Source organism: Stenotrophomonas sp. Bg11-02 (assembly GCF_002836635.1).
In the GTDB taxonomy this organism is placed as follows: Bacteria; Pseudomonadota; Gammaproteobacteria; order Xanthomonadales; family Xanthomonadaceae; genus Stenotrophomonas; species Stenotrophomonas lacuserhaii.
In genome coordinates this window covers 1-56596 of record NZ_PJAY01000066.1, presented here as the reverse complement: position 1 = coordinate 56596, position 56596 = coordinate 1, and the positions used below count along the sequence as shown (strand labels likewise).

Below are 56596 nucleotides of genomic sequence, written 5' to 3'. Positions count from 1 at the left end.
GGCAGTCCCGTTCCTGATGCAGGGTCACCTCAGCGCCGCTGGGGTGATCTGCGCGCTGGCGGTGTCGTCCACGGTGGTGGACGTCAGCCCGTTCTCCACCAATGGCGCGCTGGTGGTGGCGTCGGCGGCGAAGGAGGAGCGCGAGGCACTGTTCCGTCGCTTCCTGGTCTACAGCGGACTGGTGGTGGCCTTCGGCCCGCTGCTGGCATGGTTGCTGTTCGTGGTACCGGGCTGGATGTGATCCGTCCGGGAGGGGGCGACCGTTGGTCGTCACCTCCCGGTGCACCCGCTAGACTGATGCATCCACCTGGACTGCGCTTCGACCATGCCCCCGGCCCCCGGCCCCCGTAAAAGCACCCGCCGCGTGCCACTCTATGAAGAGGTGGCCGAACAACTGCGGCAGAAGATCTACGATTACCTCCTGCCACCGGGCGAATGGATCGACGAACCGGCACTGGCCGAGGAACTCGGCATCAGCCGTACGCCGCTGCGCGAAAGCCTGAAACTGCTGGCCGCCGAAGGCCTGGTGCAGATTGATGCCGGGCGTGGCAGCCGGGTCACCCGCCTCACCCTGGAAGACCTCAACCAGCTGTTCCCGGTGATGGCGATGCTGGAAGGCCGCTGCGCGCACGATGCGGTGCGCCGCATAGATGACGCCGGCATCGCCCAGCTGCAGGCCCTGCACGATGCGATGGAAGCGGCGGCTGCGGCCGGCGACCTGGCCGAGTACTACCGCAACAACTACTTCATCCACGAATCCCTGCAGACCCACGCCGGCAATCCGTGGCTGATCCGGGTGACCCATGACCTGCACCGGATCCTGAAGATGCACCGTGGCCGCCAGCTGCTGACGCCGGGCCGGATGGCGCAGTCACTGGCCGAACACCGCGAGCTGATGGACTGCATCCGCCGTCGGGATGCAGCTGCCGCCGAAGCGACGATGAACCGCCACCTGCTCAGCCAGGGTGAAGCGCTGGCCGCCTACGTCGCGGCCGGCGGTCAGCTGAATGTTCCCGCGCCGCTGCCGCGCGAAGGCGGCGTCTAAGCACCAGCGCCTGGCTCACCGCAGGGCGAAACTCACCGCGCGCAGCAGTTCGGACAGGTTGAACGGCTTGGGCAGCAGGCCCATGCCCGGCCCGAGGAACTCGTTGCGCACCGTTGCGCGTTCGGTGTAGCCGGTAATGAACAGCACCGGCAGGCGGGGACGCAGCTCGCGAGCGGCATCGGCCAACTCACGACCGTTCATGCCCGGCAGGCCGACATCGGACAGCAGCAGCGCGATACCCTCGTCGTCGCGCAGTTCGCGCAGCGCCTGCCGCGCATCGGCCACCGCGATGACCTCGTATCCTGCCTCACGCAGCATGTCCTGCACCATCTGGCGCACCGAATCGGTGTCGTCCACCACCAGGATCCGCTCGAAGCGGCCTACCGGTGTTTCACCGCGCTCACCGGCCACCTCGATCTTGGCCGCATCGCCCAATGGCAACAGCAGTTCCACTTCGGTCCCTACCCCGGGTTCGCTGCTGATGCGTGCCACGCCGCCGCTCTGGCGGGCAAAGCCATAGGTCATCGACAGACCCAGCCCGGTGCCCTCGCCCTGTGGCTTGGTGGTGAAGAACGGTTCGAAGACCTTCTTCAGCAGGTGCGCTTCGATGCCACTGCCGTTGTCCATCACCTTCACGCTGATGTAGTCGCCGGCGGCCAGGCTGTAGTCGCCTTCCACCGCGGTGCGCTCACCGCGGATGCGGATCAGGCCGTTGCCACCCAGCGCATCGCGCGCGTTGATCACCAGGTTCAGCACCACGCTTTCGAACTGGTTGGGATCGGCCAGTGCCACCAGCGGTGCGTCGCCGAGTTCGAACTCCAGCTCGATGTTCTCGCCGATGGTCCGCCGCAGCAGGTCTTCCAGCGAATGCACGCGCTGGGCCACGTCGAACGGCTGCGGATCCAGCGGCTGCTTGCGCGCGAAGGCCAGCATGCGCTGGGTCAGCGCCGCGGCACGGGTGGCCGAACTGGACGCGGCATCGATGTAGCGGCCGAGCCGCTCCAGCTTGCCGCTGTCGGCCGCCAGTTCGATCATGTCCAGGCCGGAGATGATGGTGGTCAGCAGATTGTTGAAGTCGTGCGCGATGCCGCCGGTCAACTGGCCCAGCGCATCCATCTTCTGCGCCTGCAGCAGCTCGGCTTCGGTGCGCTCGCGCTCGGAAATCTGGTACGCCAGTTCGCGGCGCTGTTCGCGGTCGCGCTCGTGGTGGGCGGTGATGTCTTCCACCACCACCAGCCCTTGGTCGGGCTGCTGGTACGGGGTCAGGCGCCACTGGGTCATGCGCGGGGTCCCGCCCGGATTGGGCAGGGCGACGGTGCCCTGCCAGCGCTCGCGCCGCTGCAGCGCCCCACGCAGCCCATCGATGAAATCGCCTGCCCCGCCGAGCCGGTCCAGGGGCGAGCCGCCACTGATGCCGGTGCCCAGCAACCGGGCGAAGGCATCATTGGCATCGCGCACGCTCAGGTCGGCGTTCAACACCGCGATGGGCGCGTTGATCTGGCGGAAGATCTCGCCGAAACGGGCCTCGGCCTCGCGCAGCGCATCTTCGGCGCGGCGGGCCCGCAGCAGGCTGCGCAAGGTAGCCAGCAACACTTCCGGATCGACCGGGTGGGTGAGGTAGCCGTCGGCACCGGCGTCCAGCCCGGTGATCATGTCCCCGGTGCTGATCGAAGCCGCCGACACGTGCACCACCGGCAGCAGCGCGGTACGCGGTTGTGCGCGCAGCTCGCGGACCACGTCGAAGCCGCTCATGTCGGGCAGGTTCACATCCAGCACGAGCGCTGCGAAGTCATTGACCGCCACCGCATCCAGCCCGTCCTGTCCCATCCCGGCTTCATCCACGCGGAAACCGTGATGCTCCAGCACCCGTCGCACTGCATAGCGCGTGGCTACGTTGTCATCCACGATCAGGATGCGGTCACGGTGCGGCATCGACGGCCTCTGCTGCGGTTTCAAGTTTCACCGGTACCACTACGAAGAACTCCGAGCCTTCGCCCTGCACGCTGTTGACCCCGACATGGCCACCCAGCAGTCCGGCGAAGCGCTTGCACAGCGACAGCCCCAGCCCGGTACCTCGCAGGCGCTTCTGCAGCGGTGAATCGACCTGCATGAAATCCTCGAACAACGCCGCCTGCATCTCCTGCGGGATGCCGATGCCGGTGTCGCGCACGCTGAAGCGCACCGCCGCATCGCCTTCCAGCTCGGCGGAGACCACGATCCGGCCGCGCGGGGTGAACTTCAATGCATTGGACACGTAATTGCGCAGGATCTGCGCCAGCTTCTTGTCATCGGTGTACAGCATCGGCAGCTGCGGCGGCGCGATGAACTCCAGCTCTATGTCGTTGCCTTCGACCAACGGGCGGAACATGCCGCGCAAGGCCGAGAACAGATCCATCAAGTCGAACCAGCCCGGTGAAATGGTGATACGCCCCGCTTCGATCTTGGCCAGGTCGAGCAGGTCGTCGACCATCTCGCGCAGCTCGCTGGCGGCGTTGCTGATGAACAGCACCTGCTGGCGCTGTCCGCTGCTGAGCTCGCCGTCCATGCCATCGTCGAGCAGCCGGGTCATGCTCAGGATCGACCCGAGCGGCGTGCGGAACTCGTGGCTCATGTAGGACAGGAAGCGGCTCTTCAACTCGGACACCTGGCGCAGCTGTTCGGCCTGCTGGTCCAGTTCGCCATACAGCGCCAGCACCCCCTGGTTGGTCTCGTCCAGCTCAGCGCGCAGGCCTTCGTTCTCCGCGCGGAGACGCTCCATTTCCTGCTGCGGGGACAGATCGGTGACGCTCATCGGAAGGCTCCCACGCGCAGCGCGACGACGCAGACATCATCGCGACCACGATCAAAATCACGTTGCAGCACGGCAACCACCAACGCGGGATGGCGATGCTGCAGCCCAGGGTAATCGCGCAGGCTCCACCGCGCCTGCAGTCCATCACTATGCATCACCAGCAGCGTGCCAGCGGGGGCGTGAAGGCTGAATGCCTGCGCCTTGCGGTACTGCACGCCGACGATGCCGGGCATCGAAGCCATGCCACGCGAGGTATCGCCGATCAGCAGGCTGCCGGCGATGTTGCCCACGCCGGCGTACTCAATGTCCCCGCTTCCCAGCGAAACGCAGGCGACCGCCGCCGCACCGCCGCGCGAGCCCGACAATGCGGCATGCAGGTCGTTGATGGTGTCCACGGCCGAGCCTGCGGTTGGCAGCGCGGCCAGCGCGCGCACCCCGCCCTCGGAAGCCTCCGCCGCCAGCGCGCCATGGCCCAGGCCGTCGATCACCGTCAACGCCAGTTGCTGGTCCTGCACGCGCAGGTGCCAGGCATCGCCGCAGGCGAGCTCATGCTTCATCGGCAGCCGCACCGCGCCATAGGCAAGGTCCGCATCGCGCGGCGCCCGCTCTGGATGGATCCGCACCACCAGTATCGAGCCGCGCGCATCGGACCAGGCCTCCATCACCCGCGCCTGGCGTGCGATGGCGGCCATGCCCAGGCCCTGGCTGCCGGCGGTGGAGTACCCATCCTGCAGGCACTGGGCCAGCACGAAGCCCGGGCCGCGGTCGAAGGTGCACAGCTCCACCCCTTGGCCGCAGGCACCGGCGATGACCGACAGGGTCATGCGACCGCCGCCACCGTGGCGCCACAGGTTGGTCGCCATTTCCGTGGCAGCCAGCGCGACCCGGCCGGCATCGATCTCGTTGAAGCCGGCTTCGGCGGCCACGCGCAACGCTTCGCGCCGCGCCTGCCCGACCTGGGTGGTTTCCTCGACGACCACGACACGGGTAAGCGGACCGGAAAAATTCAGATCCATTTGGTGATGGTTACCCGCGTGCCCTGCCCTGCGGCCGTGTCCAGATCGAAATCATCGACCAGCCGACGCGAACCGGACAGGCCCAGGCCCATCCCCGACCCCGATGACCAGCCATCGGTGAGCGCCTTCACCTGGTCCGGAATGCCCGGCCCCTGGTCGGCGAACTGCAACTGGATGCCGCGGCGGACACCGCGTTCGACGATGCGCCAGTGCATGTCACCGCCACCGCCATAGATCACCGCGTTGCGTGCCAGTTCGCTGGCGGCGGTGACCAGCTTGGTCTGGTCCACCAGCCGCAGCCCGAAGCGGACCGCAAGCTGCCGCACGGTCTGCCGCGCCAGCACCACGTCCTGCTCGATGCGAATCGGAAGGGATCCGTCCTCGGCGATCATGGGTCGCCTGCGGGCAGCTGCAGCAGCTTCATGCCGCGCTCCACGTTCAGCGCGGTACGCACGCCGCGCAGGTCCAGGCCCAGCTCCACCAGGGTGATCGCCACCGCCGGCTGCATGCCCACCACCACGGTGGTGGCATCCATGATCCGCGCCAGCGCGGAAATGGTGGAGATCATGCGCCCGATGAACGAGTCCACGATATCCAGCGCGGAGATGTCGATCAGCACGCCACGTGCGGAGGTGCGCTGGATCTTGTCGGTCAGGTCATCCTGCAGCGTCAACGCCAGCTGGTCGTGCATGTCCACCTGGATGGTCACCAACAGCAGATCGCCCATCTGCAGGATCGGGATGCGATCCATCTCAGCCAGCCACCTTGGTCACGGTCTGGCCGGTCCGCTTGAGCGCCAGTGCAAGGGCGTCGGCCAGGTTGGCCTTGGTCACGATGCCCTGCAGGTCCAGGCCCAGGTGCACGATGGTCTGTGCGATCTGCGGGCGCACGCCACTGATGATCGCATCGGCGCCCATCAGGCGGATGGCGGTGACGGTCTTCAGAAGGTGCTGGGCCACCAGCGTATCCACCGTGGGTACGCCGGTGATGTCGATGATGGCGATTTCCGATCCGGTTTCGACGATCCGCTGCAGCAGCGATTCCATCACCACCTGGGTGCGCTGCGAATCCAGCGTGCCGATCATCGGCAGCGCCAGCACGCCTTCCCACAGCTTCACCACCGGGGTGGACAGCTCGAGCATTTCTTCCTGCTGGCGCTGGATGACCTCTTCGCGGCTCTTCTGGAATGCCTTCACGGTCTGCAGCCCGAGCAGGTCCAGCAGTTCGGAGATGGCCCACAGCTGGTCGCCCAGCTGCTGCGGATCGCCCGCCAGGGCCGCCTGGACCTGCGCGAACAACGGGCGCTTCAGCGAGAAGATGAAGCTCGCCGTCTCCGAGGAATTGAAGCCCCTGCGCGCGCGATCGGCGGACAGGTCTTCCAGGAAGCGGCGCAGGCCCTGCCATTCCGGGCCCTGCAGGCTGCCGACATCGGCGGCCGGGATGGACTGCAGGAACAGCCGCCAGAACTCACGAAGCTGCGAATCCACTTCGTGGCTGGAAATGCGGTTGTCCTGTCCCTGGCCTGCGGCGGCAAGGGTCTGCTGCCACTGCGTGAGGACCTGTTCCTCGTTGCTGCGGATGAGATCAAGGGTGCGCTGCTGCAATGCCGCCATGAGAGTTTCCTGCTGGGTAGGGCCAGCAGTGCATGCCATTGCATGGACATCTGGCCGGAAGGATTCCAGCCGGGTATGACGTAACGCAGTACGGTGCGTTCCCCTTCCCCGACCAACAACCTTCACATTACGCAATCAGCAATGTGTTCAACGCGTGAAGACGTTCCGGGCGACTCGCGACGCGGCGTGTCGCGTGTTCCGCACTGGCAAGGCCGGCGTCAGCTGACTTGTTCAGAAATGCGCTGCAAGGCCACCCGTCCCACCCTGCGCTTCTCCATCGAGAGCACCCGCAGCCGGAAGCCTGCGTGTTCGATCACATCCCCGGCCAGCGGCATCCTGTCCAGCGCATGCAGGACCAGCCCGGACAGCGTCTGGTAGTCGCCGCTGCGCTCGAAGCGGATGCCGGCCATGCGCTGCAGGTCGTCCAGGGTCAGCGCGCCGTCGGCCTCCCACTGCTGGTCGGCGATCCCGGTGATGCCATAACGCTCATCCTGGGTGTCGGCGAGGTCGCCGGCGATGGCGGCCAACAGATCATTGGCGGTCACCAGCCCTTCCACGCTGCCGTACTCATCCACGGCTACCGCCAGCGGCACCGGATGCTGTCGGATCAGCTCCAGCACCTGCAGCGCGCTGGCGTTGGAGGAAACAAACTGGGCCTCGCGCAGGCTGGCTTCCAGCTGCAGCGGTCTGCCCTGCAGCAGGTTGGCCAGCAGGTCACGGCTCTGCACCACGCCGCGCAGGCGGTCCAGGTCGCCGTCGGCGACCAGCAGGCGGGTGTGGGGGCTGGCGATCAACCGTGCAATGACATCTTCAGTGCCACGGCTGACATCGATCCACTGCACATCGGTGCGCACGGTCATCACGCTGGACACCGGCCGTTCGGCCAGGGTCAACACGCTGCGGATCATGTTCTGCTCCACCAGTTGCAGACGCTCCCCGCCGACGCCAGCAGCCGGATCACCCTCGTCCTCCTGCGCGTCGGCATCGCGCACCCCGAACATGCGCATCACCGCATCGGCGGTGCGCTGGCGGAACGGCAGCTGGGCCTGGTCGCGCTCGCGGTTGAAGCCCACCCATTGGTTGAAGCCTTCCACCAGGATCGAGAACGCGATCGCCGCGTACAGATAGCCCTTCGGGATCCTGAAGCCCAGGCCCTCGGCCACCAGGCTGAAGCCGATCATCAGCAGGAAGCCAAGGCACAGCACCACCACGGTGGGATGGCGGTTGACGAAGCGCGTCAGCGGCCTGCTGGCCAGCAGCATCAGCGCCATCGCGATGGTCACTGCTGCATACATGACGCCCAGGTTGTCGACCATGCCGACCGCCGTGATCACCGAGTCCAGCGAGAACACCGCATCGAGCACCACGATCTGCGCCACCACGGTCCCGAAGCCGGCGTATACCCGGTTGCCGCCGCCCTCGTGCGTACGGCCTTCCAGCCGCTCGTGCAGTTCCATGGTGCCCTTGAACAGCAGGAACAGGCCGCCCACCAGCAGGATCAGGTCGCGCCCTGAGAAATCATGGCCAAGCACCGCGAACAGCGGCTCGGTCAGTTTCATGATCCAGGACAGCGCGGCCAGCAGCACCAGCCGCATCAGCAGCGCCAGGGTCAGGCCGATCACCCGCGCACGGTCGCGCTGGTGCGGCGGCAGCTTGTCGGCCAGGATCGCGATGAACACCAGGTTGTCGATGCCCAGCACGATCTCAAGCACTACCAGGGTTGCAAGCCCCATCCATATCGAGGGGTCAGCCAGCCATTCCATGCGTGGGTTCTTTTCTTTGGTTGAAGGGGAAGAAGTGCGGTTGCTGCAGGATCAGGCGCCGTCGTCCTGGGCCGCGGCCGCATCGTGCCCGAGCAGGTCACCGGGCGTGCAGCGCAGTTCGCGGCAGATCGCATCGAGCGTGGAAAAGCGGATCGCACGCGCCTTGCCGGTTTTCAGGATGGACAGGTTGGCCAAGGTGATGTCGATGCGCCCGGCCAGCTCGGACAGGGTCATGCCGCGTTGCTGCAGCATGCGGTCCAGGGTGATGACGATCGCCATCAGACCACCCCGTCCAGATCCTCACGCATCGCAGTGCCCACGGCGAACACATGGGCGATGACGAACAGCATCAGCACCGCCACCAGTCCGGTGATCGACATGCCGCCGCCTATTTCCATCCAGGCGAACTGCGGTCCCATCCAGCTGGCGTAGACGCCGATCAGGATCGACAGCAGCTCCATCGCCAGCATCAGCCAGGCCATTCGGCGCAGGCGGGTGACATTGCCCCGGGTGAACGGTTGCCGGTCGCGCACCGAACGCACCAGGCGCTGCAGGTGGCGCAGGAAAACCAGGCCAAGCGCCAGCAGCACCACGATGGCCAGCAGGCCGGCACTGAAGTGCAGCAGCAGGTGCGGCGCATCGCCATGGTCGGCCACCACCGACGCGTCGACCGCATCGAGCAGCCGCGCCGGCCGCTGCAACACCAGCGGCACCGCGCACAGGGCGGCCAGGATGCCGAGCCAGCACATCGCCACGACAGCGTGGATGGCGGCATGGGTCAGCTTGAAGATGCCACGCGGATCAGGCGCGCGGCGGGTACGGCTCGGCACGGGGCCTCCAGCAGACAGGCGCCGGAAGAGCGCCCTGTGTTTATTGATAAACGATAAACACCGTAGTGTCCAGCCCGTGACGCCGTCGTCAGCGCCGGTCCGGCAACGCATCCAGCGCGGCACGCAACGCGGCGACCTGCGTAGCGTCACTCTGCTGATGATCCAGCGCCAGGCCGGACAGAGCGCGGTTGTGGTGCTGCATTGCACTACGCTTGAGCGCCTTCGCCGAGGCATGCAGTTCGGTGCAGCCACTGCGCTGGGCGACATCGGCGATGTTGGACGCGGCAAGGCCCGCCCCGGCGATGATCCCGATGCGCCCCGCAGACCGCTGGACCATGTCCGCCAGCACATCCACGCCTTCCAGCGCCGAGCCGTGGCCACCGGAGCTCAGCACCCGCGCGCAGCCCAGCCCGATCACCGTCTCCAGCGCCTCGGGCAGGTCGCGCGCCGCGTCGAAGGCGCGATGGAAAGTGACCGGCAGGCCGCCTGCCGCCGCCACCAGCTCGCGGCACAGCGCGACATCGACGTCGCCCTCGGCCGTCAACGCGCCGAGCACCACGCCGTCCATGCCCAGTGCACGGCAATGCTGGATGTCGCGCAGCATGACGTCCGCTTCCCAACCGCCATACAGGAAGTCCCCGGCGCGCGGCCGGATCAGCACGAACAGGGGCAGGCGCACCCGGTCGCGGCTGACCGCGAGCGTTGCATGCGAGGGCGTCAGGCCGCCAGAGGCGAGGTCGGCGAACAGTTCCACGCGGTCCGCTCCGCCGGCCTGCGCGGCCAGCGCCGATCCGACCCCATCTGCGGCGATCTCCAGCAGCCGGCGCATGCTCAGGCCTGCTCCGTGCGGTACACCGAGTCGGCATCGTGCAGCCCGTCCTGGCGTTGCGCATCGCACACCGCGTAGACGAATCCACGATGCAGGGCGTAGGCGCCGACCTCGCCGTCGCGATTCATCGCCAGGAAGCACACCTGCAGTGTGCGGCTGGCTTCGGGGCGTCTGCGCACCACCCGTGCGATCGCCTCGCGGCAGGCCTCGGCCGGACTGCGGCCCTGGCGCATCAGCTCCACCACCAGGAACGAGGCCGCGTTGCGGATCATCTCCTCGCCGACCCCTGATGCGGTCGCCGCGCCCACCTCGTTGTCCACGTACAGGCCAGCGCCGATGATCGGGCTGTCACCCACCCGGCCCTGCATTTTCCACGCCATGCCGCTGGTGGTGCACGCCCCGGCCAGCCGACCCTGTGCGTCGCGTGCCAGGATACCCAGGGTGTCATGATTGCTGCTGTCGCCAGGAAGGGTGCGGCGTTCGGCATTGATCTGCGGTGCGTACTCGGCGGTCTCCAGCCACGCCTTCCAGGCCTTTTCGGCAGCGGGGGTTAGCAGCTTGCCGCGCGGGAAACCCTGCTCAACCGCGAAAGCCTGTGCGCCCTGCCCGACCAGCATCACGTGCGGGGTCTGTTCCATCACCCGGCGCGCAACCGATACCGGATGCAGGATGTCGATCAGCGCAGCCACCGAGCCACAGCGACCGTCGCCGTCCATGATGCTGGCATCCAGGCTGAGGTTGCCGTCGCGGTCGGGGTTGCCACACCGCCCCACGGTCGGGTTGCAGAGTTCGCTCTCCGCCCAGCGTGCGCCCTGCTCCACCGCATCCAGCGCACTGCCGCCCGCGGCCAGGGTCTTCCAGGCCACCTGGTTGGCACCCACCCCGAAGTCCCAGGTCGACACCACCCGGGGCCCGCGATCGGCCGCAGCCGCGCGTGCGCTGCGTGGCAGTCCGAGAGCGCCGACCGCCAACGCACCGGCCTGCAGGAAGCTTCTACGATCGGTCATGCGAATCCCTCTGTTGGTTGGGCCACCGGGCGCCGTGGCCTCGTTTTACTGGGCCACCGAGGCGTTCCACGCCGCTGCACCGAGTACGCCCAGTTCGCCATGTTCAACGCGCCACACCGGCACCTGCTGCAGCACGCTGGCCAGTACGCCCTTGTTGAGGAAGCGTGCCACGAACGGGCTGTCCGGCAGGAACGGCGCGATATGCGCCGACACCCCACCGGCCAGGTAGACCGCGCGTGCACCGAACGCAATCGCCAGGTCACCGACGAAGCTGCCCAGCCAGCCGCAGAACATGTGGACGGTCTCACGCGCCAGCGGATCATCGCCCCGATGCGCGGCAGCGAGCAGCGCTTCGGTGTCGTCCCAGTGCGCGCTCGCGCCACGCAGTTGGCACAGGCACTGGTAAAGATTGAGCATGCCGGTGCCGGACAACACGCGTTCGTTGTCGACGTGGTCCCAGCGCTGCAGCAGCAGGCGCAGCACGTCCAGCTCCAGCGCGGTACCGGCCGACAGCGCCGAATGACCGACTTCACTGGCCAGCACCGGACGCGCGCCATCGGCAAAGCGCAGCGCAGCACCCAGTCCGGTACCGGGCCCGAGCACCAGCGCCGGCCACGCCGTGGTCGGATCGCCGCTGCCATGCAGCGCGACCAGTGCATCGGCGCGCACGTGCGGGATCGCCAGCGCGACCGCTTCGAAATCGTTGATCAGCTGCAGCGAATGCAATCCTGCCTGCTGGCGCGTGGATTCGACGGCCACCGGCCAGGGCAGGTTCGCGTTGACCAGCACATCACCGCGCAGCAGCCCGGCGATGGCCACTACCGCGCCACAACCAGACCCTGCACGTTCGCCGGCGAAATCGGCCAGGATGGAGGACAGGCTCGGATGGTCGGCGCAGCGGTAGCGGCGGAAACCCTCGATGCGCGGCGCGCGCCCGTCGCCGCACGACCAGGCCAGGCGGGCGAAGGTCCCGCCGACATCCGCGACGATCTGTGCGGCATGGGACTCGGGCAAGGGCTGCGGCGAGGGGGATGGGCTCTCGATGGAGACCGGGGACGATACCGCAACGTTCACTCGCACGCCTTTACGGAAAACAACGCAATGCGTGCAATTCTCAGCGATTGCCCGCGCTTTGCATAGCGCGGGCCCTGGCCGTTCAGGCTGCGCCCGCCACCGGCTCGCGGGAGCTCATGCGCGCCGGACGGCTGGGGAACGCATGCCGCAGGATGCGCCAGACGACCTGGCCGAACTGGCTCGGCAGCGAGCCGGTGTTGTAGTGCTGGCCATACCGGCGGCAGATGTCCTTCACTTCCACGGCGATGCGTGAATAGCGGTTGGCCGGCAGGTCCGGGTAGAAATGGTGCTCGATCTGGTGGCTCAGGTTGCCCGACAGCACGTTGATCACCCAGCCGCCCCTGAGGTTGGAGGAGCCGCGCAGCTGGCGCAGGTACCAGTGGCCGCGCGATTCATTGCGCAGGCAGTCCTTGGGGAAGGTTTCCGCATCGGCGGTGAAATGACCGCAGAAGATGATCACGTAGGTCCAGATGTTGCGCATGCCGTTGGCCACCAGGTTGCCCAGCATCACCGGCAGGAAGAACGGGCCGGCCAGCGCCGGGAACAGGATGTAGTCCTTGCCCAGCTGGCGCGCCATCTTGGCACCCACCGGACGGGTCTCCTTCCACAGTTGGCGGGCGGTCATGCGGCCCTTCAGCCAACGGCCGATGCGCAGGTCCTGGATCGCCACGCCCCACTGGAACAGCAGCGCGAAGACCGGCGCGATGATCGGCTGCAGCAGGTAGAACGGGCGCCAGCGCTGCTCGGGGAAGATGCGCAGCAGGCCGTAGCCGATGTCATCGTCCATGCCGCGCACGTTGGTATAGGTGTGGTGCTTGAAGTTGTGGGTCTTGCGCCAGTTGTCACTGGTGGCCACGATGTCCCACTCGTAGCTGTTGCCGTCCAGCTTCGGGTCGCCGGTCCAGTCGTACTGGCCGTGCATCACGTTGTGGCCCAGCTCCATGTTCTCCAGGATCTTGGACAGCGCCAGCAGCAGCGTACCGGCGATGCACGCCGGCCACAGCAGCGGTGACCAGAACAGCGGCGAGAAGGCGCCAACGAACAGCAGCAGGCGGCCGAGCACGCCGGACCAGCGCACGGCGGCGGCGACGCGACGGATGTAGCGGGTATCTTTGGCGCCCAGCTCGCCGATCACGCGGTCGCGGATCGCGTCCAGTTCGGCGCCGAAGGCGTTCAGCTCAGCAGGGGTCAGGGCACGATCAGGGCGGCTCATCAGCAAAGGCTTCCTTTAAAGATCCAGGACCAGGTCGGTGGTCGGGGCACTGACGCAGATACGCACCGGCATTGCCGGTTCATCCTGGTCCTGGCCGGTACGCAGGTGCCGCGTGGCGCCACTGGCGCGCACGCAGGTGCAGGTATTGCAGATGCCCATGCGGCATCCATGCTTCGGCTTGAGCCCTTGGGCTTCCAGGCTTTCGAGCAGGGCCCTGCCGCGTGGCACGGTCAGCGTGCGGCCACTGCGTGCCAGGGTCAGCTGCACCTCGCCCTGGTCACCGGCAGGCGCCGATGGCGGGGTGAAGGCTTCGGCCTGGAACCCTGCCACCTGATGCAGCAGGCGATTGCGCGCGGCAGCGACGAAGCCATCCGGACCACAGGCCAGCACGTGGCGCTGCGCCAGCGGCACATCGCCGAGGCTGTCGAAGGCCACGCTGTCGATGCGTGCTGCCGGCGCCTGCACATCGCGCGTGGCCAGCAGGCGCACCTGCAGTTGCGGATCGGCGGCCGCCATCGCCAGCAACTCCTCGCGGAAGCTGAAGCCGGCGTCGCTGCGCTCCCAGTAATAAAGATCCACCGGCGCACCGAGCGGACGCGCGGACAGGGCGCGCAGCAGGCTGCGCATCGGAGTGATGCCACTGCCTGCGGCCAGCAGCAGCAGCGGAGCCGCAGTCGGTACCGAGAACTCACCGAACGCTTCACCGATGTGGAAAACACTGCCGCGGCGGGCCTGCGACACCAGATACTGGCTGACCCGGCCGCCATCGACGGCCTTGACGGTGATCGCCAGCAGATTGGGCCCGAGCAGCGTCGGGCTGTAGCTGCGATGCAGCAGACGGCCGTCGATTTCGATGCCGAGGGTCACGTGCTGCCCCGGCTGCATACCGCGCCAGTGGCGGTTGGTGCGCAGCACCAGGGTGCAGGCGCCCTCGCCGGCCGGCTCACGCCGCAGCAGGCGTGCCAGCGGCTGGCGCAGCGTCCACAGGCGGTTGACCTGCCCCGCCCAGTAATCAAAAAGCGCCGGCGACAGCCAGCGATGCGGCGAGAGCAGCGACGGACGATCAACCATGGCAGGGCGGACGGCAGTGTTCATGGATCCAACTATACGTGCGCGCACACAGCTGTGTATACAGGTGTATATCGACCCGGATCAGGTATGATTCACGCTTGGTCCACCCGGTTACCCCATGCCCCCCATCGTCACGCCTCCGCCCGAAGACGCCACGCCGGTCCGCCGTACGGTGACCCGCGAGGATCTGATCATCGCGGCGCTGGCGCTGATCGGGCCGCACCGCAGCCTGTCCACCCTCAGCCTGCGTGAAGTCGCGCGCGAGGCGGGCATCGCACCGAACAGCTTCTACCGCCAGTTCCGTGACATGGACGAACTGTCCATCGCGCTGATCGACCTGGCCGGGCGCTCGCTGCGCACCATCATCGGCCAGGCCCGCCGCCGTGCCACGGTGTCGGCCACCAGCGTGGTCTGGGTGTCGGTGGAAACCTTCATGGAACAGCTGCGCGCCGACGACAAGCTGCTGCACGTGCTGCTGCGCGAAGGCGCGGTCGGTTCGGACGACTTCAAGCACGCGGTGGAACGCGAGCTGCAGTACTTCGAAGACGAGCTGCAGGTCGACCTGGTCAGGCTGGCCGCGATGGACGGGGTGCGCCTGCACGCCCCGCAGCTGGCCGCCAAGGCGATCACCCGGCTGGTGTTCGCGATGGGCGCCAGCGCGATGGACCAGCCGCCGGAAAAGGATGCCGAGCTGATCGAAGAGATTTCCACCATGGTGCGCATGATCATCGTCGGCGCCCGCACCCCGGCCGCCTTCCGCCGCAAGCGCTGATGCGGGTACGACGGCCGCTGGCCGTCATACTCGGTGGGTGACGACCGTCGGTGGGTGACGACCGTTGGTCGTCACGCTTTGCAGCCAGGAGCGTGACGACCAACGGTCGTCACCCACCGCCCCCACTGCCCCATGCCGTTGACCTGCCGTTACCGCGCGCGGTGGCACCCTGTGGGCCTCAACCCCCACCAGGATTCCGCATGCGCGCCGCCCTCCACGCCAGTTTTGGCGACCCCACCGCTGTTCTCTCCGAAGGCCAGACGGACCTGCCCGAGCCGGGTCCCGGTGAAGTGCGCATCCGCACCGTGCTCGCTCCGATCCACAACCACGACCTGTGGACGGTGCGCGGGCAGTATGGTTACAAGCCGACCCTTCCGGCCGTCGGTGGCAGCGAGGGACTGGGCATCATCGATGCCCTCGGCGAAGGTGTGGAAGGACTCGCGCCAGGCCAGCGGGTGGCCGCCGCTTCGGTGCATGGAACCTGGGCCGAAGCCTTCATCGCACCGGTTCGGATGGTGATCCCGATGCCGGATGCGATCGACGATGAGACCGCAGCGCAGCTGATCGCGATGCCGCTCAGCGCGTTGATGCTGCTGGAATTCCTGCATGTGGAAAAGGGCGACTGGATCGTGCAGAACACCGCGAACGGTGCGGTGGGCAAAACGCTGGCGATGCTGGCCAGCGCACGCGGGGTCAACGTCGCCAATCTGGTCCGCCGCGACGACGGCGTAGCCGAACTGGAAGCACTGGGCATCGCCAATGTGTTCTCCACCGCCTCCGACAACTGGCAGCAGGCGGTGCGCACAGCGCTCGGCGACCGGCTGGCGCGCGCCGCAGTGGACTCCATCGGCGGCAGCGCCAGCGGTGATCTGGTGGGGTTGCTTGGCGAGGGCGGCACGCTGGTGTCGTTCGGTTCGATGACCGGCGAACCGATGCAGATTCCGTCCGGTGACGTGATCTTCAAGCAGGCTACGGTCAAGGGCTTCTGGGGCAGCAAGGTCAGCCAGGCGATGGCTGTGGAGGACAAGCGCCGATTGGTGGGCGAGCTGTTGACGCGTGCCGCTGGCGGTGGCCTGCAGCTGCCGGTGCAGGCGGTCTATCCGCTCGCGCAGATCGCCGACGCGGCCGCCGCCAGCCTGGCCGGTGGACGCACCGGCAAGGTGCTGCTGCGTCCGTAAACGCGGCACCCCGGAGCCGGGGCCGGGCCGCGCTCGGCGGCGCTTTTCCACGACGCCGGAAGGATTCCGCCGAGCACGGCTCGGCGCTACCGTCGGGACGTCATGCAGGCTCGGCGGTGAGCGCGGCGCGCGGCGTTAGGGTGGAAGTTTCGCGCAGGCGGAAGATCGCCACCGCCTGCTGCAGTTCGTGTGACTGCTCTTCCAGGGAACGCGCCGCGGCATTGGCCTCTTCCACCAGCGCGGCATTCTGCTGGGTCGCCTCGTCCATCTGCACCACGGTCTGGCTGACCTGCTCGATGCCCGCGCTCTGCTCCTGCGAGGCAGCTGAGATCTCGGCCATGATGTCGGTCACCCGGTGCACCGAAGTGACGATGTCCTGCATGGTGCTGCCGGCCTGGCGCACCAGCTGGGCGCCCTGCTCCACCTGCCCGACCGAATCATCGATCAGGCCCTTGATCTCGCGCGCGGCAGTGGCCGAACGCTGTGCCAGGGCGCGTACTTCGGTGGCCACCACGGCGAAGCCGCGACCCTGCTCACCGGCACGCGCCGCTTCCACCGCGGCATTCAGCGCCAGGATGTTGGTCTGGAATGCGATGCCGTCGATCACCGTGATGATCTCGGCGATGCGCCGCGACGATCCTTCGATGCCGGTCATGGTCTGCACCACCTGTGCGACCACCTCCCCTCCCTGTGACGCCACCGTGGCGGTACCCTGCACCAGCTGGTTGGCCTGGCGTGCGTGGTCGGCATTCTGGCGCACGGTGGAGGTCAGTTCTTCCATCGAAGCAGCGGTTTCTTCCAGGCTGGCCGCCTGTTGTTCGGTACGCTGCGACAGGTCCTCGTTGCCCGCGGCGATCTCGCCTGCCGCACTGTTGATCATCGCGCTGGCCTGCTGGATGCCGCCGACGATGCGCGTCAGCTGCTCCACCGTGGTATCGGCATCGCGCCGCATCCGGGCGAACACGCCGTGGAAGTCACCCTGCATGCGCGCGGTGAGGTCGCCCCGGGCGATCGCCTGCAGCAGCCGCGACAGCTCGGCCAGGTTGCCGTCGGTGGTGTGCATCAGGGTGTTCAGACCCTCCACCATGCTGCGGAAATCGTGGGTGAAGCGCGTCGCATCACCGCGCTGGGTGAAATCACCGGCTGCCGCAGCGTGTGCCAGCTGCAGGATCTGCGCGTTGATCGCCTGCAGGTTGGCCTTGGTGTCGCGCATCGCCGCGCTGATCATCGCCTTCTCGCCGGGCAGCTCCTCCATGTCCGCACTCATGTCGCCCACCGCGTAGCAGGCCATGACCTCGACCAGCCGACGCTGCACGTCCACGTGCCCAGCCACCAGCATGTTGGTGCCGGCCACCATGCGCCCATACTCGCCGGGGAAGGCGCGATCATCCAGCCGATAGCGCATCTGCCCTTCGTCATGCCGCCCGGCCATGTCCGCCTGGGCGGCGATCACCGCGCGCAGCTGGTCCTGCATCGCCCCCATCGAGGTCAACAGGCGGCCCACTTCGTCATTGCGCGATACGCTGATACGGCTGTCCAGGCGCCCCTCGGCCACCGCCGCGGACACCCGTTCGGCCTCGGCCAATGGCTTCAGCACCAGCGCCCGCAGCAGCACGAACAAGGCCGCGCTCAGCAGCACGGCCGAGAACAGGCCCACCGCCACGATCACCCACAGCAGCGTACGCGCCTGCGCCATCACGTGGGCCTTCGGTACCGCGATACCCAAGGCGAACACCTGCGGCGCCGAGCCTACCCGCAACGGCACGAACACCTGCAGCTCCTCCTCGCCATTGAAGCGGGCCTGGCTGCCGATCGTCTCACCCTTTGCGACGGCGGCCAGCATCGCCTGGGTACCGGCATCGTCACGCAGCTTGCCGACCTCATCCGCATTACGGCTGGCCATCACCGAACCGGCCGGCGACAGCAGGGTCGCATGGCCGACTTCCATCGGCCGCATCGCCGCGATGCGCGCCTGCAGCGCCGCCAAGGTGAAGTCGACCGTGATCACGCCCTGGTAGCGCCCATCTTCGAGGATCGGGGTGGCCACGGTGGTCATCAGGGTGTCCTTGCCGGCCACCGGGTAGTAGTACGGTTCCACTACGGCCTGGGCGAGGGTCTGCCGCGGCTTGAGGTTCCAATCGCCGTCACCGGGCTTTTCGTAATCGCGCAGCGCTTCGCGCACCAGCGTACCGTCCTGCCAGGCCCACCAGGTCATGAAGCGGCCGCTGCCATCATGGCCCTCGCTGTCCACGAACGCAGCGTCCTTGCCATCAAAAGCATCGGGCTCCCACAAGGTGCCCATGCCGAGCCACTGCGGGTGGGCCTGCAACTGGGCGCGGATGATTTCGTTGGCCGCCGTCCGGTCCAGGCTGCCCAGCGATCGCTGCACGCTGAAACTGTTGGCCAGCGCCGTGCCGGTGTCGGCGGCCACCGCGATCTCCGCGGCGATCCGCTGGGCCTCCTGCCCGGCCAGGTCCTGCAGCCGCGCCTGCGCGCTGTCCAGCAATGCATCGCTGCTGCGCCAGTAACTGATCACGGCGGTGAAACCGAAGCAGGCCAGGGCCAGCAGGCCGGTGCCGAGCATCAGGCGCCGGGCCACGCTGGGCTGACGCGTGGAGCGGGAAGTGGGGGAAGCGGTACGCATCACGGAACTCGGAAGGGGGCGGACAGCCTCTCTATCGACCCGTATGACGGTTTCTTGACCATTGCCGGCGGCGACCACGGCCGCTGGCCGTCCGCTTCCCGCCCTGGTGGGTGACGACCGTTGTTCTTCCGCTTCCCGCCCTGGTGGGTGACGACCGTTGGTCGTCACACGAAGATCAGCGGCTCAGGTGCAGGAACTGCACGTGGCGCTCGTACTGGCTGATGATGTCGTTGATGATCTGCTCGCGGCTGTAATCGACCAGATCATAATCCTGGCTGCCCTCGTACAGATGCACCTCAGCCCGGTAGTAGCGGCTGTTGCGCGCCTGGTGCGAGGCGAACGACGGCACCCGGTAACCGGTCAGGATCACCCGGTACAGGAAATCCTGCTGCTCTCCATGATTGACCGACAGCTCCATGTCGCCCGCTTCCAGCCGCGTGGAAACCTCCCAGCCATCCCCGCGCAGCTGCTCGGCCACCGCCTCCATCGCCGGCTTCACGTCGGTATCCATGAAGCGGTACACCTGGTCGCGCACCGGGAAATTGACCGCCCGCCCCAGCCGCTGGCGCCAGCCCTGGTGGTGCCGGCTGGCCCCCACCAACGGCGAGGCCCGGTACTGCAGCGCCCGCTTGCGATGCGACTCATCGGCAAAGGACCGCATCAGCCCCCACGCCATCAGCAGCAGCACCGCCGAGAACGGCAGCGAGGCCAGCACCACTGCGGATTTCAACGCATCCATGTTGCCGGCCAGCAGCAGCCCGGCGGTGACCACCGCGGTCACCGTGCCCCAGAACACCCGCAGCCAACGCGGACCGTCGTCTTCGGGCGCCCCGCCATGCGATGACAGCGTGGACAGTACCACCGCACCGGAATCGGCCGAGGTCACGAAGAACACGAAACTCACCAGCACCGTCACCGCGATCACCGCCCGACTCCACGGATAGCTTTCCAGCAAGGCGTAAAGCACGGTGGGAGGGTCATCGATGGCCAGCTGCGCCAGCTGCGTTTGCCCATGGTGCAGCACCTGGTCCAGCGCGCTGTTGCCGAAGATCGAAAGCCACGCCAGGGTGAACCCCAGCGGGATCAGCAGCACGCCGAACACGAACTGGCGGATGGTGCGGCCGCGCGAGATGCGCGCGATGAACAGCCCCACGAACGGAGACCAGCCAATCCACCACGCCCAGTAGAACACCGTCCAGCTTCCCATCCAGCCCGGCTTCCCGCCGTAGGCATAGACATCGAAACTCTTGCCCACCACGCTGCCCAGGTAGTCACCTGCATTCTGCATCAGCGTGCCCAGCAGGTACTGGGTAGGGCCGGCGAACAGCATGAACAGCACCAGCGCGATGGCCAGCAGCATGTTGATGTTGGACATCCAGCGCACGCCCTTTTCCACGCCGGTCACCGCCACCGCCACCGCCGCGCCCATCATCAGCACGATCAGCGTGATCTGCACGCCGTGGGTGTGTGGCACGTTGAACAGATTGGCCAGGCCGGCGTTGAGATGCAGCACGCCAAAGCCCATGTCCGCGCCGAGCCCGAACACGGTGGCGACGATGCCGAGGGCATCGACGGTGTAGCCGATCGGTCCGTTGATCCGATTGCCGATCAGCGGGTAAAGGGCCGAACGCAGCGCCAGCGGCAGGTTGTGCCGGTAGGCGAAGTAGGCCATCGCCATCGCCGCCAGCGCGAACACGCCCCAGCCGTGCAGGCCCCAGTGCAGGAACAACAGTTGCATGGCCTGGCGCGCCCCCGCTTCGCCTGCCGCCGGGTCACCCTGCGGCGGCTGCATGAAGTGGGTCAGCGGCTCGGACACGCAGAAGAAGAACAGGGTGATGCTGATGCCGGCGGCGAACAGCATGCCGGCCCAGGACAGATAACTGAACTCCGGCTCGTCGTGGTCGGCGCCCAGCTTGATGCTGCCATACGGCGACAGCGCGGCGACCACCACGAATACCAGGTACAGCGTCATCGCCAGCAGGTAGTACCAGCCCACGTTGGACGAGGCCCAGTCCTGCGCCTGCATGAGCATCCGCCCGGCACCCAGGGGGTAGACGCTGACGAACACGGCGAACGCCACGACGATGAGCGAGGCGATGGCAAAGACAGGCCGCAGCGTCCGCACCGGGTTATGTTGAGGCTCCAGGGCTTCCATGAAAGCGACCTGCTCCGAATCAAGGGGTATCCGTACCATCATGACGGTCCCACCATCGATTCGTGATGAAGGCCACCAGAAACCAAGCATTTAGCGTGATTTCTGGCGAAAGGCGACAGTCGATTACGTCACGCAGCAGCCACTACGTAGTCCAGCGCAGCGGTCACCGCCACGACCTGGGCCCGGTTGCACTGGGCCGGGGTGGCGCGCGGGCTGTCCGGGTAGACCTCGGTGGTGGTGGTGTAGCGGGCCCCGGTGATGCCGGCGCACAGGCCCAGCGCCACCAGCGGGTACTCGATCACCCCGTGCGAGACCACCTTCGACCCGATGATCTCCCCGGCCTCGTCGGCCGGTGCGATGTGGGTCACCTGCTCCACTGCCGCCACCACCGCCTGCTGGAACGCCGGCTGGGGGTTTTCGGTGTCATCCACCAGGTAGAACCCATCCGGAATCAGCCCGGGCACGAACGGCTTGCCGTCGCGTGCAGCCACCGCCGGGCGGAACTCGCTTTCGTCGCTGTCGGTGGTCTCGTGCAGATCGATGTGCAGCACGAACTGCGACTTCAACGGGGCCACCAGCTCGATCAGCGCGGTCGACTCGCGTGCCGGAGCGCCCTCGCGGAAGTTGCGGTTCGGGTCGATGGCATCGAAATTCCAGCGGTTGATGCGCTCATAGCCCCACGGGTTCACGCACGGCACCACCAGCAGGTTGATGCGTCCTGCATAGGCAGCGGCATGCTGTTCCAGGAACTCCAGCGCGCCCATCACGCCGCTGGTCTCATAGCCGTGCACGCCGCCGGTCACCAGTGCCGCCGGCAGCGCCGGATTCCAGTCGGGGCTGCGCAGGGCCAGCAGCGGATAGGTCTCGCCGGCGTAGTCCAGCGCACCGTACTGCACCGGCTCAAAGGTACCAGCGAGCGCATCGATGCGCGGCAACACGTCCTGGTCGAAGCGACGCAGCCGCTGCTGCCGTGCCCGCCATTGCGTGCGCTCGGCCTCGCCCCAGGGCTGGCCGGGGGATCCCACGGGATAGAAGGCAACAGGGCTCATGGCAGTCTCGCGGCAACGGAAATCAGCGCGCATTTTAGCACCGCAGCCACGCACGGCTGGACTCAGCCCATCGCCTCGCCGGCATCGGCCAGGCGTTCTTCGATCTGCGCATACCAATCCTGCAGCACCTCGATCAACAGGTCCATTTCCGCATCGGCGCGCGGAAGGCGGCCGGCTCGGAGTGACACCTGCGCTTCCTGCAGCTGCGCGATGAAGCCGGCCACGGTGTCGGACTGCACGATCAGGCCAGGATGGCGGCGTCCCGGCAGACGCACCACGGCATGGTTGCCGAGCTGTCCATACAGGCTGATCGTGGTGTACGTCTTCATCGCCAGCTGGGCGTTCATGCAATGCTGCCTGGAGAGAGCTGGTTCACCGGCACGCGCGGGCTGGACGGGGGAGACGCTGCCGCGCGTGCCGGGGAACCAGGGGGACACGGGAGGTGGGCCGGCCCGCAGGCCGTCCACGAAAAGAAAACCTCAGTCGATCCGGGCACGCCCGGATATCTGCACCCGGCGGTTCGGCGCAAGGCAGGCGATCAATGCCGGCTGGCTGCGTTGGTCGCACTGCACCAGCGGCTCGGCAGCGCCGCGACCCTCGGCACGGATCGTCCCGCTGGCCACTCCGCCTTCCACCAGCGCACTGCGCACGGCCTCGGCACGACGCGTGGACAGCGTCTGGTTGTAGGACGCGCTACCGATGCGATCGGTGTATCCGACCACCTCGATCCGCTGCACCTCGCTGGCCCGCTGCACCTGGCCACGCACCCCGTCCACTGCACGGCGGCCGGCGTCGCTCAGCTCGGCACTGTCGAAGGCGAACAGCGCATCAGCAGCCAGCCGCAACGGCTCCTGCGGTAACGCTGCGGGCACTTCAGCGGTGGGCGGCGGCGGCGGTTCCACCAGCGCAGCACACGACTGCGGCTTCCAGTACCCGCCCTGCGCGATGCCCTTGCCATCGAACCGCACCTGGAACTGGCAGGTGAAATACTCACTGCGCTGCGGGGTGCGGAAGTTGAACAGGTAGTTCCACCCACGCACGCCCCACATGCCTTCATTGAAGTGCGGCGTGCCCAGCAACGCGTACAGCTGGCGCTTGCTCATGCCCGGTGCGAAGCGGCGCAGGTCGGCCGGGTCGGCGAACACGCCTTCCTTCAGCGAGGCCTTGCCGGGCTCCGGGAAGCTCACCGCCTCGCCGGTGGCGCTGCCGGCACCCGGTGCCTCGCCCGCCACGCCATGGCTGCGGCAGCCGGCCAGCGTGATGCAGGCCAGCAGTGCGGGCAGCAGCACGCCGCGCAGCGCCCGGTGATGCGTATTCGTCGTATCCATCAGGTTCCCCCTGTCGTTGCTGGAGCCAGGACGGGCCGGCATCGCACCGGCCCCTCCGGCGTGCTTACCACTGGATGCCGGCACCTACGGCCACCCCGCCATCACCGCGGGTATTGGTCGAACCGCTGAACTTGTAGATCCAGCGCCCGCCATCGGAGACGCCGGAAAGACCGACCGCCATGCCCGATTCGCCGTTGAAACTGCCCGCCGCGAACGACGCCATGCTGCGGCCGGCTTCGCTGGGCTGTGGCAGGGAGGCCACCGCCATCGCCGAGGCGATACCGGCCGAAGCGCGGTCATCGGTGCGCTTCAGGTTGCGGTCGAAGCTGTCCATGCGCTTATCGGTATAGGCCTTGGACCAGTCCAGGGTCTGCGCCATGCCGCTGCGCAGCTGGTCCACGTTCACCGCGTCGGTGCCGGCGGTACCGGCGGCGACATTGCGTACCTGGGTCGGCCCACTACCGGCCTGCCCCAGGGTGACGCTGCTGAAGTTGGTGGTGCCGTTGATGTTGTTGTCATAGCGCAGCGATCCCTGCTGGGAGGCCTGCAGCTGGCGGACATTGACCGCATCGGTGGCCTGGCTGCCATCGGCCACGTTGGCGATCTGCCGCTCCGCACCTGCGCTGCCCACCGACACCGTGTTGGCACGGTCGGCGACCGAGCCGGCACCCAATGCCACCGTGTTGTCGGCCTGTGCCTGCGCGCCATTGCCCAGCGCGGTGGCATTGGCGCCCGCTGCACTGGAACCGGCACCGCCGGCGGCCGCGTTGGCCCCGCTGGCCGACGGGTTGGCCAGCCCCTGCGAGTTGTTCACCTGGAACATGCCCGAGGTGCCGTTGTTGATGTTGCTGATCTGCTGGTCGGTGTAGCTCTTGGATTCGTCGATGGCGTAGTTCACCCCGTTCTGCAGCTGGCCGACATTGACCGCGTCATAGCGCTCCGAGCCGTCTGCCACGTGGGTCACCTTGCGCTCGCTGCCGCTGCTGCCCACCGACACTTCGCCTGCCGAACTGCTGGATCCGGCCTGGCCATAGGCGCCGGTGTAGCCGGATTGCGCCCCGGTATCGGCAACCGAGCCTGCGCCCAGCGCCACGCTGTTGCCGGCCGATGCATCGGCGCCATCGCCGATCGCCACGCTGGCCGCCCCGGCTGCGCTGGCTTCAGGCCCGACCGCCACCGCGTCGACACCACTGGCGGTGGCGCCGGCCTTGGCCGAGTTCACTGCCAGGAACGGGTTGCCACCGGCGATGGTGTCGATGCGCTGATTGATGTTGAGAAGCGAGGAATCCACGGCCGAGAACGCGACCGTCACGTTGCCGTAGTCGTTGCCGGTCACGGTGCCATCGGTGGCGATGGAGGAGATCCGGAAGGTCGGCGCGGTCCAGGTGTTGCTTCCGCCGTCGTACATCGTGGTACCTCCGAAGTAGTTCGCCACGGTCTGGTTGGTCGCCGACAGCTGGTTGCCGGTGACCGCCTGGCGGCTGCCGGCGGTCACGCTGCCGTCGGCCAGGTTGTCCAGCACCACCGCAGTGCCCGTGCCGTCACCGGCCAAGGTGATGCGGTTGCTCGCGTTGCCTGCTACGTCGGCGTCGTACTTCACTGCCAGGCGATCAACCGTATCGGTCTTGTCGGCGACGTTGGCCAGCGAGGTGCTGACGGCATCGAAGGCGCTGCCCACGTCGTTGTAGTCGCCACTGCTGAGGCTGCCATCCACGGCGACGTTGTTGAGCGTGTAGGTCGGCGCAGTGATCGCGCCGCCGGCATCCACGCCGGCACCGCCACCGAGATGGGTGGCCACCGACTGGCTGCTGGCGAACAGCTGCGCACCATTGATCGCGTCGCTGCTGGTAGCAGATACCTCGCCCGCTGCCAGGTTGCTCAGCGTTGTCGCGGTGGCGCCGTTGCCCAGCGTGGCGCTGCTGTAATCCACGCTGCCATCGGCGGCGATGTCATAGCGCAGCGCGCCTTGTTCGGAAGCCTGCAGCTGGCCCAGGTTCACCGCATCGGTGGCCGCTGTCGCATCGGCGACGTTGGCCAGCTGGCGCTCGGCACCGGCGGCGCCGATGGACACCGTGCCATCGCGATCGGCGATGCTGCCCGAGCCGATCGCCACCGCGTTGGCCGCCGTAGCGCTGGCGCCACCGCCGATGGCGATCGATTCCAGGCCGCCGGCAGCAGCATCCACGCCGGCCGAGTTGACCTTGAAGAAGCGCGATGCTTCGCCGTTGCGGATGTCGTTGATCTGCGTGTTGAGGTTGACCAGCGAACCGTCCACCGCTGCGAAGGCATCGCTGGCGTTGTCATAGACACCCGGGGCCAGCACGCCGTCGGCCGCGACCGAGGTGATCGCAAAGGCCGGTGCAGTGAACAGCGCGGTGGCCGGATCGAATGCGGTGGTGCCACCGAAATAGGCCACCAGTGCCTCATTGGTGGACAACAACTGGGCGCCGGTGATCGCCTCGGTGCTGCCTGCCGCGACCAGGCCATTGCTGAGGTTGCCCAGCCGGGTGGTGCCACTGCCGTTGCCGAGCGTCGCGTTGCGGTAATCGATGCTGCCGTCGGCGGCCACGTCGTAGCGCACGGCGCCCTGCTCCACCGCCTGCAGTTGACCCACGTTGACCGCATCATTGGCATCCACGCCATCGGCCACATTGGCCAGCGTGGTGGTACCGGTGCCGCCGCCCAGGGTGGCACGACGATTCAGTTCCTCGCTGAGCGGCATCCAGGGCGCGGTGGCCGATGGTATCGGCATCAGTCTGCTGCCACGTCGTGCGGTGACCGCCGACCATCGCATCATCGATGGCGAACACGGACTACCGGTGATCGACAGCTACGAAATCGGCATCCTCTACCGAGATAACGCCGACGACGGCGTGCGCGCGCTGGCGCTGGAGCTGAAACGCCAGGTCGACAGCGAAACCCGGTGAGCCAGCCTGCTCAGGCGCTGGCCGGGGGCAGGATCCAGCGTCCCCGGCGCATCGAAACGCGGTCCGACGGCACGGCCGCCACCGCTGCCGGTCCATGATCGGCGCGTACCGCCACGAAGGTCGCCGGCAAGCCCTCCTGCAGGCCATGTTCCGGCAAACCGAGCACCGCCGCGGCGTGGCTGGTGACCATGTCCAGCGCCAGCTGCAGCTCGCCGTCGGTATGGAAGCCGGACCGGTAGCCGATCAACATCGCGCGCTGCAGCAGGTCGCCGTTGCCATAAGGCCACCAGCTGTCACGGATGTTGTCGTTGCCGGAAAACAGCCGCACGCCCTGCGCATGCAGGGCCGCCACCGGCGGAAACGGCCGGTCGCCCGGCGCATTGGTCATGAGCGCCACCTGCGCGCGTGCCAGTGCTTCGCCGACCTGCTGCGCACGGGCCAGCGGCACCTCACCGAGGGCATACGCATGACTGACCGCCACCCTGCCCTGCAGGCCGGCCGCTTCGGTACGCGCACACACCTGCTGCAGCTGCGCCAGCCCCTGCTCGCCGGGCTCGTGCAGGTGCACGTCGATCCGTGCGCCGTGCCGGTCGGCCAGGCCGAACAACAGATCCAGCTGGCCACGGGCGTCTCCATCCAGGCCCTGCGGATCGATTCCGCCCACGACCTGCACTCCTTCGGCCAATGCCTGCCGCAGCACCTGCGCGGTACCGGCACAGGACATCACCCCGGCCTGCGGGAAGGCAACGTACTGGATGTCCAGCAGGTCCGCGCAGCGTGCATGTGCCTGCTGCACCGCATGCAGGTTGCGCAGGCCGGTGGTCGCATCGACATCGACGTGGCAACGCACCGCCGCAGTACCCAGCGCAGCGATCTGCCGCATCAACGCCTCGGCGCGCACGTCCATCGGCGCGGCGGCCGCCAGCGCCTGCTTCTCCTGGGCCAGGCGCTCGCGCAGGCTGGCGACCGGCTGGTGGGGACGCCAGTGGTCGCCAACGAAACTCTTGTCCAGGTGGATGTGGCCGTCGACCAGAGCCGGCAGCACCGTATACCCGCGCAGGTCGACCCCCTCGCCGTCACCGGCTTCGGGGGGCACGCTGGCACCGAAGCGGGTGAACCGTCCGTGCTCGATGGTGAAGGACAGAGGCTGGCCGGCGGCATCCACCGCGCCACGTACATGCAGGGCCGTCATGCGGTTCTCCTTCGATGAATGCATGCGACCTTACGGGCTGGTACGGCCAGACCGCCAATGAAATCGCTGCATTGCAGGCATCCACCACGCCACTGCCCGGTGCCCCGGCAGCGGGTCGATCGCAGGAGCGGGTAAACTAGCGATGACGCAATCACCACAGCAGGATCCATGGGCCCGTTCGACCGCACCGACCGCCATCGCTGGCAGGCCGCCTCGCTGCTGGCGGCAGCGCCGGTTGCCGCCTTGGCCGCGGCCGATGCGCAGACCGGGCAGGACGCCCCGGCGGCGTCCGCAACGCCGCAACAGCGCGTGGAGGAACTGCACCGGCGTGTGCTGGCCGGACGCAGCGCAACCGCGGCCCTGGAGGCCTGGTGCGCCGAACACGGCCTGGCCGACAAGGGGCGGGTCCGCGCGGTACGGGTCCAGGGCGTGCAGCGCGATGCGCCCGACGACGTACGCAGGGCGCTGCAGGTCGACGCCGGCACGCCGCTGCGCTACCGCCGCGTGCAGTTGGCCTGCGGTCCGCGCGTGCTGTCCGAAGCGGACAACTGGTACGTGCCCGCGCTGCTGACGCCGGCGATGAACAGCCTGCTTGATGGCAGTGACGAGCCGTTCGGCCGGGTGGTCGCACCGCTCGGCTTCAAGCGCCAGACCCTGCGTGATCAAACCTACTGGCCCGCTCGCGGCGACGGTGCCGGCGCCACCGTGCTGGAAGTCCGTGCCCTGCTGCGCGACAGCGCGCAGCGGCCTTTCAGTTATGTCATCGAAAGCTACCTGCAGGGCGCGCTGCCGCACTGACCGTGGCCATCACGCCAGGCAGTGCTATGGTGCTCCCACCGCCCCTGTGGAAGCGCACTGATGGATATCCGCCACGGCATGATGATCCCCCTCGCCCTGCTCGGCACGCTGGTCCTGAACGGCTGTGCCAGCAGTCCGGGCCCGCAGGTGCGCGGCAGTGGCCAGTGCCAGGCCAGCGCGCTGGGATGGGCCGTGGGCCAGCCTGCCAACGAGGCGAACATGCGGCGGCTGTCACGCGAAAGCGGCGCCGGGCTGGTCAACCCGATCGGCCCCGGCACGATCACCACCAAGGACCTGCGCACTGATCGCCTGCGCGTCTTCATCGACAAGCAGGACGTGATCACCGCCGTGCGCTGCGAGTAATCGCAGCACCGGGGCGGCCTTCAGTCCGCGCGGACCAGCAGTTCGGGACTGATGTCGGCGATGCAACGCGCCCCGGTGAGGGTCATCGCCACCCGCATCTCCCTCGCCACCAGGTCCAGCAGGTTGGCCACCCCGGCTTCTCCATGGGTGGCCAGGGCATACACGAAGGCGCGTCCGAGCAGTACCGCATCGGCGCCCAGCGCCAGCATGCGCACCACGTCCAGGCCACTGCGGATGCCCGAATCGGCGAGGATCTTCAGTTCGCCCTTTACCGCATCGGCAATGGCCGGCAAGGCGCGTGCGGTCGACAGCACCCCATCCAGCTGGCGCCCGCCATGGTTGGACACCACGATGCCATCGGCACCGAAGCGCACCGCATCGCGCGCGTCATCAGCGTCGAGGATGCCCTTGATCACCATCGATCCCTTCCAGAATTCGCGGATCCATTCCAGGTCCTTCCAACTGATCGACGGATCGAAGTTGCTGCCCAGCCAGCCGATATAGTCGGCCAGCCCGGTGGGATCGCCGCGGTAAGCCGAGATGTTGCCCAGATCGTGCGGACGCCCGCGCACCCCGACGTCCCAGGCCCAGCGCGGATGCGCCAGCACCTGGCCGGCGCGACGCAGCGCAGCGTTCGGTCCGCTCATCCCGGAATGCATGTCGCGGTAGCGCGCACCGGGCACCGGCATGTCCACGGTGAACACCAACGTGGTCACCCCGGCCGCTTGTGCGCGTTCCAGCGCGTTGCGCATGAAGCCACGATCACGCAGGACATACAGCTGGAACCACATCGGCCGGCTGATCGCCGGGGCCACCTCTTCGATCGGGCACACCGATACCGTGGACAGCGTGAACGGGATCCCCCGGCTGGCTGCCGCACGTGCGGCCTGGACCTCGCCACGCCGCGCGAACATGCCGGTCAGGCCGACCGGCGCCAACGCGACCGGCATCGCCAGCGTCTCGCCGAACAGGTCGGTCTGCAGGTCCAGTTCTGACATGTCGCGCAGCACGCGCTGGCGCAACGCGATCCCCGCCAGGTCCTCCACGTTGCGCCGCAACGTGTATTCGGCGTAGGCCCCCCCGTCCACGTAATGGAACAGGAACGGCGGCAACCGGCGCTGCGCCGCTGCCCGGTAGTCGGTGGAGGCGGAAATGATCATGTCCGACTGTGAGCGCAAACGGCGCCGCCAGGCAATTCGCCTTTCGGCGAATGCGCCGGTTTACAGTTTTTTCTCGACCCGGCGCATCACGGTCAGCACCACCACGCACATCAGCGTCACCCCGCTGGCGATCACATACGCGCCGATACCGACTGCAATGCCGACCGCCGCGGACATGATCAGCGAACTGGCGGTGGTCAGGCCGCTGACTTCGCCATCGCGCGTACCGCGGATGATGGTGCCGGCGGCGATGAAGCCCACGCACGCCACCACCGCCTCGATCAGGCGGATCGGATCGACCTGCAGCAGGTCCCGGTACTGGTCCTGCTGGAAATGCTCGGCCACTGAATCGCCGAGCCCGACGATCAGCGCCGCCGCGCCGGCCAGCAGCATGTGCGTGCGCAGTCCCGCCGCATGCTTGCCCAGTTCGCGCTCGAACCCGATGACCCCGCCGAACAGCATGGCAGCGGCCACCCGCAGCAGCAGGGAGATATCCTGGCTGAAATCCATCGCACGTCTTCCCTTGGTCAAACCGTGAAGGTCGCCGGAATGCCGTGCGAGGACCGTGAAAGCCGCTGGCTTACTGTGCCAGGTAGCCGCCATCGATGGCGTAGTAGGTGCCGGTGGCGAACGATGCGGCATCGCTGGCCAGCCAGGCCACCAGCGCGGCGACCTCTTCGGGCGTACCCAGGCGCTTGAGCGCGTGCCGGCCTTCCAGCGTGGCCCGTACCTTCGGGTCCATCTGTTCCAGCAACGGGGTGCTGATGAAACCGGGTCCGACCGCGTTGATGCGGATCTGGTCGGCGGCATGCTCCCAGGCAGCGGTCTGGGTCAGACCCACCACGCCATGCTTGGCCGCCGCGTAGGCCACCGAACCGGCATACCCCACCTGGCCCAGGATCGAGGCCATGTTGATGATGCTGCCGCCACGGCCAGCCTTGCGCATGGCCTGGATCTGCGCGCGCTGGCACAGGAACACGCTGGTCAGGTTCACGTCGATGACCTTGCGCCAGCCCTCCACGGGGTAGTCCCCACTGATCGCGGCCGGACCGCCGATGCCGGCGTTGTTGACCGCGATATCCACGCTGCCAAGTTCGGCCACGGTGCGTGCCACGGCCGCTTCCACGGCGGTCTCGTCGGTGACGTCCAGTGCGATGCCGAGCGCCTTTGCGCCCTTGCCGCGCAGCGCTTCGGCGGTGGCGTCGACCGCCTCCTGCTTGAGGTCCCATACCGAAATCGCGGCACCGGAAGCGGCCAGCATTTCCGCCACGGCCAGCCCGATCCCGGACACGCCGCCGGTCACGATCGCGGTCTTGCCCTTGAGTTGGTAATCAATCATTGCTCGACTCCTGTTGCGTTGGTCTGGATGGGGTCCAGCCATCACCGGCAACGTTACGCCGCGCGTCGTGACGCGCCTGCAACATGCGTCCACGGCGCGTGCAACAGGCCTTCCCATCGCTGCAACAACCCAGGTCCTATGCTCGGCGCACGGGCCCTGATGCGGCCCTTCCTCCCCCAACGAAGGATGCTTGATGCCAACCGATGACACTGTGCTGTTCTCTGCAACCCGCCTGGGCGCGATCGCCATCGCCAACCGGGTGGTGATGGCCCCGCTCACCCGCAATCGCGCCCTGCCGGACCGCGTCCCTACGCCGCTGGCGGTCGAGTACTACGGGCAGCGCGCCAGCGCCGGGCTGATCATCGCCGAAGCGACACAGATCAGTCCGCTGGGCCAGGGTTACCTGGACACGCCGGGCATCTACAGCAGCGCACAGGTGCAGGGCTGGAAGGCCGTGACCGACGAAGTCCACGCCCGCGGCGGAAAGATCGTGCTGCAGCTGTGGCACGTCGGCCGCATCTCGCACACCAGCCTGCTGCCGGAAGGTGAGGTGCCGGTCGCGCCCAGCGCCATCCGCGCCGATGCGAAGACCTTTACCGCCAACGGTTTCGAAGACGTGTCCACACCACGCGCGCTCGCCCTGGACGAGATCCCGGCATTGATCGAGGACTACCGCAAGGCCGCGCACAACGCCATCGAAGCCGGCTTCGACGGTGTTGAAGTCCATGCGGCCAACGGCTACCTGATCGATCAGTTCCTGCGCGACGGCAGCAACAAACGCGAGGACGCCTACGGCGGCAGCATCGAGAACCGTACCCGCCTGTTGTTCGAAGTGGTCAGCGCAGTGGCCGACACGATCGGTGCGGCGCGCACCGGCGTGCGCCTGTCCCCCACTACCCCGGCCGGCGATGCCCACGACAGCGATCCGCAGCCGTTGTTCGAACGCGCCGTGGAACGCCTGGACGATATCGAGGGGCTGGCCTTCGTGCATGTCATCGAAGGGTCCACCGGCGGTGACCGGGACAATATCCCGTTCGACTACCCGGCCCTGCGTTCGCGTTTCGGCGGCGCATGGATCGCCAACAACGGTTACGACAAGACGCGTGCCGAAGCCGCGTTGGCATCGGGCTACACCGATGCGGTGGCGTTCGGTCGTGCCTTCATCGCCAATCCGGACCTGGTCGAGCGCCTGCGCCGCGACGCACCGCTGGCCGAGATCGACCAGGCCACCCTGTATGGCGGCGGTGCAAAGGGCTACACCGATTACCCGCCGCTGTGAGCAACACGGGCTGACAACTGTCCGGTGGGGAGACGACCGCCCGGCGGGTGACGACCGCCCGGTGGGTGACGACCGTTGGTCGTCACCTCCCCGACCGCAATCAGCGAACCACGGTGTCCTGCAGCTTCACATCCACCACCTGCAGCGGCTCGGCCGCGTTGCGACCCAGCTGCAGCTGGTAGTCACCAGCGGCAATCTTCCACTCCCGCGCGGTCGGATCGAAATCAGCCAGGGTCTTCGGCTCGGCTTCGATGCGGATCCGGCGCTGCTCACCCGGCTGCAGGCTGACTTTGTCGAAACCGACCAGGCGGATCGGCGTGGTGTGGCCCTGTGGCAGCTTCAGGTACAGCTGGGCAACATCGGCACCGGCACGCGCGCCGGTGTTGCGCACGTCCACGCTGGCGACCAGGCGCTGGCCTTCCACGCTCACCTGCAGGTTCTCGTAGGCGAAGCTGGAATAGGACAGGCCATGGCCGAAGGCGAAGGTCGGCACCAGGCCCTTGGCTGCAGCCCACTTGTAACCCACGTTGGCACCTTCGATATCGAAATCGAAGATGTCCACCGCCGGCTGCTTCGGGTTGAACCCCAGTCCCGGCACGTGCGGGCGCGGCAGCTGTGATTCGTCAACCACCCACGTCACCGGCAGGCGACCGGACGGATTGACCTTGCCGGTGAGCAGTGCGGCGATGCCCTCACCACCGCGGATGCCCGGATACCACGCCTGCAGCAGCGCCGGCACCTGGGCCAGCCACGGCGTACGCACCGGGCCGTTGGTTTCCAGCACCACCACGGTCTTCGGATTGGCCTTGGCCACCGCACTGATCAGCGCGTCCTGCTGGTCGGGCAGCTGCATGTCCGGCAGGTCGACCGATTCGGCCGACCACTGGGTGGCGAACACCAGGGCCACATCGGCCTGTGCGGCCGCGCGCGCGGCGGCCGCCGGATTGCGGCCATCCACATAGGTGATCTGGGCATCGGGCCGCTCGGCGCGCAGCGCTTCCAGCGGCGAAGACGGGTGGAAGATCACCGGACCCGGCCAGGTGGTCGGCATCACGCCCGGTACCGCATTGGTGCCCTTGGCGGTGATGCCCACCATCGACGAACCACCGCCGCCGATCACGCCCTTGTCGGCGTGACCGCCGATGATCACGATGCGCTTCACGCTGTCGGCCAGCGGCAACAGGTTGCCTTCGTTGCGCAGCAGCACGCTGCCCTCTTCCACCGTGCGCTGGGCCGCGGCGTAGCCGGCTTCCACGTCGATCGGCTGGTGCTGCGGCGGGTTGTCGAAGTTGCCATGCAGGAACATCGTGCGCAGGATACGCGACACCATGTCGTCCAACCGCGCCTGCGGCACCGTGCCACCGGCCACGGCCAGGCGCAGCGGCTGGTCGAAGAAGGTGGTGGCGTCGAACACTTCGCCGGCCGACTGCTGGTCCAGGCCGGCCAGCGCCGCCTTCGAGCCGCTGTGCACGCCGCCCCAGTCGGACATCACGAAACCGGGGAACTTCCATTCCTGCTTCAGCACCTGGTTCATCAGGTACGGATGTTCGCAGCCGTAGATGCCGTTGATCTTGTTGTAGGAACACATCGCCGAACCCGGCTTGCCGAGCTCGATGGCGATCTCGAAGGCCAGCAGGTCCGACTCGTGCATCGCCTGGTCGCCGATCTGCACGCTGTGGAAGTTGCGCCGCGTCTCCATGTCGTTGAGCGCGTAGTGCTTCATCGTGGAGATCACGTGCTGGCTCTGGATGCCGCGGATCGACTCACCCACGATCACCCCGCCCAGCAGCGGATCTTCACCGGCGTATTCGAAGTTGCGCCCGTTGCGCGGATCGCGCTGCAGGTTGACGCTGCCACCGAGCAGGATGTTGAAGCGCTGCTGCCAGGCTTCGCGACCCATCGTGGCGCCGCCGACATAGGCGATCAGCGGATTCCAGCTGGACGCCGTGGATGGACCGGACGGCATCGCGGTGGCGAAGTCACCCTTGCGGATGCCGCCGGGGTTGGTCACCCCTACGCCGGCATCGGCCGACTGCTGCGCCGGGATGCCCAGCCGCGCCACGCCGGGCACGAAGCCGGCCGAACCGACCGCGCCTTCCGGCAGCGGACCGCCGTCCTTGCCCAGCCCGAAGTAGCTGCGCAGCATCTGGAATTTTTCGTCCTGGGTCATCTCACCCAACAGCAGGCGGGTGCGCTCATCGGCGCCCAGCGTGGTGTCCATCCACGGCTGCGGCGGCGTCGCGCCCTGCGCATACGGCAAGGTCAGCAGTCGTGCCTGCAGCTTGCGACCCGCGCCATCGCGCAGGTCAAGCGTCGAGGCGCGGCCTTCAGCGAATCCGTTGCTGGCCACGCCGTCCACCGCGGTTGCGGCGAAGCCGTCGGCCCGCACCGCCTGCGACGCCAGCAGCACCGCCGGCGCCCCCAGGCGCGAGGACTTCAGCAGGGCCGGCAGTGCCGTCGCATCCGCACCGGCCTGCGCATACAGCGCCACCACATGACGGTCATCGGCCAGTCGCAGATAACCTCGGCCGATCTGGTCCGGACCGGACTCGGCCTGCACCGGGACACGGCTGAGGATCACCTGGCCCTGCGCAGTGCCTTGGGCATCCACCTCGGCCTGGACGAAGCGGTAGGCAAAGCCGAGCTGGTCAGCCAGCGTCTGCAGCGGATCGATCGCCCCGACCGCACGCTCCACGTCCAGCACCGTCACCACATCGGCCTGCACCGAGGTCAGCTGGGTGGCCAGCGAACCGACATCGGCGGCCTGCGGTGCCTTGTCCAGCGCCAACACAGTGAAGGAAGGCGTGGTATCGGCAGCGAAGGCCGGAACGGAGAGCGCCAGCGCAATGGCGGCGGAAAGGGAGAGCTGCTTTGTAATCGTTTTCATCGACAGACGTTTCAAACCCGATGCCTGCGCAGTCGGTCCTGGAAAGGGTGCCGCCGAAGGGAGCAGCGCTAGCCCGCGTACAGGCCTCGCCGAAGCGATGCTGCAGGGACCGGGGCGGAGCAGGCCTGCGCACGGACCCCTCCGTCCGGCGTGACAACCTGCTCCTGGACTGCGAGGCAATCCAACAGGTGAAGAGTGGTCGAGGGGGTTTGTTGCTGTCAACCTCCGTCGCATGCGGCGAAGGTCGCATGGACGACTGGAGCACGCCGCGTGCATCGGCTATTGTCGCGGATCGATCCAAGGAAGGAATCCGTCCATGTCACGTGCCCTGAGCAGCACCGCCCTCGCGCTCTCCCTGGTCGCCCTGGCCGCCTGCGGCTGGACCGCATGGCGCCAGCAGCGCGCGCAATCGCCCGACCAGGTGCTGCATGCCCGCGGACTCATCATCACCGACGCGAACGGCCAGGCGCGGTTGATCCTGGGCGCCCCGGTCCCCGATCCCACCACGGGCGGCAAGCCGCTGGGCCCGCGTGGCGCACCGTTGTCCGGCCTGGTACTGCTCGGCCCGGACGGCTCCGAACGCGGCGGCTATGGCACCTCGGACGTCGGCGGCGAAGCGATCCTGACCCTGGATGATGCCACCGGCGCCACCGAAGTCTTCAAGGTGGTCGCCAACCCGGACCGGGGTGCCACGCTGATGGTCAAGCACCAGAACAATACGGGCGCGATGCTGACCTCGTGGCAGGGCGCGCCCGAGCTGATGTTCGTGGACGATACCGGGCGCTCGTTCTACGTGCGGCCGGGGATGCCTTCGGCGCCGTAGGCGGTGGGTCGAACGGGTGAAACCCGTCGCGGGTGGCTTTGTTGCTGGCTACGTGCTCGGGGCCGGGCGGTGGGGCTGGGCGGGGAACGGCAAAAGCCGCTCCTGCGGGCCTCGTTTCGCGCCATCCATGGCGCGGGTCCACTTCATCGCATTCGCGCTGCCGCTCCCACGCTTTGCTGCGCAAACCGCGGGCCCCGTCTCACCACCACCCACACCCCGCCGCTTCGCGGCCGCCCCTGACTCAGGGGCTCACTCCACCCGACACAAACACGGCGCTCTGGTAGCGCCGACCCATGGTCGGCGGAATCCATCAGACCCCATTTCCCCACAAAATCCGCCGACCATGGGTCGGCGCTACCGAAGATTCCATGGCCGCCGTGGACCTGTCGAAAGGTGGGGCGGGGTGGCTGTGCAGGGCCGTCTTTTCGCATGGATGCGAAAAGCGAGCCTACAGGGACGTACCTGCGGCGTGTCCTGCACAGACACCCCGCCCCGCCAACACGCAGCCCTGCAGGCCGTTGACGTTGCCGTTGCTTCGGCTTGGAAAAGGGGGTGCCGGGCCGCAGGCCCGGCAAACCAGAACACACTCAGCGCGGCCCGAACATCAGTTCCAGGTCGTTGCCCTGCGGCAGCCCCGAACGACGCTGCACGTGCCCTTCAGCATCCTTGAACAGGATTCCCGGCGTGCCCTGGAAACCCATCTCGACCATCAACGCCTGGTTGGCATCCAGCTTGCGCGACGCATCGGCGCCGATCGCCACCGGCTTGATGCCGCCGCGGTCAAAGGCGTGCTCGTTCTCCAGCAGCGCAGCGCTCGGATTGGCCGCTTGCAGGATGGCCGCTGCCTTGCCCGGACTGTCTTCGCGGATCACGCCCACCATGATGTGGCGCAGTTGCACCTTGCCGGCATCCACCCACGGCCGCGCCGCATCCCAGAACTTGTGGCAGTAGGGACAGTTGGCATCGCTGAAGGTGTACACCACGCGCGGCGCGCTGGCCTTGCCGTCGGCGACCCAGGCACTGGATTGGAGCTGCGACCAGATCTTCTCGGTCATCGGCCCGGCCACCTTTTCGGTCAGCAGATCGCGCGCCACGTCATTGCCCTGCGCATCGAACAGGCTGCCCACCACCACATGCTTGCCATCGGGAGTCAGGTAAGCGGCGGCAGGCCGCTGGCCATTGACCACACCGGCAAACCCGCGCAGGCCGCCAGGCGCTTCGAACTCTGAAACCACTTCGAAACCGAGCTTCTGCAGGCCCTTGATCGGCGCCGGGACGCCGCTTGCGTCCCCATTGGCGCCCGCAGTCGCAGGCGTTGCCTGAGCCGCGTTTTTCGGCGCCTGCGCCTGGCCACAGCCGGACACCGCCAGCAGGATCGGCAACACCAGCGCCGCTGGTGCGGCGCGCAGATACGTGGAAAGCATGACAGCTCCTGATTGAATGCCCGCGCAGGCTACCGTAGCCGGCGCAGTTTGTGCTCGAGGCCTGCAGCGGTCAGTTCGCCCAGGTGCAGTTCGCGAAGCTGGCCTTCGCGGTCGAAGAACAGGGTACTCGGGTAGGCTTGCACGCCCATCGCCTCGGCCGTGCGCGCCGGCTCGTCCAGCAGCACGCCCTGCAGGCCCGGAGCATGCACGCGCAGGAATTCCTGCACCGTCTCCGCATCCTCGCCCTGGTTCACGAACAGGAAACGCACCTGCGGGTGCGCTCGCTGTGCCGCTGCCAATACCGGCATCTCGCGGATGCACGGCCCACACCAACTGGCCCAAAGGTTCACCACGACCGGGCTGCCCTGCCCTGCGGCCAATGCAACCGGTTGGCCACCCAGGTCGTGCAGCACCATCGCCGGCAGGCTGACCTGCCCTGCCTGCCAATGCTGCAGGCCAGCGGTGGCACCCCACCAACTGGCCGTGGCGAACAGCGCGGCAGCAATGACGGCCGGGCGCAGTGAAGGGTGCCGACGCAACTTCCACGCGCCCCAGCCAGCGGCACAGGCGAAGAATCCAATAGGGTCGAAGCCGCCATCACCGATGCGCAGGATCGATCCGGGATCGGCCAGGTACAACGGCGCGGCGCGCAGCACGAACACGACCCGTGCGGCCAGCAGCCCCAGCAGGAACATGTCCACCAGCAAGGCGGTGGCGGGCCGCCATGCCACGCCGGGCGGGCGCGGCCACAGGCGCGCGACCAGCAAAGCCAGCAGCAGGAAAGAGATGGCCAGTGCCACCGGCAGTGGCACTGGTCCCAGGCTCATCATCACAGGTGTGTCTTCAACGGATACTGTCCGGCAGGTTCAGCAGGAACGAGGGTCGTTCACCATCGCGGCCGCAGCAAGCCACTGGACAGGTGTCCATTCAGGCAGCGTGCCGGTCGACTGGTCGGAACGGGCTGCCCATCGGCGATGGGCCTGACTGCGCGGCGCGCTGCTTGCCCGCCACCATGCGCCGGTACGTTGCCGGGGTCATGCCGACGATACGCAGGAACAGACGGCGGAATGCGCTCTGGTCCGCATAACCGACGCCCCAGGCCACTTCATCGATGGCCCCGCCCAGTTGCAGCAGCAGCTGTGCCTTGGCAATGCGCAGCCGTTGGCAATACTCGATCGGGCGCAGCCCGGTTGCCTTCAGGAAGCGACGCTGCAGCGTACGCGGCTCCAGTCCGGAGGCCTGGCAGATCGCACCCAGCGTGGCACCGCGCGCGGCCGTGGTATGCAGCTAGCGCTGCGCCTTGAGCACGTCGCGATCTCCATGGGCGAAGTTGGCACTGAAGCGCTCCAGGTCCTGCTGGATGCCGGCAGGCACCACGATGCCCTGCTGGTGAGCCACCGCCGCCATCACGCCCTGGCCGTGCACCCGGTAAAGCAGGCGCAGGGCAAGGAATCGCCACGCTTGGGATCCGGTGACGGTCAGCAGGTCGCCGTCGTCCACCAGCAACCGTTCACTGGGAACCCAGCTTCCGCTCTGCGATGACAGCCCCGGGAAGCGGGTGGCGTCCACGCTGGCAACCGTCCGGCCAGCCAACAGTCCGGCGCGTGACAACACGCCGATTCCGTCATTCACCGCCGCCATCAGGCTTCCGCCGTCGTAGTGGGCGCTTAACCAGTCCAGCAGCACGGTTTCGTCACGGATCTGTCCGTTCTGGCTGACCTGCCCAGGCAGGGCGATGATCGCAGGCACGGTCGCATCCAGCATCTCCGCGCCGGCTACCCGCTGTGGTCCGCCACCATCGCTGGCCATGATCCAGCGCGACACCAGAATGCGTGCCGTATGCCGACCCTGTTGCTGCGCCAGCCGGTTTCCGACATGCGCCATCTCGGCCAGCATCGATGCAGCCGAAGGGTCAGCACCCGGGTATTCCACTACTGCGATTTCTGTCAGCTCGTTCTTGTTTGCGTCCATCAGCTCCTCCTCTTGCCTCCCGCGAACAGAGCCGCCGCCATTGACGGCGTGGCTCTTCGGTGGCTGCAGGTTAGGAATCGCGTACAGGCCGAGGCTATGAAGAAAGCTGCAAACTGCGTCAGAAGCCTTGCTTTTCAGTGGCTAGTGGCTCTAGACCTCACTCAAGGGTTGATGGTGGTCACATTCGGAGGGCTCTCTGGATAGGGGTCAACCCGTACGCCGTGCCAGCGCGCCTATCGATATCGTCCGCCGTTACGAGCGGCAACAGCTGTTACCGACCGGCCGACCGCCGCCGCGCTGCCTTCTGCCTGGAGAAAACAGGCGCGTTGCCGATGCTTTCGGCCGAACGCGGCGGTGGCGATGCGCCTGGGTTCGGTATCGGTGATCAGCAACGCACTTCGGCTGCGTTCGCAGCGGCTTCCGGGTGTCCGGATCGGCATGCAGAAAACTGCAATAAATGCTTGCCAACCCCAGTACCCATCGCTATGATTTCGCACCTCAGCGACGTGGGGCCATAGCTCAGCTGGGAGAGCGCCTGCATGGCATGCAGGAGGTCAGCGGTTCGATCCCGCTTGGCTCCACCAAACTTTCGGCATTAGGCCGTCGGAAGGTCGCGAATAAATTGATGAGCAATGCGTCCCCATCGTCTAGAGGCCTAGGACATCACCCTTTCACGGTGGCGACCGGGGTTCGAATCCCCGTGGGGACGCCACTCATCTGGACAACCGGGACCCGGACGAAACCGGGTCTTTTTTGTTCATCGCCTTCGGCCTTCACGGGCGTGGCGCTTGTCGGATCTTCACTTCGGTGGGTGTATCCTTCAATTGTCGAGAAGCTTCGAAAAAGCTTCCACAAACGTGAATAAGCCGGTATGATAGGCGGCTCGGTTACACGGGGCCATAGCTCAGCTGGGAGAGCGCCTGCATGGCATGCAGGAGGTCAGCGGTTCGATCCCGCTTGGCTCCACCACTTTCGACAATAGGCCGTCGAAGGTTCTACAACTTGAAGTTTTTCGTGCGTCCCCATCGTCTAGAGGCCTAGGACATCACCCTTTCACGGTGGCGACCGGGGTTCGAATCCCCGTGGGGACGCCAGTTTCAAAACGGGAACCTGACCCATCAGGCAACCGGGTTTCAATGGGGCCATAGCTCAGCTGGGAGAGCGCCTGCATGGCATGCAGGAGGTCAGCGGTTCGATCCCGCTTGGCTCCACCACTCCAGGCATTAGGCCGTCTGGATAGCAGTACAACTCAAGTTTTCGTGCGTCCCCATCGTCTAGAGGCCTAGGACATCACCCTTTCACGGTGGCGACCGGGGTTCGAATCCCCGTGGGGACGCCAATTCTGCAAAAACCCGGCTTCGGCCGGGTTTTTCTTTTCCTGCGCTAAGCTGCCTGCATGTGCTACTCCGCCCAGATCCGTGCCGACTACGCCAAACTGGTCCGCCACTACGGCGCGACGATGTCGCTGGAGGAATTCTCCCGCCTGTACACCTTCGACCCGGCCAAGAAGCGGCCGAAAACCCCGAAGGCGATGGACGATGGATTCCGCGGCGCGCGCACTGATGCCGGCCGCGATATCGTGGCGATGATCCAACAGTGGCATGCGCAGGAACAGACCGGGCTGGAAGCCGAACTGCGGCGCCAGCACGAGCGCCGCACCGTTGCCCAGGCCGCCGTGGCCAGCAAGCCCACGCAGAAGGCACGCAACGAACTGCGCATCGCCGGCAACCGCATCGAGCGTGCCCAGTCCCGCCTGGATGACCTGCAGCGCAGCCAGCAGCTGCCGCGCGACAATCGCATCTTTCCCGGCACGTATGCCCCGGTCATCGTGGCCGAAGACGGCCGGCGGGTGATCAAGCCGATGCGCTACCAATGCCGGCTGCCGGACAAGCCGGCGCGCAACGACGTGCTGTATCCGGGTACCTACAACGCACGCCGCGACAGCCTGGAAGGCTACTGGCGTGGCGCATTCGGCCATCGCCACGGCGTGGTGGTGGTGCAGTCGTTCTACGAGCACGTACCGCGCAAGGGCTTGCCGCTGCAGTCCGGCGATGACGAGAGCGACGTGGTGCTGGAGTTCCAGCCACGGCCACGCCGCGACCTGCTGGTCGCCTGCCTGTGGGCGGAGTGGGAAGGCCCCGAAGGCCGCCTGCTGTCGTTTGCGGCGGTAACCGACGAGCCACCGCGCGATGTCGCCGCCACCGGGCACGATCGCGGCATCGTACCGATACGCGAAGCCCATCTGGATGCATGGCTGAACCCGGATCCCACCGACCTGGCCGCGCAGTACCGGATCCTGGATGACCGCGAAGACATCGAATACGCCTGGAGCGAAGCGGCTTGAGGCCTACCCGTGGCGCGCGGTTTTGTTTACACTACGCGGCCACGCTGCCGGTGTGGCGGAATGGTATACGCAGCTGACTCAAAATCAGCCGGGGGTGACCCCATGAAGGTTCGAGTCCTTTCACCGGCACCAGCAACAAGAAAAAGCCAGGCCACGTGCCTGGCTTTTTCATTCGTAGCGTAGGTGACGACGACCGTTGGTCGTCACGTTCTCCGCCACAGCCGCCAGCTCACCCAGCCGCCATGTCCCAGCGTGGCCCCCAGCAGCGCCACCACCGCCCAGCGCAGCACGCTGGCCAGTTCCACGTGCAGCGCCGCCCCCTGCACCTGCTCAAGCAACAGCCAACCCAGCACCGCGGCCATCCACGCCGCTGCCGCAGGTCCATACGCACGAAGCACTTCCCGATCCCAACCTGCCATGCCGTTCCCCGGTGTCTCTGAAGGTGCGGGCAGTGTCCCCTGCCCCGCTCTCACCGGCTGAGACCTTCACGCACCGATCAGTCACTTTCCGGTGGCGAAGCCAGGCCCATCGGTTCGGACTGCACGTTGTTGCGTCCGGCCGCCTTGGCCCGGTAACACTGCACGTCGGCCGCGGCCACCGCTTCGTCCACGCTCATCCCGGTGTTGATCGAGGCGATGCCGATGCTCACCCCGACCTTGATGCGGTGCTGCTCCCACGGGATGGACAGCCCGCCGATGGTATGCAGCAGCTCGCCGGCGATCCGTCGCGCCCGGCGCAGCGAACAACCCGCCAGGATCACTGCGAATTCGTCGCCACCCAGCCGGGCCACCACGTCCGAATCACGCACGCCATGGCGCAGCACGTTGGCCACCGCCCACAGCACCGCATCGCCGGCCAGATGCCCCCAGGTATCGTTGACCGGCTTGAACTGGTCCAGGTCGATGAACATCAGCGAGGCGGCCTGCCCGGTACGATCCACGTGGGCGATGGCCTGCTGCAGGTGCGCTTCGAAACCGCGCCGGTTGACCAGGTCGGTCAGCGGATCCATCTCGGCCAGCTGTCGCGCCTCGCGCTGCCGCGCGCGCAGCTGGGTCACATCGCGTATCACCCACACCGCACCGCGCAGCGCGCCCGCATCGTCATGCAGCCAGGCCTGGGAGACATCCACCGGCATGTTCTCCCCGTCCTGCACCAGCAGCAGGTCCGAATGCAGGTCCACTGCGTTGCTTTCCGGATCCAGCAGAACCGATATATCCAGCGGTGAGAGCGGTGCATATTCGGTGGTCAGCTGCATCATCTCCCCCACGTGGCGGCCGTGCAGCGGGGCGCCCTCTGGCCCGCCCAGCGCACGCACCGCAGCCGCGTTGGCATGTTCGATGCGCCCGTCCAGGTCCACGCTCAGCACCAGGTCGGTCACCGCATCCAGGGTGATCCGGCTGCGCTGCTCGGCCTGCAGCACGCGCTGTTCGCTGGCGTGCTGGGCGGTGACATCCTGGATCTGCGATACGAAATGCAGCGGATCGCCCTGCTCGCTACGCACCAGCGACACCGAAAGACGCGTCCAGATGACGTTGCCCTCGCGGCCGATGTAGCGCTTTTCCAGGTGATAATGCGCGCGCTCGCCGCGCAACAGGCCCTGCACCATGGCCAGGTCGGTGTCCAGGTCGTCGGGGTGGGTCAGGCGCTGGAAATCGACCTGCAGCAGCTCATTGCGCGAATAGCCCATGATCCGGCACAGCGCATCGTTGACGTCCAGCCAGCGCCCTTCCAGCGACACCAGCGCCATGCCCAGCGCCGCGCTGGTGAACGCACCGGCGAATTTCTCTTCCGCCAGGCGTGCCTCGGCGCGGGCCTGCAACACCTCGGTGATGTCGGTAGCCATGCCGACGAAGCCGGTGATCTCCCCCCGTGCGTCGGCCAGGGCACTGATCGACAGCCGCACCTGGCGGGGCTGGCCGTCCTTGCGCAGGAAGGTCCACTGCCGTGAAAAAGTGTGCTCGCGTGCCCTCGCGCTGAGTATCGAAAACAGGTCCCCTCCCGCTGCTTCGTCGGCCGGCAGGGTCCGCAGGAACGCATCTGCTTCTTCGCCCTGGTGGAACAGCACCGGGCTGGCGACGCCCACCACTTCATCGGCCCGGTAGCCCAGCAGGCGTTCGGCACCGGAGTTGAACAGCGTGATCGAGCCCTGCTCATCGGTGACGATGACCGCCACTTCATCGGACGAATCGACGATCGACTGCAGCCGCTGGCGCGCACCCGCCACGTCCTGGCGTGCCTGTTGCAGATCGGTCACATCGGCGTGCGCCCCGGCCATCCACAGCGGCGCCCCGTCCGCATCCCATTCGCAGACCCGGCCGCGGTCCTGCACCCATACCCAGTGGCCATTGCGGTGGCGCATCCGCACCAGGCACTCGTAGAACGGCGTCTGGCCGGCAAAATGCGCCTGCAGCTGGACATCGGAACGTTGCAGGTCATCGGGATGGACCAGACGCTCGAAGGTATCGGAGCAGATGGGTTGCAGTTCCTCCAGCGTGTAACCGACGATCTCGGCCCAGCGCGCGTTGACCTGCATGTGGCCGGTCGCCGGACTCCACTCCCAGGTGCCAGCCGCGCTGCCATCGATGATCATGCGCAGCCGGCGGACCTGCTCAAGCGCCTGCTCCAGCTGCGCCTGCAGATCGATGGGGGGACGGGCGGACAGGTCGTTCATCGGAGCACCGCGCGCACCCACGCGCAGGCCTGTCGCGTGCCTGCGCACGGGGACCTGGTCGACACGCCTGCAGAACTGACCGCCATGGCCCTCCCGGCATCTGGCCCGGGCCTCATCGGCCCCCTCATCGCCCAGTGTGCGCAATCACGGGGCGCTGCGTAAGCCCCCCCCGTCCCAGATCGCCGGAAAGGGCTCGGCCGGACACTGCGGGCCGGCCTGTCGGCCCTGCCTCAGCTGCGCTTGGCGCGGGCGAAGGCGTCGGCCAGCGCATTGTTGGCAGGGGCCGCCGTGCTGCCAGGACGCCCGCCGCCGCCATTGCCACGCGGCTGGCCCGGACCGCGGCCGCCTCCGTCGCGGCGCGCCGGGTTGCCCGCCCCTGGACGCTCTTCGCGCGAACCCGGGCGGCTGGTGGATTGCCCCGGCGTATCGTCCAGGCGGCGGGTCAGGGCGATGCGCTTGCGCGCCACGTCCACCTCCAGCACCTTGACCTTGACGATGTCACCGGCCTTGACCACATCGCGCGGATCCTTGACGAAGGTGTCCGACAGCGCCGAGATGTGCACCAGTCCGTCCTGATGCACGCCGATGTCGACGAACGCGCCGAACGCCGCCACGTTGCTCACCACGCCTTCCAGGATCATCCCTTCGCGCAGGTCCTTGATGTCCTCCACGCCCTCGGCGAAGCGGGCGGCCTTGAACTCCGGACGCGGATCGCGGCCGGGCTTCTCCAGCTCCTTCAGGATGTCACGCACGGTCGGCACGCCAAAGGTTTCGTCGGTGAACTGTTCGGCCTTCAGCCCGCGCAGGAAGCTGCCATCGCCGATCAGCGCCTTGATCGGGCGGGCAGTGGCGGCCACGATGCGCTCCACCACCGGATAGGCTTCCGGATGCACCGAGGAAGCGTCCAGTGGCTGGTCGCCATCGGCGATGCGCAGGAAGCCGGCGCATTGCTCAAAGGTCTTTTCGCCCAGGCGCGGCACCTTGAGCAGGTCCTTGCGGCGCTTGAACGGTCCGTTGTCGTCGCGGTGCCGCACGATGTTCTCGGCCACGGTGGAGGACAGCCCGGACACCCGCGCCAGCAGTGCGGCAGAGGCGGTGTTGACATGCACGCCGACCGCGTTGACACAGTCTTCCACGCGCGCTTCCAGCGCCCGCGCCAGACGGTACTGGTCCACGTCATGCTGGTACTGGCCGACACCGATCGCCTTCGGCTCGATCTTCACCAGCTCGGCGAGCGGGTCCTGCAGGCGGCGTGCGATGGACACCGCGCCACGGATCGACACGTCCAGGTCCGGAAACTCCCTGGCTGCGAATTCCGAGGCCGAATACACCGATGCACCGGCCTCGCTGACCACGATCTTCTGCAGCGTGGTGCTGCCCATGGCGGCGATCACTTCGCCGGCCAGCTTGTCGGTTTCGCGGCTGGCGGTACCGTTGCCGATCGCGATCAGTTCCACGTTGTGCTTCAGGCACAGGTGCTTGAGCGACTGCAGCGACTGCTCCCACTGCCGGCGCGGCTCGTGCGGGTAGATGGTGTCGGTGGCCACCAGCTTGCCGGTGGCATCCACCACCGCCACCTTGCAGCCGGTGCGGATGCCCGGATCCAGCCCGAGCACGGTTTTCGGTCCGGCCGGTGCGGCCAGCAGCAGGTCTTTCAGGTTGTCACCGAACACGGTGATCGCCTCGGCTTCGGCCTTTTCGCGGGCCTGGTTGAACAGGTCCAGCAGCAGGTGCATGTGCAGCTTGGCGCGCCAGGTCAGGCGGCAGGCATCGAGCAGCCAGCGATCAGCCGCACGGCCCTTGTCGCTGATGCCGGCCCTGAACGCGACACGCCCTTCGCCGTACTGATGCCCGGCCTCGGCATCGGTGCCCGGGTCCAGTTCAAGGTGCAGGATTTCCTCGCGGCGCGCGCGGAACAGCGCCAGCAACCGGTGGGAGGGAATCTTCGCCAGCGCTTCGGCATGCTCGAAATAGTCGCGGTACTTGGCGCCTTCGTTCTCCTTGCCCTCGGCCACGCGGGCGCGGATCACGCCGTTTTCGGACAGCCAGCTGCGAAGTTCACCCACCAGAGCAGCATCTTCGCCCCAGCGCTCCATCAGGATCGCGCGTGCGCCTTCCAGCGCGGCCTTGGTGTCGGCCACGCCCTTTTCGGCATCGATGAAGGCTTCGGCGAACAGCTTGGGATCGCGTGCCGGGTCAGCCAGCAGGCCATCGGCGAGCGGCTCCAGTCCGGCCTCGCGGGCAATCTGCGCGCGGGTGCGGCGCTTGGTCTTGTACGGCAGGTACAGGTCTTCCAGCCGGCTCTTGGTGTCAGCGGCCAGGATGTCCCCGCGCAGAGCGTCGGTCAGCTTGCCCTGCTCGTCGATGCTGGCCAGCACCGCAGCGCGCCGGTCTTCCAGTTCACGCAGGTAGGTCAGGCGCGATTCGAGATTGCGCAGCTGGGTGTCGTCCAGCCCGCCGGTGACTTCCTTGCGGTAGCGTGCGATGAACGGGACGGTGGCGCCTTCGTCCAGCAACGCGATGGCGGCACGCGCCTGGGCAGCCTGGGCACCGATTTCATCGGCGATGGTCTGGGCAATCTGCTGGGCAAGCTTGGTATCTGACATTGCGTCCGGCCGTGGCCTTGATGCGGAAAGATCCCATTCTGGCCCCGCACGGCTGGCACGGGAAGTCGTTGACAGCGGCGTGGCAGGCGGGGCAGGAATCCTGCCGGCGCCGACATCCTTGCGTGAGGCTGGGATGTCGGCGCGGACACGCCCTCGATGCGTGTCCAGGCCTGTCAGTGCGATCAGCGGTAGTGGCGTGCGGCGTGCTGCATGACGATGTCGTCGCGCAGGCTCTCCAATGCCATCAACCGGACCTTGCCCACGCCCTGCAGTTCCATGAACCGCTCGGTATAGATCTCCGGCCCCAGCGCGGTATCGGCGCGGGATTTGCTGAAGCCATAGGGCATCACGCCCTTGTCGCCGTCCTTGCTACCACCGACATATAGAACAATTGCCATGTGATGTGTTCTCCAGGTTACGTACTGCGTCTTGAACCAGGTGGCCGCTGCAGTACTGCCTTCACGACCGCCTGAGTGCAGCTTAGCGCGCCCAAGCTGACTCAGATGTCATCAATGGTAATGACGACCGGTTGCATGGAAATGACGGACGATCCACGCGAAATCATGACGTTTTTTTAACGCCACGCTAACCTGCTGATCACCTTTGCCGTCGTTCGCCCGACGCTGACGCGACCGCCCGGCGGCGTTGCCGTCAGGGCCACCAGCCGTGGCCGAAGCGTGCGTAGTGGTCGGCGGCGCGTTCGAATGGATTGCGCACGCTCACCCCGCCGCACAGCAGGTAGACCGGCAGGTACAGCGGCCCCAGCACCAGGTACTGGTAAACGTGCGCGCGCTCGTGGTCATCCAGCCGGATCGTCGGCTCCACCCCTCGTCCGGCACGGTGCGCGTAGGTATGGCAGGCCACTTGCAGGTCGCCGCCGGTATGCAGGATGACGTTGCCCAGGGTGATCGCCCCGCCCGGCCCCCACGGCCACTGCTGGAACACCAAGGCACAGTCGCTTCCGCTCCAGCGCACGCGGGCGCCGGCCAGCAAGCCAAGCGCGCCGGCGGCCAAGCCGATCAGCGTGTTGGGCGAGGTCCACAGCGCGCCGAGGAGCTGCAGCGCGCGCAACCAGGAGGGCGCCGGGATCAGTCGGCTTCGTTGGGGATCAGCAGCCACAGGATCAGGTAGACCAGGATGCCCGGGAAGGCCGCCGAGGCGATGGAGACCACCACGAACAGGATGCGCAGCAGGGTCGGGCTCCAGCCGAAGCGGTGCGCGATGCCGCCGATCACCCCGGCGATCATGCGGTCGTTTAGCGAGCGCGACAGGGAACGAGGCGGGATGGCATTCATGGCAGCGGCTCCGATGGTCTGGATACTACCCTAGCCAACCCACTGTCTACGCCATGCGTGGGCGGCACGGGCCATTCAGCCAGCGCGCGCCAGCAGCCAGTCGTGCAGCGTCGCCGGCACTTCGCGCTGGGCGCGGCCGGATACGTAGATACCGATGTGCCCGCCGCGGAAACTGGATTCGGTGTAATCGGTCGTGCCCAGCCGCCCGCGCAGCGCACGCGAGGCATCCGGCGGCACCAGATGGTCCTGCTCGGCATACAGGTTCAGCACCGGCAACGTGATCTGCGACAGGTCCACGGCGTGCTCGCCGATGCGCACCGTCCCCTTGACCAGGCCGTTGTTCTGGTAGAACTGCTTGATGAACTCACGGAAGGCTTCGCCGGCCAGGTCGGGCGAATCGAAGATCCACTTCTCCATGCGCAGGAAGTCCTCCAGCGCAGCCTTGTCATCCAGGATGTCGAGCAGGCCGACGTACTTCTGCACGTTGAGGCGAAACGGCTTGAGCATCAGGTAACTGCTGTTCATCAGGTCGGCTGGGATGTTGCCCAGCGTGTCCACCAGCAGGTCCACGTCCACCTGGCGCGCCCAATGCGACAGCATGTTGTCGGCGGTATGGAAATCGACCGGCGTGACCATGGTGACCAGGTTGGCCAGCTTGGCCTGGCGCAGCGCGGCGTAGCACAGCGCGAACACACCGCCCTGGCAGATGCCGAGCATGTCCACCGGCCCGCCGCTGCGCGCGTGCAATGCATCCACCGCGCCGTCGATGTAGCGCAGCAGGTAATCTTCAAGGGTGAGGTAGCGCTCGGAGCGGTCCGGGTAGCCCCAGTCCAGCACGTAGACGTCATGTCCCAGCGCCAGCAGCTTCTGCACCAGCGACCGGTCGGCCTGCAGATCCACCATGTACGGCCGGTTGACCAGAGCGTAGACGATCAGCAATGGCCGGGCATGCACCGGCGGCTGGTCGCCCACGAACCGGTACAGCACCACCTTGCCGTCGCTCCAGACCGCCTCGCGCGCGGTGGCGCCGTAATCCACGTCCTCCACCGATGGCAGCAGCTGCAGGCCCTCCATCAGCTTGCGCTGCATGGCCAGGGTCTCCTGCATCAGGTCGTCGGCGTTGAATCCCAGCGGGCCTTTCATGCGCGCGGCTTCCGGACGCGCGGCTTGGCCGGCTTGGCCGCTTTCGCAGGCTTGGCCGTGGGGGCCACTGCGCTGGTTGCACGCGAAGCGCGCTTGCGTGCCCGCGGCACCACCTTGGCGACCGCCGGTTGCACTGCATCCGCCCAGTCGTCGCTTCCCGCAGCCGAGGCCGGGGCACGCAGCAGCGGCTCCACGCTGGCCTGCAGGCGGCGCAGCTGACGCTCCAGTTCGGCGATGCGCTTGTGCGCGGCATCCATTTCGGTCCGCGTCGGCAGACCGACGCGTTCGCTCAGCTGCTCCACTTCGTGCTGCACGGCCGAACGCAGGCGCATCTGCGCATTGCCCAGCGAGGCGAACACCTGCTGGAAGCTCTCCGACAGCGCCACCTTCGCGTAAGCCTCCTCGGCCACTTCGATCCACAGGTCGAACATCGCCCGTGCGCTGGTCAGCTGGCTTCCCGGCGACTCGTGTTCGGCGAGCCGCTGCTCGAACAGTGCGAACGCCGCGTCCAGCGCCTGCTGGATCTGCGCGACATACTCCCTGGAATGGCCCTGGAACGCCTGCTGGGCCTGCAGCAGCTTCTGCCAGCGCGCCTGGTGTTCGCGCGCCGGGCCGAATGCCGGACTCTGCAGCCACGGCGCCAGGCGCTCCTGCCACTGCTCCAGCACGGCCACTACATCGTCCATGCCGCCGCCGGCGCCGGTACTCCCGTGCGCGCCCTGCAGCATCCAGTGCAGCAGGCTTTCGCCCTTGCCCTGCCCCATCACCGCATCGCGCCAGGCCTGGGCCACTTCCGCACTGCTGGCATCGCGGCCGGCAAACCGTGAGGCCACCTGCTGCATCGTGCCGTACCAGCCGCCGGCCTGTTCGCGGAACCGATGCAGCGCATCGTCCGCTGGGCCGGGGCCGCGCTCGGGCAGCAGCTGCGCCCACCAGCCCAGGACCTGCTTCCACTCACCCGGATCGGTGCCACCGGCACCGCCCTGGCGCAGCGAATCCCCCCACGCGCCGTAGTACTGGCGCGCAAGAGCCTCGAAATCCATGCTGCCGGGCTGGTTGGTTGATCCGCTCATGCCGATACCTGCGTCATGGCTTGGGGATGTGCAGAGTCTTGCTGATCATCAGCGACCCGGACAGCGCGAACAGCAGCACCAGCGGATGCAGCTGCCACGGACCCAGCTGCCACTGGCCCAGCCACAGTTGCTGACCGATGCCGCCGGTGGCCGCGGCAATGGCCAGGACGATCACCAGCAGCAGGCTGCTCGGGATCGGCGTGCCTTCGAAATACGGCACCTTGTCACCGCCATCGGACAGCGCCTCGGCGGTCACGTTGTAGCGCGCCAGGCGGCTGACGCCGCAGCAGACGAAGTAGCTCAGCACCAGCCAGTCCCAGCCACCCTGCATGCCGCAGGCATACGCCAGCGCGGCCGGCGCCACGCCGAAGGAGATGACATCGGACAATGAATCCAACTCACGGCCAAGGGTGGAGCTCGACTTGCGCCAGCGCGCGATGCGCCCGTCCAGCGCATCGAAGATGAAAGCCAGCGGTATCAGCGCCATGCCGAACAGCAGGTAGCCGTGTGCCCCGTCCTGCAGGAAGCGCATCGCCGCGAACACCGCGCCGGTGCCGCAGAAGGCGTTGGCCAGGGTGAACCAGTCGGCCAGCTGGAACTCGCGCAGCATCGAGAAGTGTCGTTTCATGAAGGCTCACGGGCAGCAGTGGGCTACAGGGTACGCGAGGGCGCGCAAAGGCAACAGCGGCGCGGGAGTGGCGCATTCACCCGCCCATCACGGATCATCACATGCGGTCAATTTTTGGCCACCCATCTTGACAGCGTTGCCCGACGGGGGCGAACAGCGGTTATCCACAAAGTTGCTCACCAACAATCCACACCCCCTGTGGACAACCTGCGCCACTGAGGTGGCGCAGGTTGTCCGCGCATGCCGTACATCCCCCCGCCTTCGGCGCGCCCCCTTTGGAGGGGGCTTTCCATCTGACAGACCGCGGTATGAAGTAGTTCTAGCGAAAGCCCTTCGGATTCGGCTCGTGGCGCAGGTTGTCCGCGCATGCCGTACATCCCCCGCCTTCGGCGCGCCCCCTTTGAAGGGGGCTTTCCATCTGACAGACCGCGGTATGAAGTAGTTCTAGCGAAAGCCCTTCGGATCCGGCTCGTGGCGCAGGTTGTCCGCGCATGCCGTACATCCCCCGCCTTCGGCGCGCTGGACTCGGTAGCGCCGAGCCATGCTCGGCGGTGCTGCCCGCGCCCTTCAGATCCGGCTGTAGCTCCAGGACTGCATCCGGCCGTCCCGGTAGGGCATCACGCCATGGAAGGCGCGCGGATCGGTGTCAAACACCAGCGGCAGGAAATGGCGATCGCCTTCCCACATCGGCAGGCTGTCCAGCTTGTCCACGTCCACCCACTCCAGCGTGCCTTCGTGGTTGCCGCCGTGCGGGGTGCCCTCGTAGGCATCGACCACGAACACGAACCCGAACCAGTCCTCGCCGTGCTTGCCGAAACCCGGCCAGCTGATGGTGCCGCGCAGCTGCATCGAGGTGCAATCGATCCCCGCCTCTTCCTGGATCTCCCGGCGCATGCCGGTGGCGACGTCTTCGTCCGGCTCTACCTTGCCACCCAGTCCGTTGTACTTGCCCAGGTGATGGTCACCCGGCCGCGTGTTGCGGTGGATCATCAGCACCTGGCGACGATCAGGGGACAGCACGTAGCCCAGGGTGGCGACGATGGGGGTGTACGGCATGCGCGGGTCCAGCAACGGGTGAGCCGCTGATTATGTCCGATCAGGGCACGATCGACAGACGCTTCTCAGCGCTGGCTGCCGGTTCCGTGCCGTGGTCCCGGACCAGCGTGGCCACGCCGTGGCCGCGTTCGGCCAGGTAATCCAGCCACTTGCCCAGGAAGGTGTTCATGCGCATGCGGTGGCTGATCAGCTCGGCCGGCGGCGGATACATTCCCACCACGTCCTGCCAGCGTCGGCCCACGTAGCAGTGCGTGGTCTCGGCCTGCCGGGCGTCGCGGTACAACCGGATGTAAGCCGAAGGGTCCGGCTGCCCGGTGACCGGATCGCACAGGTCGTAGGTAAGCCGCAGCTCCACCGTATAGGCGTGGCGGGCGATCACGTCCAGGCGGACATCCAGCCCATCACCAACCGAGGAAACATAGCTGCCAACCTCCAGGTCACCGGGCGCGAACAGGCGCACCAGGTGCCGGTGGTTTTCAGCGTACAGGCCCATCAACCAGCTGAGCCGGCTGAGACGGGGAATGCGTTCGGCGAGGGGACGGGCTTGGGCCATGCCTCGATCCTACACAAAGCGGACACGCCGCGGCAGCTTGTGCGGCCCCCATGTTGGGCGCACGATCAGGGTTGGCACCGCTTTGGTGGGTGACGGCCCCCGCTTCGGTGGGTGACGGCCGTTGGTCGGCACGCTTTTCCCCCTCAATACAACTCGCGCCGCAGTCCCAGCGTCGCCAGCACCTTGCTGGAAATCTCCTCGATCGAGGTATGCGTGGTGCTCAGCGTCGGCACCCGCTCCAGCTGGAACATGCGCTCGGCGATGGCCACTTCGCGGCGGCAGGTTTCGGCGGCCGCATAGCGCGAGTTCGGCCGGCGTTCCTGGCGTATCTGCTGCAGCCGCTCCGGATCGATGGTCAGCCCGAACAGCTTGCGGCGGTAATTGCGCAGGCGCGGCGGCAGCTGCTCGGTCTCCAGGTCTTCGTCGGTCAGCGGGTAATTGGCCGCGCTGACCCCGTAATGCAGCGCCAGGTAGATGCAGGTCGGGGTCTTTCCCGCCCGCGAGACGGCCACCAGGATCACGTCGGCATCGTCGTAGTTCACCGCGATGCCGTCATCGTGGCTCAGCGCGAAGTTCATCGCGTTGATCCGGCGGTGATAGGTCTCGAAGTCGACCATGCCGTGCGCCTGGCCCACCCGCGACAAGCGCGGCGAGGACAACTCGGCCTCCAGCCGTTCGATGAAAGGCGCGAAAACGTCCAGCATCAGCGCCCCGCTGCTGGCCAGGATCACGCTCAGGCTCTGGTCCACGCAGGAGTTCACCACGATCGGCCGGACCTGGTAGCGCTCCCCGGCCGCCTGGATCCGGGCACAGGCCTCGGCGGCTTTTTCCGGGTCGTCTATGAACGACATCCGGTCGGTGATGAAGCTGAATCCGGAGAACTGGGTGAGCAGGCTATGCCCAATGGTTTCAGCGGTGATACCGGTTCCATCGGAGACATAGAACACCGGTCGGATGGTCGTCATATGCGCATTTTCCCAGTCCGAAACTTAAAACAGCTGCTGTCACAAGCTTGTGCCGACGGCAGTCCGACCGGCATCATAGCGGCTTCTTCCTACGGACGCGGCCATTCCCAGCCCGCCTCGGGCGATGGCCAAACGGAGCATCGCGCTTGAACGAGAATATCCTGTGGTTGCACGAACTGCGCTTGGCCGACCTGGCCCGCGTGGGTGGAAAAAATTCGTCGCTGGGCGAAATGATCGGCAACCTCGCCGGTCTCGGGGTGTCCGTGCCCGGGGGCTATGCCACGACCTCCGAAGCCTTCAAGGACTTCATCGCCCATAACGATCTGTCCAAGCGCATTTTCGACAAGCTGGCCACGCTGGATGTCGAAGACGTTGCCGCACTGACCGCTGCCGGCAAGGAAATCCGTGGCTGGGTCATCGACGCGCCGCTGCAGCCGCAGCTGGACCAGGACATCCGCACGGCGTATGCGCAGCTGAGCGCTGAGAACGGCGGCGGCGACATCGCCGTGGCCGTGCGCTCCTCGGCCACCGCCGAAGACCTGCCCGATGCATCCTTCGCCGGCCAGCAGGAGACCTTCCTCAACGTGACCGGCGCCGACGATGTCGTGCTGAAGGTCAAGGAAGTATTCGCCTCGCTGTACAACGACCGCGCCATCGCCTACCGCGTGCACCACGGCTTCAAGCACGAGGATGTTTTCCTGTCCGCCGGCGTGCAGCTGATGGTGCGTTCGGGCGTCGGTTCATCCGGCGTGCTGTTCACCCTGGACACCGAATCCGGCTTCCGCGACGTGGTCTTCGTGACCTCCTCGTTCGGCCTCGGCGAGATGGTCGTGCAGGGTGCGGTGAACCCGGACGAGTTCTACGTCTACAAGCCCACCTTGAATGCCGGCAAGCCGGCGATCCTGCGCCGTTCGCTGGGCAGCAAGGCGATCCGCATGGTGTATTCGGACGTCCCCGGTGAGCGCGTGCGCATCGAAGACACCCCGGCCGACCTGCGCAGCACCTTCTCGATCAGCGACGAAGACGTGCAGGAACTGTCCAAACAGGCGCTTGTCATCGAAAAGCACTACGGCCGTCCGATGGACATCGAGTGGGCCAAGGACGGTGTCAGCGGCAAGCTGTTCATCGTGCAGGCGCGCCCGGAAACGGTGAAGTCGCGCAGCCACGCCACGCAGATCGAGCGTTTCGCGCTGAGCCAGAAGGACGGCAAGGTGCTGGCCGAAGGCCGCGCCGTGGGTGCCAAGATCGGTGCCGGCACCGCCCGCGTGGTCAAGACGCTGGACGACATGGCCCGCGTGCAGCCCGGCGACGTGCTGATCGCCGACATGACCGACCCCGATTGGGAGCCGGTGATGAAGCGGGCCTCGGCCATCGTCACCAACCGCGGTGGCCGCACCTGCCACGCCGCGATCATCGCGCGTGAGCTCGGTGTACCGGCCGTGGTCGGTTCGGGCAACGCCACCCAGCTGATCCAGGATGGCCAGCAGGTCACTGTCAGCTGCGCCGAGGGTGACACCGGCTTCATCTACGAAGGCATCCTCGAGTTCGAACGCACCACCACCGATCTCGGCAACATGCCCCCGGCGCCGCTGAAGATCATGATGAACGTGGCCAACCCGGAACGCGCGTTCGACTTCGGCCAGCTGCCGAACGCGGGCATCGGCCTGGCGCGTCTGGAAATGATCATCGCCAGCCACATCGGCATCCATCCGAATGCGCTGCTGGAATATGACCGCCAGGACATGGCGACGAAGAAGAAGATCGACGAGAAGATCGCCGGCTACAAGGATCCGGTGAGCTTCTACGTGGACCGCCTGGCCGAAGGCATCGCCACCCTGACCGCGTCGGTGGCCCCGAACCCGGTGATCGTGCGCCTGTCGGACTTCAAGTCCAACGAGTACGCCAACCTGATCGGCGGCACCAACTACGAACCGCACGAAGAAAACCCGATGATCGGCTTCCGCGGCGCCAGCCGTTATGTCGACCCGAGTTTCTCCGCTGCCTTCGCGCTGGAATGCAAGGCCGTGCTGCGCGTGCGCAACGAGATGGGCCTGGACAACCTGTGGGTCATGATTCCGTTCGTGCGCACGCTGGAAGAAGGCCGCAAGGTCGTCGAGGTGCTGGAACAGAATGGCCTCAAGCAGGGCGAGAACGGCCTGAAGATCATCATGATGTGCGAGGTGCCGTCCAACGCGCTGCTCGCCGATGAGTTCCTGGAGATCTTCGATGGCTTCTCCATCGGCTCCAACGACCTGACCCAGCTGACCCTGGGCCTGGATCGTGACTCCTCGATCGTCGCGCACCTGTTCGACGAGCGGAACCCGGCGGTCAAGAAGCTGCTGTCGATGGCGATCAAGGCCGCCCGCGCCAAGGGCAAGTACGTCGGCATCTGCGGACAGGGTCCGTCCGACCACCCGGACCTGGCCGAGTGGCTGATGCAGGAAGGCATCGAATCGGTGTCGCTGAACCCGGACACCGTGGTCGACACCTGGCTGCGGCTGGCCAAGTTGAAGCAGGCCGGCTGACGGTAGTGACGGCCGCTGGCCGTCACGCTTCTACAGGATCTTTACCGCTTCACCGGCATACTCGTGCCACACACACAAGCCCCGCCTATGCGGGGCTTGTTGTTTCCAGCGCCCGCCCAGGAGACCGCATGTCCGCCGCCGCCCCCACGCCCGATCCCCTCCTCTTATACCCCTCTCCGAGCCCACGCGACCCCTG

The 56596-nt window shown here is 67.1% G+C and carries 50 protein-coding genes, 7 tRNA genes and 1 pseudogene (1 of these 58 cut by a window edge); 18 read left to right on the top strand and 40 right to left on the bottom strand.

From position 1 onward, the window contains the following. Nucleotides 1-241, top strand: partial view of an SLC13 family permease gene (locus CXG43_RS14930; protein WP_101100634.1) — the final stretch only. It extends 1106 nt beyond the left edge of the window; 241 of the gene's 1347 nt are visible here — the last part of the coding sequence; the start codon falls outside the window, past its left edge; its stop codon occupies nucleotides 239-241. Nucleotides 242-325: 84 nt separating this feature from the next. After that, nucleotides 326-1045 carry a GntR family transcriptional regulator gene (locus CXG43_RS14925; protein ID WP_101100633.1) on the top strand — a complete coding sequence of 240 codons (720 nt, stop codon included), beginning with the start codon at nucleotides 326-328 and terminating at the stop codon, nucleotides 1043-1045. 15 nt (nucleotides 1046-1060) lie between these two features. Here CXG43_RS14925 and CXG43_RS14920 read toward each other — a convergent pair whose 3' ends face one another. The 14 genes from CXG43_RS14920 to CXG43_RS14855 form a co-directional block, all read right to left on the bottom strand. Further along, nucleotides 1061-2977, bottom strand: a complete 1917-nt coding sequence (locus CXG43_RS14920; protein WP_101100632.1) for a response regulator — start codon at nucleotides 2975-2977, stop codon at nucleotides 1061-1063. Then, the gene (locus CXG43_RS14915) at nucleotides 2964-3836 is read right to left on the bottom strand and encodes a HAMP domain-containing sensor histidine kinase (RefSeq protein WP_101100631.1); all 873 of its coding nucleotides are present in this window, start codon (nucleotides 3834-3836) and stop codon (nucleotides 2964-2966) included. Before CXG43_RS14915 ends, CXG43_RS14920 begins: the two co-directional genes overlap by 14 nt. Next, nucleotides 3833-4852 (bottom strand): ATP-binding protein, encoded by a 1020-nt coding sequence (locus tag CXG43_RS14910; protein WP_101100630.1) that lies wholly within the window; start codon nucleotides 4850-4852, stop codon nucleotides 3833-3835. The genes CXG43_RS14915 and CXG43_RS14910 overlap by 4 nt, the downstream gene beginning before the upstream one ends. Continuing rightward, a complete protein-coding gene (locus CXG43_RS14905) occupies nucleotides 4843-5244 on the bottom strand; it encodes an ATP-binding protein (RefSeq protein WP_101100629.1) in 402 nt (133 codons plus the stop codon). Before CXG43_RS14905 ends, CXG43_RS14910 begins: the two co-directional genes overlap by 10 nt. Next, the gene (locus CXG43_RS14900; RefSeq protein ID WP_101100628.1) at nucleotides 5241-5603 is read right to left on the bottom strand and encodes an STAS domain-containing protein; all 363 of its coding nucleotides are present in this window, start codon (nucleotides 5601-5603) and stop codon (nucleotides 5241-5243) included. The genes CXG43_RS14905 and CXG43_RS14900 overlap by 4 nt, the downstream gene beginning before the upstream one ends. A 1-nt stretch (nucleotide 5604) precedes the next feature. Then, nucleotides 5605-6465, bottom strand: a complete 861-nt coding sequence (locus CXG43_RS14895) for an STAS domain-containing protein (RefSeq protein WP_101100627.1) — start codon at nucleotides 6463-6465, stop codon at nucleotides 5605-5607. Between the two features lie 218 nt (nucleotides 6466-6683). Beyond that, on the bottom strand, nucleotides 6684-8228 hold the full coding sequence (locus CXG43_RS14890) for a TerC family protein (protein ID WP_101100626.1): 1545 nt from the start codon (nucleotides 8226-8228) through the stop codon (nucleotides 6684-6686). Nucleotides 8229-8279: 51 nt separating this feature from the next. Continuing rightward, nucleotides 8280-8507, bottom strand: a complete 228-nt coding sequence (locus CXG43_RS14885; protein ID WP_101100625.1) for a helix-turn-helix transcriptional regulator — start codon at nucleotides 8505-8507, stop codon at nucleotides 8280-8282. Continuing rightward, nucleotides 8507-8977 carry a DUF2975 domain-containing protein gene (locus tag CXG43_RS14880; RefSeq protein WP_101100668.1) on the bottom strand — a complete coding sequence of 157 codons (471 nt, stop codon included), beginning with the start codon at nucleotides 8975-8977 and terminating at the stop codon, nucleotides 8507-8509. Before CXG43_RS14880 ends, CXG43_RS14885 begins: the two co-directional genes overlap by 1 nt. A gap of 169 nt (nucleotides 8978-9146) precedes the next feature. Next, complete coding sequence (locus CXG43_RS14875; protein ID WP_101100667.1) at nucleotides 9147-9893, bottom strand: copper homeostasis protein CutC; 747 nt, start codon at nucleotides 9891-9893, stop codon at nucleotides 9147-9149. Further along, complete coding sequence (locus CXG43_RS14870) at nucleotides 9890-10894, bottom strand: N(4)-(beta-N-acetylglucosaminyl)-L-asparaginase (protein WP_101100624.1); 1005 nt, start codon at nucleotides 10892-10894, stop codon at nucleotides 9890-9892. The genes CXG43_RS14875 and CXG43_RS14870 overlap by 4 nt, the downstream gene beginning before the upstream one ends. Before the next feature lie 45 nt (nucleotides 10895-10939). After that, complete coding sequence (locus CXG43_RS14865; RefSeq protein WP_232767828.1) at nucleotides 10940-11908, bottom strand: glucokinase; 969 nt, start codon at nucleotides 11906-11908, stop codon at nucleotides 10940-10942. A 142-nt stretch (nucleotides 11909-12050) separates the two neighbouring features. Next, complete coding sequence (locus CXG43_RS14860) at nucleotides 12051-13181, bottom strand: acyl-CoA desaturase (protein ID WP_101100623.1); 1131 nt, start codon at nucleotides 13179-13181, stop codon at nucleotides 12051-12053. A gap of 15 nt (nucleotides 13182-13196) precedes the next feature. After that, nucleotides 13197-14276: an iron-sulfur cluster-binding domain-containing protein gene (locus CXG43_RS14855; protein WP_101100622.1), complete on the bottom strand. Its 1080-nt coding sequence runs from the start codon at nucleotides 14274-14276 to the stop codon at nucleotides 13197-13199. 94 nt (nucleotides 14277-14370) lie between these two features. Between CXG43_RS14855 and fabR the strand changes: the two genes are divergently transcribed. Both fabR and CXG43_RS14845 read left to right on the top strand, forming a co-directional pair. Beyond that, nucleotides 14371-15024 (top strand): HTH-type transcriptional repressor FabR, encoded by a 654-nt coding sequence (fabR, locus tag CXG43_RS14850; protein WP_101100621.1) that lies wholly within the window; start codon nucleotides 14371-14373, stop codon nucleotides 15022-15024. A 200-nt stretch (nucleotides 15025-15224) separates the two neighbouring features. After that, the gene (locus CXG43_RS14845) at nucleotides 15225-16202 is read left to right on the top strand and encodes a zinc-binding dehydrogenase (RefSeq protein WP_101100620.1); all 978 of its coding nucleotides are present in this window, start codon (nucleotides 15225-15227) and stop codon (nucleotides 16200-16202) included. A 100-nt stretch (nucleotides 16203-16302) separates the two neighbouring features. Here the strand turns inward: CXG43_RS14845 and CXG43_RS19575 are convergent, their stop codons facing one another. The 6 genes from CXG43_RS19575 to CXG43_RS14815 all read right to left on the bottom strand — a co-directional run bounded on the left by CXG43_RS19575 (nucleotide 16303) and on the right by CXG43_RS14815 (nucleotide 26100). Then, a complete protein-coding gene (locus tag CXG43_RS19575; protein ID WP_269801226.1) occupies nucleotides 16303-18846 on the bottom strand; it encodes a methyl-accepting chemotaxis protein in 2544 nt (847 codons plus the stop codon). Between the two features lie 175 nt (nucleotides 18847-19021). Beyond that, nucleotides 19022-21001, bottom strand: coding sequence for a choline BCCT transporter BetT (gene betT / locus CXG43_RS14835; RefSeq protein ID WP_101100618.1), 1980 nt, complete (start codon nucleotides 20999-21001; stop codon nucleotides 19022-19024). A 128-nt stretch (nucleotides 21002-21129) separates the two neighbouring features. Continuing rightward, on the bottom strand, nucleotides 21130-22050 hold the full coding sequence (locus CXG43_RS14830; RefSeq protein ID WP_101100617.1) for a M14 family metallocarboxypeptidase: 921 nt from the start codon (nucleotides 22048-22050) through the stop codon (nucleotides 21130-21132). A 62-nt stretch (nucleotides 22051-22112) separates the two neighbouring features. Further along, the gene (locus tag CXG43_RS14825) at nucleotides 22113-22397 is read right to left on the bottom strand and encodes a hypothetical protein (RefSeq protein WP_042613608.1); all 285 of its coding nucleotides are present in this window, start codon (nucleotides 22395-22397) and stop codon (nucleotides 22113-22115) included. 132 nt (nucleotides 22398-22529) lie between these two features. Continuing rightward, nucleotides 22530-23378 (bottom strand): OmpA family protein, encoded by an 849-nt coding sequence (locus CXG43_RS14820; protein ID WP_101100665.1) that lies wholly within the window; start codon nucleotides 23376-23378, stop codon nucleotides 22530-22532. 64 nt (nucleotides 23379-23442) lie between these two features. After that, on the bottom strand, nucleotides 23443-26100 hold the full coding sequence (locus tag CXG43_RS14815) for a YadA-like family protein (RefSeq protein WP_232767827.1): 2658 nt from the start codon (nucleotides 26098-26100) through the stop codon (nucleotides 23443-23445). On the opposite strand from CXG43_RS14815, the gene CXG43_RS14810 reads away from it, so the two are divergent. Beyond that, nucleotides 26066-26305, top strand: a complete 240-nt coding sequence (locus CXG43_RS14810; RefSeq protein ID WP_232767825.1) for a hypothetical protein — start codon at nucleotides 26066-26068, stop codon at nucleotides 26303-26305. The genes CXG43_RS14815 and CXG43_RS14810 overlap by 35 nt on opposite strands. Nucleotides 26306-26315: 10 nt before the next feature. Here the strand turns inward: CXG43_RS14810 and CXG43_RS14805 are convergent, their stop codons facing one another. Continuing rightward, nucleotides 26316-27497 (bottom strand): amidohydrolase family protein, encoded by a 1182-nt coding sequence (locus tag CXG43_RS14805; RefSeq protein WP_101100664.1) that lies wholly within the window; start codon nucleotides 27495-27497, stop codon nucleotides 26316-26318. Nucleotides 27498-27665: 168 nt separating this feature from the next. Here CXG43_RS14805 and CXG43_RS14800 point away from each other — a divergent pair, with 168 nt between their 5' ends. Both CXG43_RS14800 and CXG43_RS14795 read left to right on the top strand, forming a co-directional pair. Continuing rightward, the gene (locus CXG43_RS14800; RefSeq protein ID WP_101100615.1) at nucleotides 27666-28295 is read left to right on the top strand and encodes a hypothetical protein; all 630 of its coding nucleotides are present in this window, start codon (nucleotides 27666-27668) and stop codon (nucleotides 28293-28295) included. 60 nt (nucleotides 28296-28355) lie between these two features. Next, nucleotides 28356-28658 (top strand): I78 family peptidase inhibitor, encoded by a 303-nt coding sequence (locus CXG43_RS14795; protein ID WP_101100614.1) that lies wholly within the window; start codon nucleotides 28356-28358, stop codon nucleotides 28656-28658. A gap of 20 nt (nucleotides 28659-28678) precedes the next feature. Here the strand turns inward: CXG43_RS14795 and lldD are convergent, their stop codons facing one another. The 3 genes from lldD to CXG43_RS14780 all read right to left on the bottom strand — a co-directional run bounded on the left by lldD (nucleotide 28679) and on the right by CXG43_RS14780 (nucleotide 31157). After that, a complete protein-coding gene (gene lldD / locus CXG43_RS14790; RefSeq protein ID WP_101100613.1) occupies nucleotides 28679-29818 on the bottom strand; it encodes an FMN-dependent L-lactate dehydrogenase LldD in 1140 nt (379 codons plus the stop codon). A 60-nt stretch (nucleotides 29819-29878) separates the two neighbouring features. Next, nucleotides 29879-30328: an MgtC/SapB family protein gene (locus CXG43_RS14785; RefSeq protein WP_042613935.1), complete on the bottom strand. Its 450-nt coding sequence runs from the start codon at nucleotides 30326-30328 to the stop codon at nucleotides 29879-29881. Between the two features lie 70 nt (nucleotides 30329-30398). Next, complete coding sequence (locus tag CXG43_RS14780) at nucleotides 30399-31157, bottom strand: SDR family NAD(P)-dependent oxidoreductase (RefSeq protein WP_101100612.1); 759 nt, start codon at nucleotides 31155-31157, stop codon at nucleotides 30399-30401. 193 nt (nucleotides 31158-31350) lie between these two features. Between CXG43_RS14780 and CXG43_RS14775 the strand changes: the two genes are divergently transcribed. Then, nucleotides 31351-32436, top strand: coding sequence for an alkene reductase (locus tag CXG43_RS14775; protein ID WP_101100611.1), 1086 nt, complete (start codon nucleotides 31351-31353; stop codon nucleotides 32434-32436). Nucleotides 32437-32536: 100 nt separating this feature from the next. On the opposite strand, the gene CXG43_RS14770 is transcribed toward CXG43_RS14775, so the two are convergent. Beyond that, complete coding sequence (locus tag CXG43_RS14770; RefSeq protein ID WP_101100610.1) at nucleotides 32537-35323, bottom strand: glycoside hydrolase family 3 C-terminal domain-containing protein; 2787 nt, start codon at nucleotides 35321-35323, stop codon at nucleotides 32537-32539. 316 nt (nucleotides 35324-35639) lie between these two features. Between CXG43_RS14770 and CXG43_RS14765 the strand changes: the two genes are divergently transcribed. Next, nucleotides 35640-36146 (top strand): hypothetical protein, encoded by a 507-nt coding sequence (locus tag CXG43_RS14765; RefSeq protein ID WP_101100609.1) that lies wholly within the window; start codon nucleotides 35640-35642, stop codon nucleotides 36144-36146. A 587-nt stretch (nucleotides 36147-36733) separates the two neighbouring features. Here CXG43_RS14765 and dsbG read toward each other — a convergent pair. The 3 genes and pseudogenes from dsbG to CXG43_RS14750 all read right to left on the bottom strand — a co-directional run bounded on the left by dsbG (nucleotide 36734) and on the right by CXG43_RS14750 (nucleotide 39541). Beyond that, nucleotides 36734-37570: a thiol:disulfide interchange protein DsbG gene (gene dsbG, locus CXG43_RS14760; protein ID WP_101100608.1), complete on the bottom strand. Its 837-nt coding sequence runs from the start codon at nucleotides 37568-37570 to the stop codon at nucleotides 36734-36736. A gap of 29 nt (nucleotides 37571-37599) precedes the next feature. After that, nucleotides 37600-38397 carry a TlpA disulfide reductase family protein gene (locus CXG43_RS14755; RefSeq protein ID WP_332870921.1) on the bottom strand — a complete coding sequence of 266 codons (798 nt, stop codon included), beginning with the start codon at nucleotides 38395-38397 and terminating at the stop codon, nucleotides 37600-37602. A 100-nt stretch (nucleotides 38398-38497) separates the two neighbouring features. Further along, nucleotides 38498-39541, bottom strand: a pseudogene (locus CXG43_RS14750) (helix-turn-helix domain-containing protein). A 508-nt stretch (nucleotides 39542-40049) separates the two neighbouring features. Here CXG43_RS14750 and CXG43_RS14740 point away from each other — a divergent pair. From CXG43_RS14740 to CXG43_RS14705, 8 genes are all read left to right on the top strand, one after another. Then, nucleotides 40050-40125: transfer RNA gene (locus tag CXG43_RS14740), tRNA-Ala, on the top strand. A 52-nt stretch (nucleotides 40126-40177) separates the two neighbouring features. Then, nucleotides 40178-40253 (top strand) — tRNA-Glu (locus CXG43_RS14735). A 181-nt stretch (nucleotides 40254-40434) separates the two neighbouring features. Then, nucleotides 40435-40510, top strand: a tRNA-Ala gene (locus CXG43_RS14730). Nucleotides 40511-40559: 49 nt separating this feature from the next. Then, a tRNA-Glu gene (locus tag CXG43_RS14725) sits at nucleotides 40560-40635 on the top strand. 44 nt (nucleotides 40636-40679) lie between these two features. Next, nucleotides 40680-40755 (top strand) — tRNA-Ala (locus CXG43_RS14720). Nucleotides 40756-40804: 49 nt separating this feature from the next. Beyond that, nucleotides 40805-40880: transfer RNA gene (locus CXG43_RS14715), tRNA-Glu, on the top strand. Between the two features lie 57 nt (nucleotides 40881-40937). Next, nucleotides 40938-41885 carry an SOS response-associated peptidase family protein gene (locus tag CXG43_RS14710; protein WP_101100606.1) on the top strand — a complete coding sequence of 316 codons (948 nt, stop codon included), beginning with the start codon at nucleotides 40938-40940 and terminating at the stop codon, nucleotides 41883-41885. Nucleotides 41886-41931: 46 nt separating this feature from the next. Next, a tRNA-Leu gene (locus CXG43_RS14705) sits at nucleotides 41932-42017 on the top strand. Between the two features lie 71 nt (nucleotides 42018-42088). Here the strand turns inward: CXG43_RS14705 and CXG43_RS19195 are convergent. From CXG43_RS19195 to CXG43_RS14650, 12 genes are all read right to left on the bottom strand, one after another. Next, the gene (locus CXG43_RS19195) at nucleotides 42089-42304 is read right to left on the bottom strand and encodes a hypothetical protein (protein WP_157825215.1); all 216 of its coding nucleotides are present in this window, start codon (nucleotides 42302-42304) and stop codon (nucleotides 42089-42091) included. A 77-nt stretch (nucleotides 42305-42381) separates the two neighbouring features. Beyond that, a complete protein-coding gene (locus tag CXG43_RS14700; RefSeq protein WP_101100605.1) occupies nucleotides 42382-44556 on the bottom strand; it encodes a PAS domain S-box protein in 2175 nt (724 codons plus the stop codon). A 230-nt stretch (nucleotides 44557-44786) separates the two neighbouring features. After that, a complete protein-coding gene (locus CXG43_RS14695) occupies nucleotides 44787-47162 on the bottom strand; it encodes a Tex family protein (RefSeq protein ID WP_101100604.1) in 2376 nt (791 codons plus the stop codon). A 182-nt stretch (nucleotides 47163-47344) separates the two neighbouring features. Then, the gene (locus CXG43_RS14690) at nucleotides 47345-47560 is read right to left on the bottom strand and encodes a hypothetical protein (RefSeq protein ID WP_042613926.1); all 216 of its coding nucleotides are present in this window, start codon (nucleotides 47558-47560) and stop codon (nucleotides 47345-47347) included. Nucleotides 47561-47813: 253 nt separating this feature from the next. After that, nucleotides 47814-48254 (bottom strand): hypothetical protein, encoded by a 441-nt coding sequence (locus CXG43_RS14685; RefSeq protein ID WP_101100663.1) that lies wholly within the window; start codon nucleotides 48252-48254, stop codon nucleotides 47814-47816. After that, nucleotides 48251-48448: a PspC domain-containing protein gene (locus tag CXG43_RS14680; RefSeq protein ID WP_182655822.1), complete on the bottom strand. Its 198-nt coding sequence runs from the start codon at nucleotides 48446-48448 to the stop codon at nucleotides 48251-48253. The genes CXG43_RS14685 and CXG43_RS14680 overlap by 4 nt, the downstream gene beginning before the upstream one ends. Before the next feature lie 84 nt (nucleotides 48449-48532). Continuing rightward, nucleotides 48533-49600 (bottom strand): class III poly(R)-hydroxyalkanoic acid synthase subunit PhaC, encoded by a 1068-nt coding sequence (locus CXG43_RS14675; RefSeq protein WP_101100602.1) that lies wholly within the window; start codon nucleotides 49598-49600, stop codon nucleotides 48533-48535. Then, nucleotides 49597-50673 carry a class III poly(R)-hydroxyalkanoic acid synthase subunit PhaE gene (gene phaE / locus CXG43_RS14670; RefSeq protein WP_101100601.1) on the bottom strand — a complete coding sequence of 359 codons (1077 nt, stop codon included), beginning with the start codon at nucleotides 50671-50673 and terminating at the stop codon, nucleotides 49597-49599. Before phaE ends, CXG43_RS14675 begins: the two co-directional genes overlap by 4 nt. A 13-nt stretch (nucleotides 50674-50686) precedes the next feature. After that, nucleotides 50687-51301, bottom strand: coding sequence for a CDP-alcohol phosphatidyltransferase family protein (locus tag CXG43_RS14665; protein ID WP_101100600.1), 615 nt, complete (start codon nucleotides 51299-51301; stop codon nucleotides 50687-50689). Nucleotides 51302-51868: 567 nt separating this feature from the next. Continuing rightward, complete coding sequence (locus CXG43_RS14660; RefSeq protein WP_101100599.1) at nucleotides 51869-52357, bottom strand: 8-oxo-dGTP diphosphatase; 489 nt, start codon at nucleotides 52355-52357, stop codon at nucleotides 51869-51871. Nucleotides 52358-52397: 40 nt separating this feature from the next. After that, nucleotides 52398-52910 carry a DUF1249 domain-containing protein gene (locus tag CXG43_RS14655; RefSeq protein ID WP_042613920.1) on the bottom strand — a complete coding sequence of 171 codons (513 nt, stop codon included), beginning with the start codon at nucleotides 52908-52910 and terminating at the stop codon, nucleotides 52398-52400. Between the two features lie 143 nt (nucleotides 52911-53053). Beyond that, nucleotides 53054-53875: a pyruvate, water dikinase regulatory protein gene (locus CXG43_RS14650; RefSeq protein ID WP_042613919.1), complete on the bottom strand. Its 822-nt coding sequence runs from the start codon at nucleotides 53873-53875 to the stop codon at nucleotides 53054-53056. Nucleotides 53876-54021: 146 nt separating this feature from the next. Here CXG43_RS14650 and ppsA point away from each other — a divergent pair, with 146 nt between their 5' ends. Beyond that, nucleotides 54022-56400: a phosphoenolpyruvate synthase gene (gene ppsA / locus CXG43_RS14645; protein ID WP_101100598.1), complete on the top strand. Its 2379-nt coding sequence runs from the start codon at nucleotides 54022-54024 to the stop codon at nucleotides 56398-56400. Nucleotides 56401-56596: the final 196 nt, after the last annotated feature.

Bases quoted from the DNA above. Each gene is read 5' to 3' on its own strand.
- CXG43_RS14925 (WP_101100633.1), top strand. From the start codon at position 326: ATGCCCCCGGCCCCCGGCCCCCGTAAAAGCACCCGCCGCGTGCCACTC.
- CXG43_RS14920 (WP_101100632.1), bottom strand. From the start codon at position 2,977: ATGCCGCACCGTGACCGCATCCTGATCGTGGATGACAACGTAGCCACG.
- CXG43_RS14915 (WP_101100631.1), bottom strand. From the start codon at position 3,836: ATGAGCGTCACCGATCTGTCCCCGCAGCAGGAAATGGAGCGTCTCCGC.
- CXG43_RS14910 (WP_101100630.1), bottom strand. From the start codon at position 4,852: ATGGATCTGAATTTTTCCGGTCCGCTTACCCGTGTCGTGGTCGTCGAG.
- CXG43_RS14905 (WP_101100629.1), bottom strand. From the start codon at position 5,244: ATGATCGCCGAGGACGGATCCCTTCCGATTCGCATCGAGCAGGACGTG.
- CXG43_RS14900 (WP_101100628.1), bottom strand. From the start codon at position 5,603: ATGGATCGCATCCCGATCCTGCAGATGGGCGATCTGCTGTTGGTGACC.
- CXG43_RS14895 (WP_101100627.1), bottom strand. From the start codon at position 6,465: ATGGCGGCATTGCAGCAGCGCACCCTTGATCTCATCCGCAGCAACGAG.
- CXG43_RS14890 (WP_101100626.1), bottom strand. From the start codon at position 8,228: ATGGAATGGCTGGCTGACCCCTCGATATGGATGGGGCTTGCAACCCTG.
- CXG43_RS14885 (WP_101100625.1), bottom strand. From the start codon at position 8,507: ATGGCGATCGTCATCACCCTGGACCGCATGCTGCAGCAACGCGGCATG.
- CXG43_RS14880 (WP_101100668.1), bottom strand. From the start codon at position 8,977: ATGTGCTGGCTCGGCATCCTGGCCGCCCTGTGCGCGGTGCCGCTGGTG.
- CXG43_RS14870 (WP_101100624.1), bottom strand. From the start codon at position 10,894: ATGACCGATCGTAGAAGCTTCCTGCAGGCCGGTGCGTTGGCGGTCGGC.
- CXG43_RS14860 (WP_101100623.1), bottom strand. From the start codon at position 13,181: ATGAGCCGCCCTGATCGTGCCCTGACCCCTGCTGAGCTGAACGCCTTC.
- CXG43_RS14855 (WP_101100622.1), bottom strand. From the start codon at position 14,276: ATGAACACTGCCGTCCGCCCTGCCATGGTTGATCGTCCGTCGCTGCTC.
- fabR (WP_101100621.1), top strand. From the start codon at position 14,371: ATGCCCCCCATCGTCACGCCTCCGCCCGAAGACGCCACGCCGGTCCGC.
- CXG43_RS14845 (WP_101100620.1), top strand. From the start codon at position 15,225: ATGCGCGCCGCCCTCCACGCCAGTTTTGGCGACCCCACCGCTGTTCTC.
- CXG43_RS19575 (WP_269801226.1), bottom strand. From the start codon at position 18,846: ATGCGTACCGCTTCCCCCACTTCCCGCTCCACGCGTCAGCCCAGCGTG.
- betT (WP_101100618.1), bottom strand. From the start codon at position 21,001: ATGGAAGCCCTGGAGCCTCAACATAACCCGGTGCGGACGCTGCGGCCT.
- CXG43_RS14830 (WP_101100617.1), bottom strand. From the start codon at position 22,050: ATGAGCCCTGTTGCCTTCTATCCCGTGGGATCCCCCGGCCAGCCCTGG.
- CXG43_RS14825 (WP_042613608.1), bottom strand. From the start codon at position 22,397: ATGAACGCCCAGCTGGCGATGAAGACGTACACCACGATCAGCCTGTAT.
- CXG43_RS14820 (WP_101100665.1), bottom strand. From the start codon at position 23,378: ATGGATACGACGAATACGCATCACCGGGCGCTGCGCGGCGTGCTGCTG.
- CXG43_RS14815 (WP_232767827.1), bottom strand. From the start codon at position 26,100: ATGCCGCTCAGCGAGGAACTGAATCGTCGTGCCACCCTGGGCGGCGGC.
- CXG43_RS14805 (WP_101100664.1), bottom strand. From the start codon at position 27,497: ATGACGGCCCTGCATGTACGTGGCGCGGTGGATGCCGCCGGCCAGCCT.
- CXG43_RS14800 (WP_101100615.1), top strand. From the start codon at position 27,666: ATGGGCCCGTTCGACCGCACCGACCGCCATCGCTGGCAGGCCGCCTCG.
- CXG43_RS14795 (WP_101100614.1), top strand. From the start codon at position 28,356: ATGGATATCCGCCACGGCATGATGATCCCCCTCGCCCTGCTCGGCACG.
- lldD (WP_101100613.1), bottom strand. From the start codon at position 29,818: ATGATCATTTCCGCCTCCACCGACTACCGGGCAGCGGCGCAGCGCCGG.
- CXG43_RS14785 (WP_042613935.1), bottom strand. From the start codon at position 30,328: ATGGATTTCAGCCAGGATATCTCCCTGCTGCTGCGGGTGGCCGCTGCC.
- CXG43_RS14780 (WP_101100612.1), bottom strand. From the start codon at position 31,157: ATGATTGATTACCAACTCAAGGGCAAGACCGCGATCGTGACCGGCGGC.
- CXG43_RS14775 (WP_101100611.1), top strand. From the start codon at position 31,351: ATGCCAACCGATGACACTGTGCTGTTCTCTGCAACCCGCCTGGGCGCG.
- CXG43_RS14770 (WP_101100610.1), bottom strand. From the start codon at position 35,323: ATGAAAACGATTACAAAGCAGCTCTCCCTTTCCGCCGCCATTGCGCTG.
- CXG43_RS14765 (WP_101100609.1), top strand. From the start codon at position 35,640: ATGTCACGTGCCCTGAGCAGCACCGCCCTCGCGCTCTCCCTGGTCGCC.
- dsbG (WP_101100608.1), bottom strand. From the start codon at position 37,570: ATGCTTTCCACGTATCTGCGCGCCGCACCAGCGGCGCTGGTGTTGCCG.
- CXG43_RS14755 (WP_332870921.1), bottom strand. From the start codon at position 38,397: ATGAGCCTGGGACCAGTGCCACTGCCGGTGGCACTGGCCATCTCTTTC.
- CXG43_RS14710 (WP_101100606.1), top strand. From the start codon at position 40,938: ATGTGCTACTCCGCCCAGATCCGTGCCGACTACGCCAAACTGGTCCGC.
- CXG43_RS19195 (WP_157825215.1), bottom strand. From the start codon at position 42,304: ATGGCAGGTTGGGATCGGGAAGTGCTTCGTGCGTATGGACCTGCGGCA.
- CXG43_RS14700 (WP_101100605.1), bottom strand. From the start codon at position 44,556: ATGAACGACCTGTCCGCCCGTCCCCCCATCGATCTGCAGGCGCAGCTG.
- CXG43_RS14695 (WP_101100604.1), bottom strand. From the start codon at position 47,162: ATGTCAGATACCAAGCTTGCCCAGCAGATTGCCCAGACCATCGCCGAT.
- CXG43_RS14690 (WP_042613926.1), bottom strand. From the start codon at position 47,560: ATGGCAATTGTTCTATATGTCGGTGGTAGCAAGGACGGCGACAAGGGC.
- CXG43_RS14675 (WP_101100602.1), bottom strand. From the start codon at position 49,600: ATGAAAGGCCCGCTGGGATTCAACGCCGACGACCTGATGCAGGAGACC.
- phaE (WP_101100601.1), bottom strand. From the start codon at position 50,673: ATGAGCGGATCAACCAACCAGCCCGGCAGCATGGATTTCGAGGCTCTT.
- CXG43_RS14665 (WP_101100600.1), bottom strand. From the start codon at position 51,301: ATGAAACGACACTTCTCGATGCTGCGCGAGTTCCAGCTGGCCGACTGG.
- CXG43_RS14660 (WP_101100599.1), bottom strand. From the start codon at position 52,357: ATGCCGTACACCCCCATCGTCGCCACCCTGGGCTACGTGCTGTCCCCT.
- CXG43_RS14655 (WP_042613920.1), bottom strand. From the start codon at position 52,910: ATGGCCCAAGCCCGTCCCCTCGCCGAACGCATTCCCCGTCTCAGCCGG.
- CXG43_RS14650 (WP_042613919.1), bottom strand. From the start codon at position 53,875: ATGACGACCATCCGACCGGTGTTCTATGTCTCCGATGGAACCGGTATC.